General features: G+C 67.8%; 48 protein-coding genes and 2 tRNA genes (1 of these 50 running past the window's edge). 22 read left to right on the top strand and 28 right to left on the bottom strand.

The window, feature by feature from the left end; all coding sequences use genetic code 11:
* Both LC066_RS14440 and LC066_RS14435 read left to right on the top strand, forming a co-directional pair.
* Nucleotides 1–1437, top strand: partial view of a hydantoinase/oxoprolinase family protein gene (locus LC066_RS14440; RefSeq protein ID WP_224900364.1) — the 3' portion only. 615 nt of this gene lie to the left of the window's left edge; 1437 of the gene's 2052 nt are visible here — the last part of the coding sequence; its start codon lies beyond the left edge, outside the window; it ends in the stop codon at nt 1435–1437.
* A 274-nt stretch (nt 1438–1711) separates the two neighbouring features.
* Nucleotides 1712–3454 carry a hydantoinase B/oxoprolinase family protein gene (locus tag LC066_RS14435; protein WP_224900363.1) on the top strand — a complete coding sequence of 581 codons (1743 nt, stop codon included), beginning with the start codon at nt 1712–1714 and terminating at the stop codon, nt 3452–3454.
* Between the two features lie 97 nt (nt 3455–3551).
* On the opposite strand, the gene LC066_RS14430 is transcribed toward LC066_RS14435, so the two are convergent.
* The 9 genes from LC066_RS14430 to LC066_RS14390 all read right to left on the bottom strand — a co-directional run bounded on the left by LC066_RS14430 (nt 3552) and on the right by LC066_RS14390 (nt 16349).
* Nucleotides 3552–5243, bottom strand: a complete 1692-nt coding sequence (locus LC066_RS14430; protein WP_224900361.1) for an ABC transporter permease — start codon at nt 5241–5243, stop codon at nt 3552–3554.
* Nucleotides 5244–5247: 4 nt separating this feature from the next.
* Nucleotides 5248–6225: an ABC transporter substrate-binding protein gene (locus tag LC066_RS14425; protein WP_224900359.1), complete on the bottom strand. Its 978-nt coding sequence runs from the start codon at nt 6223–6225 to the stop codon at nt 5248–5250.
* Nucleotides 6226–6416: 191 nt separating this feature from the next.
* On the bottom strand, nt 6417–6905 hold the full coding sequence (locus tag LC066_RS14420) for a YbjN domain-containing protein (RefSeq protein ID WP_222478722.1): 489 nt from the start codon (nt 6903–6905) through the stop codon (nt 6417–6419).
* 194 nt (nt 6906–7099) lie between these two features.
* A complete protein-coding gene (gene rpoD / locus LC066_RS14415; RefSeq protein WP_224900357.1) occupies nt 7100–9094 on the bottom strand; it encodes an RNA polymerase sigma factor RpoD in 1995 nt (664 codons plus the stop codon).
* Nucleotides 9095–9238: 144 nt separating this feature from the next.
* On the bottom strand, nt 9239–11230 hold the full coding sequence (gene dnaG / locus LC066_RS14410; RefSeq protein WP_224900355.1) for a DNA primase: 1992 nt from the start codon (nt 11228–11230) through the stop codon (nt 9239–9241).
* A 76-nt stretch (nt 11231–11306) separates the two neighbouring features.
* Entirely contained in the window at nt 11307–11861 is a 555-nt protein-coding gene (locus LC066_RS14405; RefSeq protein ID WP_224900353.1) for a sarcosine oxidase subunit gamma, read from the bottom strand.
* Nucleotides 11854–14787: a sarcosine oxidase subunit alpha family protein gene (locus LC066_RS14400; protein WP_224900351.1), complete on the bottom strand. Its 2934-nt coding sequence runs from the start codon at nt 14785–14787 to the stop codon at nt 11854–11856. The genes LC066_RS14405 and LC066_RS14400 overlap by 8 nt, the downstream gene beginning before the upstream one ends.
* Nucleotides 14784–15041: a sarcosine oxidase subunit delta gene (locus LC066_RS14395; protein WP_224900349.1), complete on the bottom strand. Its 258-nt coding sequence runs from the start codon at nt 15039–15041 to the stop codon at nt 14784–14786. Before LC066_RS14395 ends, LC066_RS14400 begins: the two co-directional genes overlap by 4 nt.
* A 54-nt stretch (nt 15042–15095) precedes the next feature.
* Complete coding sequence (locus LC066_RS14390) at nt 15096–16349, bottom strand: sarcosine oxidase subunit beta family protein (protein ID WP_224900346.1); 1254 nt, start codon at nt 16347–16349, stop codon at nt 15096–15098.
* A gap of 201 nt (nt 16350–16550) precedes the next feature.
* On the opposite strand from LC066_RS14390, the gene LC066_RS14385 reads away from it, so the two are divergent.
* Complete coding sequence (locus LC066_RS14385; protein WP_224900343.1) at nt 16551–17042, top strand: flavodoxin family protein; 492 nt, start codon at nt 16551–16553, stop codon at nt 17040–17042.
* Between the two features lie 31 nt (nt 17043–17073).
* Here the strand turns inward: LC066_RS14385 and LC066_RS14380 are convergent, their stop codons facing one another.
* On the bottom strand, nt 17074–18504 hold the full coding sequence (locus LC066_RS14380) for a Glu/Leu/Phe/Val family dehydrogenase (protein WP_224900339.1): 1431 nt from the start codon (nt 18502–18504) through the stop codon (nt 17074–17076).
* Between the two features lie 340 nt (nt 18505–18844).
* Between LC066_RS14380 and LC066_RS14375 the strand changes: the two genes are divergently transcribed.
* Genes LC066_RS14375 through LC066_RS14365 form a run of 3 tightly spaced genes read left to right on the top strand, consistent with a single transcriptional unit; the run spans nt 18845 to nt 21374 of the window.
* Nucleotides 18845–20260: a Tad domain-containing protein gene (locus tag LC066_RS14375; RefSeq protein WP_224900336.1), complete on the top strand. Its 1416-nt coding sequence runs from the start codon at nt 18845–18847 to the stop codon at nt 20258–20260.
* A 2-nt stretch (nt 20261–20262) separates the two neighbouring features.
* Nucleotides 20263–20817, top strand: a complete 555-nt coding sequence (locus tag LC066_RS14370) for a TadE/TadG family type IV pilus assembly protein (RefSeq protein WP_222478733.1) — start codon at nt 20263–20265, stop codon at nt 20815–20817.
* Nucleotides 20814–21374, top strand: coding sequence for a TadE/TadG family type IV pilus assembly protein (locus LC066_RS14365; protein ID WP_224900333.1), 561 nt, complete (start codon nt 20814–20816; stop codon nt 21372–21374). The genes LC066_RS14370 and LC066_RS14365 overlap by 4 nt, the downstream gene beginning before the upstream one ends.
* A gap of 55 nt (nt 21375–21429) precedes the next feature.
* Here LC066_RS14365 and LC066_RS14360 read toward each other — a convergent pair whose 3' ends face one another.
* On the bottom strand, nt 21430–21927 hold the full coding sequence (locus LC066_RS14360) for a hypothetical protein (RefSeq protein ID WP_224900330.1): 498 nt from the start codon (nt 21925–21927) through the stop codon (nt 21430–21432).
* A 95-nt stretch (nt 21928–22022) separates the two neighbouring features.
* Nucleotides 22023–22610, bottom strand: coding sequence for a TetR/AcrR family transcriptional regulator (locus LC066_RS14355; RefSeq protein ID WP_224900327.1), 588 nt, complete (start codon nt 22608–22610; stop codon nt 22023–22025).
* Between the two features lie 138 nt (nt 22611–22748).
* Here LC066_RS14355 and LC066_RS14350 point away from each other — a divergent pair, with 138 nt between their 5' ends.
* From LC066_RS14350 to LC066_RS14330, 5 genes are all read left to right on the top strand, one after another.
* Nucleotides 22749–23030 (top strand): hypothetical protein, encoded by a 282-nt coding sequence (locus LC066_RS14350; protein ID WP_224900324.1) that lies wholly within the window; start codon nt 22749–22751, stop codon nt 23028–23030.
* 133 nt (nt 23031–23163) lie between these two features.
* Nucleotides 23164–24465 (top strand): homoserine dehydrogenase, encoded by a 1302-nt coding sequence (locus LC066_RS14345; RefSeq protein ID WP_224900321.1) that lies wholly within the window; start codon nt 23164–23166, stop codon nt 24463–24465.
* Between the two features lie 96 nt (nt 24466–24561).
* Nucleotides 24562–26307, top strand: a complete 1746-nt coding sequence (gene recJ, locus LC066_RS14340) for a single-stranded-DNA-specific exonuclease RecJ (RefSeq protein ID WP_224900318.1) — start codon at nt 24562–24564, stop codon at nt 26305–26307.
* 127 nt (nt 26308–26434) lie between these two features.
* Nucleotides 26435–26509: transfer RNA gene (locus LC066_RS14335), tRNA-Glu, on the top strand.
* A 104-nt stretch (nt 26510–26613) separates the two neighbouring features.
* A tRNA-Glu gene (locus tag LC066_RS14330) sits at nt 26614–26688 on the top strand.
* 142 nt (nt 26689–26830) lie between these two features.
* On the opposite strand, the gene LC066_RS14325 is transcribed toward LC066_RS14330, so the two are convergent.
* The 4 genes from LC066_RS14325 to LC066_RS14310 all read right to left on the bottom strand — a co-directional run bounded on the left by LC066_RS14325 (nt 26831) and on the right by LC066_RS14310 (nt 31112).
* Nucleotides 26831–27724, bottom strand: a complete 894-nt coding sequence (locus LC066_RS14325; RefSeq protein ID WP_224900315.1) for a glucokinase — start codon at nt 27722–27724, stop codon at nt 26831–26833.
* A gap of 288 nt (nt 27725–28012) precedes the next feature.
* Complete coding sequence (locus LC066_RS14320) at nt 28013–29437, bottom strand: amidase (RefSeq protein WP_224900310.1); 1425 nt, start codon at nt 29435–29437, stop codon at nt 28013–28015.
* Between the two features lie 94 nt (nt 29438–29531).
* Entirely contained in the window at nt 29532–30245 is a 714-nt protein-coding gene (locus LC066_RS14315; protein WP_224900306.1) for a YoaK family protein, read from the bottom strand.
* An 84-nt stretch (nt 30246–30329) separates the two neighbouring features.
* Nucleotides 30330–31112 carry an IclR family transcriptional regulator C-terminal domain-containing protein gene (locus LC066_RS14310; protein ID WP_224900303.1) on the bottom strand — a complete coding sequence of 261 codons (783 nt, stop codon included), beginning with the start codon at nt 31110–31112 and terminating at the stop codon, nt 30330–30332.
* A gap of 151 nt (nt 31113–31263) precedes the next feature.
* Here LC066_RS14310 and LC066_RS14305 point away from each other — a divergent pair, with 151 nt between their 5' ends.
* From LC066_RS14305 to LC066_RS14280, 6 genes are all read left to right on the top strand, one after another.
* A complete protein-coding gene (locus LC066_RS14305) occupies nt 31264–33201 on the top strand; it encodes a TRAP transporter permease (protein WP_224900300.1) in 1938 nt (645 codons plus the stop codon).
* 42 nt (nt 33202–33243) lie between these two features.
* Complete coding sequence (locus LC066_RS14300; protein ID WP_224900297.1) at nt 33244–34257, top strand: TAXI family TRAP transporter solute-binding subunit; 1014 nt, start codon at nt 33244–33246, stop codon at nt 34255–34257.
* Nucleotides 34258–34314: 57 nt separating this feature from the next.
* Nucleotides 34315–36006 carry a sulfatase-like hydrolase/transferase gene (locus tag LC066_RS14295; RefSeq protein WP_224900294.1) on the top strand — a complete coding sequence of 564 codons (1692 nt, stop codon included), beginning with the start codon at nt 34315–34317 and terminating at the stop codon, nt 36004–36006.
* A 244-nt stretch (nt 36007–36250) separates the two neighbouring features.
* Nucleotides 36251–36988 carry an SDR family oxidoreductase gene (locus LC066_RS14290; RefSeq protein WP_224900291.1) on the top strand — a complete coding sequence of 246 codons (738 nt, stop codon included), beginning with the start codon at nt 36251–36253 and terminating at the stop codon, nt 36986–36988.
* Between the two features lie 25 nt (nt 36989–37013).
* Nucleotides 37014–38231, top strand: a complete 1218-nt coding sequence (locus LC066_RS14285) for a multidrug effflux MFS transporter (protein ID WP_224900288.1) — start codon at nt 37014–37016, stop codon at nt 38229–38231.
* Between the two features lie 36 nt (nt 38232–38267).
* Complete coding sequence (locus tag LC066_RS14280) at nt 38268–39263, top strand: NAD-dependent epimerase/dehydratase family protein (protein WP_224900285.1); 996 nt, start codon at nt 38268–38270, stop codon at nt 39261–39263.
* A gap of 126 nt (nt 39264–39389) precedes the next feature.
* On the opposite strand, the gene LC066_RS14275 is transcribed toward LC066_RS14280, so the two are convergent.
* Nucleotides 39390–40157: an SDR family NAD(P)-dependent oxidoreductase gene (locus tag LC066_RS14275; protein ID WP_224900282.1), complete on the bottom strand. Its 768-nt coding sequence runs from the start codon at nt 40155–40157 to the stop codon at nt 39390–39392.
* A gap of 97 nt (nt 40158–40254) precedes the next feature.
* Nucleotides 40255–40626 carry a DUF2255 family protein gene (locus LC066_RS14270; protein ID WP_224900278.1) on the bottom strand — a complete coding sequence of 124 codons (372 nt, stop codon included), beginning with the start codon at nt 40624–40626 and terminating at the stop codon, nt 40255–40257.
* A gap of 316 nt (nt 40627–40942) precedes the next feature.
* Between LC066_RS14270 and LC066_RS14265 the strand changes: the two genes are divergently transcribed.
* Nucleotides 40943–41524, top strand: a complete 582-nt coding sequence (locus LC066_RS14265) for a UbiX family flavin prenyltransferase (RefSeq protein ID WP_224900275.1) — start codon at nt 40943–40945, stop codon at nt 41522–41524.
* An 8-nt stretch (nt 41525–41532) separates the two neighbouring features.
* On the top strand, nt 41533–41994 hold the full coding sequence (locus LC066_RS14260) for a TIGR02444 family protein (protein ID WP_224900272.1): 462 nt from the start codon (nt 41533–41535) through the stop codon (nt 41992–41994).
* 27 nt (nt 41995–42021) lie between these two features.
* Here LC066_RS14260 and LC066_RS14255 read toward each other — a convergent pair whose 3' ends face one another.
* From LC066_RS14255 to LC066_RS14225, 7 genes are read right to left on the bottom strand one after another with little or no spacing between them, the layout of a single operon-like run.
* A complete protein-coding gene (locus LC066_RS14255; protein ID WP_224900270.1) occupies nt 42022–43347 on the bottom strand; it encodes a UbiD family decarboxylase in 1326 nt (441 codons plus the stop codon).
* A 5-nt stretch (nt 43348–43352) separates the two neighbouring features.
* On the bottom strand, nt 43353–44195 hold the full coding sequence (locus LC066_RS14250; protein WP_224900268.1) for an ATP-binding cassette domain-containing protein: 843 nt from the start codon (nt 44193–44195) through the stop codon (nt 43353–43355).
* The gene (locus tag LC066_RS14245; RefSeq protein ID WP_224900266.1) at nt 44192–45211 is read right to left on the bottom strand and encodes an ABC transporter ATP-binding protein; all 1020 of its coding nucleotides are present in this window, start codon (nt 45209–45211) and stop codon (nt 44192–44194) included. Before LC066_RS14245 ends, LC066_RS14250 begins: the two co-directional genes overlap by 4 nt.
* Nucleotides 45208–46050, bottom strand: coding sequence for an ABC transporter permease (locus LC066_RS14240; protein WP_224900264.1), 843 nt, complete (start codon nt 46048–46050; stop codon nt 45208–45210). The genes LC066_RS14245 and LC066_RS14240 overlap by 4 nt, the downstream gene beginning before the upstream one ends.
* Nucleotides 46050–47042, bottom strand: a complete 993-nt coding sequence (locus LC066_RS14235) for an ABC transporter permease (protein WP_224900262.1) — start codon at nt 47040–47042, stop codon at nt 46050–46052. The genes LC066_RS14240 and LC066_RS14235 overlap by 1 nt, the downstream gene beginning before the upstream one ends.
* On the bottom strand, nt 47042–47794 hold the full coding sequence (locus tag LC066_RS14230; protein ID WP_224900260.1) for an aspartate/glutamate racemase family protein: 753 nt from the start codon (nt 47792–47794) through the stop codon (nt 47042–47044). The genes LC066_RS14235 and LC066_RS14230 overlap by 1 nt, the downstream gene beginning before the upstream one ends.
* Nucleotides 47791–49434: an ABC transporter substrate-binding protein gene (locus tag LC066_RS14225; protein ID WP_224900258.1), complete on the bottom strand. Its 1644-nt coding sequence runs from the start codon at nt 49432–49434 to the stop codon at nt 47791–47793. Before LC066_RS14225 ends, LC066_RS14230 begins: the two co-directional genes overlap by 4 nt.
* Before the next feature lie 256 nt (nt 49435–49690).
* Between LC066_RS14225 and LC066_RS14220 the strand changes: the two genes are divergently transcribed.
* Entirely contained in the window at nt 49691–51343 is a 1653-nt protein-coding gene (locus tag LC066_RS14220; RefSeq protein WP_224900256.1) for a thiamine pyrophosphate-dependent enzyme, read from the top strand.
* Complete coding sequence (locus LC066_RS14215) at nt 51340–52659, top strand: protoporphyrinogen/coproporphyrinogen oxidase (RefSeq protein WP_224900253.1); 1320 nt, start codon at nt 51340–51342, stop codon at nt 52657–52659. Before LC066_RS14220 ends, LC066_RS14215 begins: the two co-directional genes overlap by 4 nt.
* A 76-nt stretch (nt 52660–52735) precedes the next feature.
* On the opposite strand, the gene LC066_RS21540 is transcribed toward LC066_RS14215, so the two are convergent.
* The 3 genes from LC066_RS21540 to LC066_RS14200 form a co-directional block, all read right to left on the bottom strand.
* The gene (locus tag LC066_RS21540; RefSeq protein WP_224900251.1) at nt 52736–53785 is read right to left on the bottom strand and encodes a helix-turn-helix transcriptional regulator; all 1050 of its coding nucleotides are present in this window, start codon (nt 53783–53785) and stop codon (nt 52736–52738) included.
* Between the two features lie 165 nt (nt 53786–53950).
* The gene (locus LC066_RS14205) at nt 53951–54337 is read right to left on the bottom strand and encodes a Rid family hydrolase (RefSeq protein ID WP_224900249.1); all 387 of its coding nucleotides are present in this window, start codon (nt 54335–54337) and stop codon (nt 53951–53953) included.
* Nucleotides 54338–54349: 12 nt separating this feature from the next.
* Complete coding sequence (locus LC066_RS14200) at nt 54350–55732, bottom strand: aldehyde dehydrogenase family protein (protein ID WP_224900246.1); 1383 nt, start codon at nt 55730–55732, stop codon at nt 54350–54352.
* 352 nt (nt 55733–56084) lie between these two features.
* On the opposite strand from LC066_RS14200, the gene LC066_RS14195 reads away from it, so the two are divergent.
* Nucleotides 56085–57080, top strand: coding sequence for a Gfo/Idh/MocA family protein (locus tag LC066_RS14195; protein WP_224900243.1), 996 nt, complete (start codon nt 56085–56087; stop codon nt 57078–57080).
* The last annotated feature ends 327 nt before the right edge of the window (nt 57081–57407 follow it).

Raw genomic sequence — 57407 nt, 5'->3', positions numbered from 1 at the left:
GTCAATGCCTCGGTCCAGCCGATCCTCGACCGCTACGTGCAGAATCTGGCCGGCTCGCTGGAAAGCGGCGGCTACGCCGGGGAACTGCTGGTGATGAACGGTAACGGCGGCATGGTCTCGGCCCGCCGCGTGGCCGAAGAGGCCGCGCGCACCGTCATGTCCGGCCCGGCCTCTGGCGTCATGGCCGCGGCGTTCACCGGGCGTGCCGCCGGCATCCCGGACCTGCTGACCTACGACATGGGCGGCACATCGACCGACGTGGCGCTGATCCGCAATGCGCAACCCGCTGTCTCAAACGAGATCGAGGTGGAATATGCCATGCCGATCCACGTGCCGATGGTCGACGTGCGCACCGTGGGTGCCGGCGGCGGCTCCATCGCGCGGGTCAATGCGGCGGGCCTGTTGGAGGTCGGACCAGAATCGGCCGGCGCCACCCCCGGCCCGATCTGCTATGGCCGGGGCGGCACGGACCCCACGATTTCGGATGCCAACCTGCTGCTCGGACGGCTCGACCCCGCACGGCTGAAGTCGGTTGAGGGCGGAGTGACTTTGCAAACCGTCCGCGACATCTTTGCAAAGAAGCTGGGCGACCCGCTGGGCCTGACGCCCGAACAGGCCGCCGAAGCCGTGATCCAGCTGGCCAACGTGAAGATGGCGGGTGCCATCCGCATGGTTTCCGTCTCTCTCGGCGCCGATCCGCGTGACTTCGCCCTCTTCGCCTTTGGCGGCGCCGGACCGCTGCACGCCGCCTCGCTGGCGCGCGAGTTGGGGGTGCCCCGCGTGTTGACCCCCGCGCGGCCGGGCATCACCAACGCGCTTGGCTGCCTTGTCGCCGACCTGCGCCATGATTTCACCAATACCGTGGGCCAGCCGCTAGACACGCTGGACATGGGCGCCCTGGCCGACACGCTGACCGCCCAGGCCGAAGAGGGCCGCGCCCTGATCGCCCGTGAAAAGGTCGAGATCACCGAGATCCGCGTGCTGCATTCGCTGGACATGCAGTTCATCGGCCAGACCCACCTGCTGCGGGTGGAACTGGAGGGGCCGGTCATCAGCCGCGAGGCCCTGCAGGCCGCCTTCGAGGAGGTCTACTGGAAACGCTTCCACGTGCGGCTCGACACGATCCGCGCGGCGGTGGTCAATGCCAATACCTCGGTCATCGGCACGCGCAACTCGCTGGATCCGGCCCGCCTTATCCCGGCCGAACACCGCAAGGCCACGCTGGACGAGGCCTTGCGCGCCACCCGCCCGGTGATCTTCGACGGCGAAACGTATGAAACGCCCCTCTATCGCCGCGACCTGTTGCCTGCCGACGCCGCCTTCGACGGCCCGGCGATCCTCGAACAGATGGACACGACCATTCTCGTGCCCCCGGGCGACCGCGTGACCACCGATGCCATCGGCAACATACTGATCCAGATCCGGGGCGCCGAATGACCCATTGCGCCCCCCGCCCCTTCCGGCGCCCGGGACAGCCCTGCGCAGGGCTGTCCTGTGCAGGACGTCCGCCCAGTTTCCGGCCGAGCCAACAGCCCGGCCTGCGACCGACGACTGGGCTCCGCCCGTTCGCCCCTGAAACGCTTTCCCAGAACGTTTCCCAGACGGGGCTCACCCCCATGGGCGGGCGCGATGCGCCCACCCGCGACCGGGCACCGGCCTCGGCATATCGCGCTGACAATTCCGCTCCTTCTATCGCATCCGAGGTGACCCGATGACCATCGACCCGATCACCCTCTCCGTCATCCAGGCAGGCCTGCAACAGGTCTGCGACGAGATGGACCTGTCCTTCTCCCGCGCCGCCTTCTCCCCGGTGATCGCCGAGGCGAACGACCGTTCCGACGGGATCTACTCGGCCGAGGACGGGTCGCTGATCGCCCAGGGCAACATGGGCCTGCCGGTCTTCGTCGGCACGATGCAGTATTCCACCCGCGTCTTGATCGAAGGCATCGCCGAAGGGCTGGTGGCGGAACCGAATCCCGACGACATCTACATCGTCAACGACCCCTACCTGGGCGGCACCCACCTGATGGATGTGCGCTTCGCCCGGCCCTACTACCGCAACGGCGAAATCTTCTGCTGGCTTTCCAACACCGGCCACTGGCCCGACACCGGGGGTGCAGTGCCCGGCGGCTTCTCCGCCTCCGCCACTTCCGTGGAACAGGAAGGCCTGCGCCTGCCGCCGGTGCGCCTGTTCAAGGAAGGGGTGCTGGATCGCGAGATCTATCAGATCATCTGTTCCAACATCCGCGTGGCCGACCAGCGCATCGGCGACGTCCAGGCCCAGGCTGCGGCACTTAAGGTGGGCGAGGAACGGCTGAATGAGCTTCTGGACCGCTACGGCGACGACGTGGTGGCCCAGGCCATTACCGAGCTGCGTGCCCGCGCCAGCGCCCAGATGACCCGCTATGTGGAGGAGATCCCCGAGGGCACCCATTGTGCCTCCGCCTGGATCGACAGCGACGGCGTGGTGGACGAACCGCTGGAGATTCGCCTGGCGGTGACCCGCGAGGGCGACCGGCTCAGCTTCGACTTCACCGGGTCCTCGGCGCCCTGTACGGGACCGATGAACTCGGTCCTGGCCACGACCCTCAGCTCGGTCTACCTGGCCATGCGCCATATCTTCCCCGAGGTGCCGATCTCCGCCGGGGCCTTCGAGCCGCTGCACGTCACCGGCTACGAGGGCACCTTCCTCGACGCCCATTACCCGCGCCCGGTCTCGGGCTGCGCGGCCGAGGTCAGCCAGCGGATCGCCGAGGCGGTCTTTGCCGCCCTCGCTCCCGCCCTGCCCGACCGCGTGACGGCATCTCCCGCCGGGTCTTCGGGCAACTTCGCCCTGGGCGGGCACGACCCCGAGAAGGGGCGCGATTTCGTCATGTACCAGATTTCCGGCGGCGGCTACGGCGGCAATGCCGACCACGATGGCCTGTCGAACGGCTGTTCCACCATCGGCATCTCCAAGGCCCCCCCGGTGGAGATCATGGAGGCGCAGTTCCCGGTCCTCTACCACCACTATGCCCTGCACGAGGGCTCCGGCGGTGCGGGCTTCCACCGCGGCGGCTTCGGCCTCGACTACGCGGTGGAGCTGCGGCGGGGGCTGGCCACCGCCAGCTTCGTCATGGACCACGGACGCACCGGGCCGCAGGGCGCGCTTGGCGGCGCCGACGGGGCGGTGAACAAGGTGCGGGTGATCCGCGACGGCGCGGTGCATATCCCCTCGCATCTGTCGAAGGAGCAGGACATCCCCCTGGCCCCGGGCGACGTCGTGCACGTGCGCACCCCCGGTGGCGGCGGCTATGGCGATCCGATGACCCGCCCCGCCGAGGCTGTGGCCGAGGACGTGCGCCTGGGTCGCTACACCGCGGAGCAGGCGCGCGAGATGTTCGGGGTGGTCCTGACGGGCCAAACCGCCGACATGGCCGCGACCGAAGCCCTGCGCAGCGCCACCGCACGCTAAATCACCGGGTCAACCAAGGGGCCGGCCCCGCCCTCATCCGACAGCCGGAAATACTCCGGGGGTCCGGGGGCTGGCCCCCGGACCGTCCCCGCTGCCCCTACATCCGCCAGGGCACCACGCCCGGCGGCAGGCGGCGCCCGGCCAGATCCAACATCAGCATCAGGCCCAGCGTGGCCGCCACGGTCACGCTGGCCATGGCGGCGGCCAGCACGGTATAGCCGCCATCCTCGTAGTTGAAGATCGTGGTGCCGATCGTCTCATGGCCCGTCGACCACAGCAGGGCCGACACCGTCACCTCGTTGTAGGCGGTCAGAAAGACCAGGATCGCGCCGGAGGCTGCCGCCGGGGCGACCAACGGCAGGTAGATCCGCCCCATCCGGCGCCCGAACCCCGCCCCCGACACCCGTGCCGCGTCGTCCAGCGACGGGTCCAGCTGCCCGTAGGCCGCCGCCACCGGCTTCAGCGCGACGGAGAAGAAGGCCGTCAGATAGGCCAGAACGATGATCCACAGGGTATTGTAGAGCGACAGCTGCGTCAGCGGCAGCGGCCGCAGGAAGGCCAGGATGAAGGCGATGGAGATGACGAGCCCCGGGATCGCGTAGCTGATCTCGGCCAGGGTGGCGATGCCGCCGGCGATCCGGCGTGGAGGGCGGGCCCGGGCGCTGAGGAAGAAGGCCAGCAGGCAGGACAGCGCCGCCAGCACCAGCGCCGCCAGCCCGGCGGCCAGGGTGGAGTTGAGGAAGGCGCGCAGGGTCACGCTCTGGCGGACCAGCACCTCGGTGAAATTGGCCCAGGTCAGCGTGTCGAGGTTGAGGCGCACCCCATAGGTCGGCACCAGCGCCGTCGCCAGCAGCGAGGCCAGCGGCAGGACCAATGTGGCCAGAGCGTAGAGCGCCATCGCGGCCGTCACCGGGGCGCGCCAGCGACCAAGCGCGATGCGCAGTGGCGCCTGGGCCGGGCCGATCACCTGCGACCGCGCCCGCCGTTGCAGCCGGGATTGCAGCCAGATCGCAGCCACCGCCACCGCCGCCAGCATCAGCGAGATCACCGCCACATCGCGCAGCACCGAGGGGCCAAAGCTGGACAGCCGCCGCCAGATCAACACCGGCAGGGTGACATAGCGCGCCGGAATCCCCAGCAGGGCCGGGATGCCGAAGTTGCCGAGCGCTGAGACGAAGGCCAGCGCGAAGCCCGCCAGCAGCGAGGGCGCCAGCAGCGGCAACAGAACCCGACGCAGGAGGCGCGCGGGTCGGGCGCCGGAAATGCGCGCGGCCTCCGACATCTCGCGCGGCAGGGCGCGCAGGGCGGCCAGCACCACAAGGAAGACCAGCGGCGCATGTTGCAGCGTCAGCAGCAGCCAGACGCCGCCGGGGGAATAGAGCGGATGGGTTGCCCCCATCTCGGGCGCCAGGTGCAGCGCCTGCAGGACGGGGGAGGCAGGACCGAGCGCCTGCACCCAGGCAATGGCGGTCACATGAGGCGGGATCATCATCGGCAGCAACAGGACGAAGACGAAGAGCCCCTTGGCGCGCAGGTCGCTGAGGCCGATGACCAGCGCCATCACCGTGCCGATCACCAGCGCCCCTGTCCCCGAAACCGCGGCACTTTCCAGCGAATGCCACAGCGCCGCGCGCACCGACCGCCCGCCCAGGGCGTCGAGCAGCGCACCCGTCCCCTCGGCCAGTCCCACCCGGAACAACAGGCCCAGGGGCATGACCAGCAGCCCCAGGGCGAAAAGGCAAAGCGCGGCGAGCGCCAGGGGCTCGCCGCGCGATAGTCGTTTCAGCAAGGGATCAACCGCCGAAGATATCCATGAAGCGCATCTTGTTCTCCTCGTCCTCGGCCAGGGCGCGGGCCGGATCGAATGCCATCAGCTTGATCTGGTCGCGCGCCGGGAAACCTTCGGGGGCGGGCACGGCCGGGTGCGCGGGCAGATAGCCCATGTCCGCGGCCAGCTGTTGCCCCTGTTCAGAGATCACGAAGTCGATGAAGGCCTTGGCCGCATCGGGGTTCTGCGCGGTGGACAGGATCGCGGCCGGTTCGCTGACCGCCGACACACCTTCCTCGGGGAAGACGAAGGCCACCGGCGCGCCCTTCACGGCTTCGCGGATCGGCAGGAAATCGACCACGAACCCATAGAGTTTCTCACCGCCGGCGATCGCCTTGTAGGTGCCGCCGTTGCCGCCCTGCGGGTTGGCGCCCTGATCGGCCAGACCTTCATAGAAGTCCCAGCCCAGGTCGGGGTTGGCGGTCAGCGCGGCCATGTGGATTGTGGCCGCGCCCGAGGTCAGCGGCGAGGGCATCGCCAGCTTGTTCTTCGCCTCCTCCGACAGCAGGTCGTTGTAGGAGGTGGGCACCATCGGTGCGTTCGTGTTGTACATGATCCCGGTGGTGATCAGCTTGGTGGCAAACCAGTAGCCTTCCGGGTCCATCACGCCGGCCTCGTAGGCGGCGGTGTCGGCCTCGGGGTAGGCCATCAGGCGATCCTCGGCCTTCAGACCCTCCATGGTCACACTGTCGGCGATCAGCAGGACGTCGGGCTGCGGCTGGCCGGCCTCGAACTCAGCCCGCAGCTTGGCCATGACCTTGGTCGTGCCGTCGCGGAACCACTCCACCTCGACCTCGGGGTATTCGGCCATGAAGGCATCGACCGTCTGCTGGGCGTCGGCATTGGGCTGGCTGGTGTAGAGGACCAGCTTGCCGCTGACATCGGCCCAGGCGGCGGTGGCGGTCAGGGTCAGGGCAGCGGCGAGCGGGAGGGCGCGTTTCATGTCTGTCTCCGGAATGCAGGATCACGAGTGTGGTCGCGGCCTAGCAGCCGGATATGACGGTTTCTTGTAGGTAGACGTGCGATTTCCGGTCAGCGCCGCCCTCCCCTGCCCCGGCCTGATACGGTGCCAAGGAAAAGGGCGCGCCGATCTCGCCGGCGCGCCCTGTCGTCAGGTCATTCGCGGGTCCGCGATTACCAGTCGATGGTGTCCTGGAAGCGGGCCAGCGACTGGTTCCATTCACCGACAGCGGCCTCAAAAACGTCGGCGGGAATGCCGTCGCCGCGTCCGGTCAGCAGGTACATCTCCAGATAGGGATCATCCTCGTCGTCGAGGTAGCCCCGGGTGATGACCGCGTCGGAGTTCCAGTCGTTGATCGCGGTGACGCCCATGCCGTTGGTCAGGTCGAACCCGGCGGAGAACATCAGGGAATCGCAATCGGCGTTGTCGCTGCAGCCGAAGAAGTAGATGCGGTAGTTCACACCCTCGGCCGCCGAGCGGATCAGCGGATCGCCGATGCCGTCGGTGTCCATTTCGGCGCGATACCCCATCTCCTGCAGCGCGGCGGCAACAGCGTCGGGGTTGGTGGCCGAGATCATGTCGGTCTGGGCCATGTCGGTCTGGGCAAAGGCGGGCGCGGCAGTAATGGCCAGGCAGGCCAGCGCGGCGGCAAACGGTTTCATGAGAACTCCTGTCGTAAAATCAGCCCCGACCTGATGCCCCCTCAGGCCGAACGGCGCAACCGCGCAATTCGCCGCCCCGGGCACATGACAGCAGGTTTCACATTTCTCCGCCGATGCCCCCCTCCATGCCCCGCAACGAAAAACCCCCGCGCCAAGGGCGCGGGGGTCTCTGTTTTCAGGCCACCGTCGGGCGCTTACTGGTCCAGGAAAGAGCGCAGCTTGCGCGAGCGGCTCGGGTGCTTCAGCTTGCGCAGCGCCTTCGCCTCGATCTGACGGATCCGTTCGCGGGTCACGGAAAACTGCTGCCCCACCTCTTCCAGCGTGTGGTCGGTGTTCATGCCGATGCCGAAACGCATCCGCAGAACCCGTTCCTCGCGCGGGGTGAGCGACGCCAGAACGCGGGTGGTGGTTTCCTTCAGGTTTTCCTGAATGGCGCTGTCCAGCGGCAGGATCGCGTTCTTGTCCTCGATGAAATCGCCCAACTGGCTGTCTTCCTCGTCGCCGATCGGCGTTTCGAGGGAGATCGGCTCCTTGGCGATCTTCATCACCTTGCGGACCTTCTCCAGCGGCATCTGCAACTTCTCGGCCAGTTCCTCCGGGGTCGGCTCGCGGCCGATCTCGTGCAGCATCTGGCGGCCCGTGCGGACCAGCTTGTTGATCGTCTCGATCATGTGGACCGGGATACGGATCGTGCGGGCCTGGTCGGCGATGGACCGGGTGATCGCCTGACGGATCCACCAGGTCGCGTAGGTCGAGAACTTGTAGCCGCGGCGATACTCGAACTTGTCCACGGCCTTCATCAGGCCGATGTTGCCTTCCTGAATGAGATCAAGGAATTGCAGGCCACGGTTCGTGTACTTCTTGGCGATGGAGATCACCAGGCGCAGGTTCGCCTCGACCATCTCCTTCTTGGCCGCGCGGGCCTCTTTCTCACCCTTCTGGACCTGCTGGACGATGCGGCGGAATTCGCTGATGTCCAGGCCCACGTAGGTGCCGACCTGCGCCATGTCGTTGCGCAGATCCTCGACCTTGTCGGAGGAGCGTTCGATGAACATCTGCCAGCCGCGACCCGGCTTCTGGGCCATGCGCTCCATCCAGTTGGGATCAAGCTCGTGGCCGCGGTATTCATCGACGAATTCCTTGCGGTTGATGCGAGCCTGGTCGGCCAGCTTCACCATGGCGCTGTCGATGGACATGATGCGGCGGTTGATCCCGTAAAGCTGGTCGATCAGCGCCTCGATACGGTTGTTGTGCAGGTGCAGCTCGTTGACCAGCAGAACAATTTCCGACCGCAGCTTCTGGTAGGTCTTCTCGTCGTTGTCGGAGAAGGAGCCATCCTCGTTCAGGGTCGCGCTGATCCGCTTGTCCTGGATCTCCGACAGGATCTCGAAGTCGTGGGCGATGCGGTCCAGCGTTTCCAGCACGCGCGGCTTCAGCGCGGCTTCCATCGCGGCCAGGGACATGTTGCCCTGATCGTCCTCGTCGTCGTCGTCGTCCTTGGCAATCGGGTTGCCGTCAGCATCCAGCTCGGGACCGCTGTCTTCCTTCTTCGGCTGCGAGGCGGAGGTATCCCCCACCGTCGCCGGATTGACCACCGGTTCGGCCACGCCGTCCTCGTCACCCAGCTGGTCGCCGAAGGTCGTTTCGAGGTCGATCACATCGCGCAGCAGAATGTCTTCGGACAGAAGTTCGTCGCGCCAGATGGTGATCGCCTGGAAGGTCAGCGGGCTCTCGCAGAGGCCCGCGATCATCGTGTTGCGGCCGGCCTCGATCCGCTTGGCGATGGCGATCTCGCCCTCGCGCGACAGCAGCTCGACCGAGCCCATCTCGCGCAGGTACATCCGCACGGGGTCATCGGTCCGGTCCAGTTTCTCCTGGCCAGTGGAGCCGAGCGCGACCTCACGGTTCTGCTGCGTCGTGGTGACGGCGGTGGTCTTCTGCTCCTCGTCCTCGGCCTCTTCGTCCTCGATGATGTTGATGCCCATCTCGGAGAGCATGGACATGACATCTTCGATCTGTTCGGACGAAACCTGATCGGGCGGAAGAACCTGGTTCAGCTGATCATAGGTGATGAAGCCTTTCTCGCGGGCTTCCGCGATCATCTTCTTCACCTGCGCCTGGCTCATGTCGAGGGAGACTTCCGCCTCCTGCTCTTCCATCTGGTTGTCGTCGTTATCCTTGGCGGCCATGGCGGTACTCCTGCGCACTGGATGCGGCGGTGCAGCTGCTGTGATTCGATTGAACCGAATCAATACCTGCTTTCACCGATTCGCACACCCGTTTACCCTGTTTTTCTTGAGGGTCCCTGTCATTTCACCTGATTCGCCCCTGGTTCAGCCGTTGCGGCGGGGCTTGTCGAAGCGAATCGTCTGCATCAGCGCATCCAAGGCGCTGCGTTCATCCCGATTGATCGGGGCCCCGTTGTCTCCCACGTCGTATTCGGCCGTGTCCTCCTGCAGGCCGCGAAGCGCCGACTGGCTGGTGCGGGCAGCATCGCCCAGGCGCCAAGTCACCGCTTCATCCTCCATCGTTTCAATATCCTGCGTGGCCTCTTCAACCTCGTCCCTGAGGGCCCGCACGGCCTGGAGCTTGGCGAATTCCTCGCCCAGTGTCATCCGGGCCTGCTCCTCGTCGCCGGGGTGACGTACCGGCGGACAGAGGGCCACATGGGTCCGCCCGAGCAATTCGTCAAGGGCCGGCGCACCGAGCGCCTCGGTCAGTTTTTCGGAAAGATTTTCCGCCCCTTCCCCGGCATGGGCCAGAATCAGGTCGCGGAGCCGGGCATGGGTCTCATCCCGGCAATCCATTCTCAGAAGCTGCCCCTCGAACTCATCCGCCACCCCGGGGGTAACGCAGAGAGAGGCCAGGATCACCGCCTCGCGCAGGTATTCCGTCGCATCGATGTCCTGCCCGGCCAGCAGGCTGGCCTTGGTGCTGGGCATGGGCACCGCCGGCTGGAACCGGGCGTTGCGGCCGAAGCCCCCCTTGCCGCGCGCCGGGCTGAACCCACCGCCACCGCTGCCCTTGCCGGAGAAGCGGGCCGGGCGGAACAGCTCGCGGGTTCTTTCGCGCAGCGCCTGGTCGTAGTGATAGCGCAGCCCTTCGTCCGGGATCTGGGCGGTGGCATTGCGCAGCGCGCGGTCCAGCGCCGCACGCCGGTCGGGACTGTCGAAGGTCTTGCCCTCGGTCTCGCGGCTCCACAGCAGATCCACCAGCGGCAGGGCGCTGTCCAGCAACGCCTGCATCCCCTCGCGCCCCTTGGCCTTCAGCACCTCGTCGGGGTCCTGCCCCTCGGGCATCAGGGCAAAGCGCACGGAATGGCCGACGTTCAGCTTCGGCAGGGCCAGGTCCATCACCTTGCGCGCCGCCCGAAGGCCCGCCGTGTCGCCGTCCAGCGCGATCAGCGGCTCGGGCGCGATGCGCCACAGCATGTCCAGCTGATGCTCGGTCACCGCCGTGCCCAGGGGCGCCACCGCGCCGCCGAACCCCGCCTCCGACAGGGCGATCACGTCCATGTATCCCTCTGCCACGATCAGCGGCTGGCCCTTGCCCACGGCCTCGCGCGCAGGCGCATGGTTATAAAGGGTACGCCCCTTGTCGAAGAGCACGGTTTCCGGCGAGTTCAGGTATTTCGCGTTGTCGTTGGGATCCATCGCGCGCCCACCAAAGGCAATGCAGCGGCCACGCGTGTCGCGGATCGGGAACATGATGCGGTTGCGGAAAGTGTCATAGGGCTTGCCGCCCTTGTTCGACGGCTTGGCCAGGCCACAGGCCAGAATATCGTCGGGTTTCACACCTTTGCCGATCAGGTGATCCCACAGGCCCTGCCAGGCATCCGGCGCAAAGCCGAGGTTCCAGCGCCCGCGCGCGGCCTCGTCGAGGCCCCGTTTCGTCAGGTAGGCAGAGGCGTCTCGCCCGCCCCCGCCGCGCAGCGACATCGCGAAGAACTTCACCGCCTCTTCCATCACGTCGGTCAGCGAGGCGCGCTTCTCGGCCTTCTTCGCCGCCTGCGGATCGCGTTCGGGCAGCGGCATGCCGGCCTCGCGGGCGAGGATCTCGATCGCCTCCATGAACTCCACGTTCTCGGTCTTGCGCACGAAGGAGATGGCGTCGCCTTTTTCGTGGCAGCCGAAGCAGTAGTAGAATCCCTTGCGATCATCGACGTGGAACGAGGCGGTCTTTTCGTGGTGGAAGGGGCACGGCGCCCACATATCCCCCTTGGACGGAATGGATTTCCGATTGTCCCACAGCACCTTGCGCCCGACCACCTGGGTCAGGGAGATGCGGTTGCGAAGTTCGTCGAGGAAAGAAGGGTCCAGCTTCATGGCCGGAATATCGTCTCTGCGCGCGGCGGAGTCCAGATGCCCCGAGGGACATCACCGCGCCGCGCGCGTCCGTTGCTCAGACCATGCCGCGTGCCGCGACCGCCTCCAGCGCCGCGCGCAGCTCATGCAGCAGCGTCTCCGCCATGGAGCGGAAGACCATCACACGAAAGCCGTCCGGGCCGGTGCGGGTGACCGAGGCGCCCATGTGGGCCAGCTCGGTCCGGGCCGTGGCGCCCGGTGCGAAGGCCCGCGCGCGCAGGTCCAGCGGGCAAAGCCGCGCCAGCACGTGGCGCGCGCGCGGCCCCTCCAGCAGGACCGAGGCCCAGGCGTCGGATTGATCCGTCAGGGTGGCGGCCTCCGCCAGGTCAGGCGCGGGGGCCGGGCCGATCAGCAGGTACTGCCCGATGCCGAACCACAGGCATTCCGCCTGCTCCGCATGTTCGACCGAGCCGGGCGCAGGCAGGCCCAGCCCATGCTGCGCCATCAGCGCCTCGGCCAGGGGGCCGGCATCGGGGCCAGGCATCAGCGCCGACAGGCGGCGCATCGGCAGCACCTCGACCCGGGTGCCGGCCAGAGTGGTCACGACGCCCTGCGGCAGGGCATTTTGGGCGATCAGGGTCAGCTCAGGCACGGGGTCTCTCCCCTTCCGGGTCCAGGAAACAGGGCTCGCAGACCTCGCACAGCGTTACGACGCCGCGCAGGTGATCCACCATGCGGATCCGCTCTCCGATCCGGTCGGGGCCGGATTTCAGGAAGCCAAGCGCCACGGTATGCCCCAGCGTCGGCGAAAAGGCGGTGGAGGTGACATAGCCCTGGGCGTTCTCGCGCACCGCCTCCTCGCCTTCGGTGAAGAGGAAGGCGCCGGCCGGGATCATCTGCACCGCGCCGACAGGGCGCAGGCCGACCAGCCGTTCGCGGTCTTCGGCCAACAGCCCGGGACGCGACGCCCCCGCCTGGCCGATGAAGGCCTTCTTGCGCGACATCATCCGCTCCAGCCCAAGGTCGAAGGCCGTGGTGCGCCCGTGCAGCTCGGCATGGGTCAGCAGGCCCTTCTCGATCCGCAGCACGTTCAGCGCCTCCATCCCGTAGGCGCCGCCGCCCCGGGCCTCGGCCTGCTTGACCAGCTGGGTGAACAGGCTTTCGCCGTAGCGCGCGGGCACCGCCAGTTCATAGGCCAGCTCGCCCGAGAAGGAGATGCGGAAAAGCCGCCCTTCCACGCCGCCAATAGTGACCGGGATCCAGCCCATGAAGGGCAGCACGTCGCCCCCCAGATCGCGGCCCAGCACGTCCTCCAGCAGGGCGCGGGACTGCGGCCCGGCGACGGCGAACTGCGCCCATTGCTCGGTCACCGAGATCAGGCGCACGTCCCAGTCCGGGCGCAGCACCTGAGCGGCGAATTCCAGGTGGCCCATCACCTCGCCCGCCGCCGCGGTGGTGGTGGTCATCAGGTAATGCTGCGGTCCCAGCCGCGCGGTGGTGCCATCGTCCATGACATGCCCGTCCTCGCGCAGCATCAGGCCATAGCGCACCCGCCCCTCCTTCAGCGTGGAGAAGGTGTTGGCGTAGACGAAGTCGAGGAAGGCGCCCGCGTCGCGCCCTTGGATGTCGATCTTGCCCAGGGTCGACACATCGGCGATGCCCACCGCTTGACGCACCATGCCCACCTCGCGGTCACAGCTTTGCCGCCAGGTCTTTTCGCCCGTCCGGGGGAAGTAGCTGGGGCGGTACCACAGGCCCGCCTCGATCATCGGTGCGTTCATCGCCAGGCTGCGGCCATGGCTGGTGGTCAGCCGCTCCGGGGCAAATCCCCTGCCCTTGCCTCCCGCGCCCATGGCGGCGATTGGCACCGGCACGTAAGGCGGGCGATAGGTGGTGATGCCGGTCTGGGCCACATCGCGGCCCGTCGCATCGCCCAGCACCGCCATGGCCGACAGGTTCGAGGTCTTGCCCTGATCCGGCGCCATGCCCTGCGTGGTGTACCGCTTCATGTGCTCGACCGAGCGGAAGTTCTCGGCTGCCGCGCCGCGCACATCCTTGACCGTCACGTCATTGGCCAGGTCCAGCCAAGCGCGGCCCTTGCCCGGCACATGCCACAGGGCCTTCACCTTGTAGGGCGCGCCCTCGGCCTCCGGCACCTTCTGGTGAGGCACCGTTTGTCCCATTTCTTCCAGCGCGCGGGCGGCCGCCGCGCGGCCCGACTCCAGTGCCTCCCAGGTCGGGAAGAGGCCTGCCGCCCCGCCCGCCGGGATCAGCCCCGGCATGCCTTCGGGCGCGGGTAGGAAGGAGGCGATGCCCTCATCCCACACCGGTCGACCGTTCAGGTGACACGTCAGGTGCAGCGAGGGGTTCCAGCCACCCGAGACCGACAGGCAATCGCTTTGCAGCTTCACCTCGCCCTTGTGGGTGCGCAGCGACACCGTTTCCAGCCCCATGCGCCCGGTCACGCGGCTGACCACGGCGCCGGGGTAGAACGGCAGATCGAGGTCCGTCGTCGCCTCGTGCCGCGCGTCGATCAGGCCGGCCACATGAACGCCTGCCGCCAGCAGGTCGCGGGCGGTACGGTGCGCGTCGTCATTGTTGCCAAAGACGGTGACCGAACTGCCCGGCGCCACGGCATAGCGGTTCACGTAAGCGCGCACGGCGCTGGACAGCATGACGCCGGGCCGGTCGTTGTCCTGGAAGGCCACCGGACGCTCCAGCGCCCCGGCGGCCAGCACGGCGCGTTTCGCGACGATCCGCCAGAAGCAGTCGACGGGTAGCGGACCGGGGCGATGCTGCAGATGCCGCCCCACCCGTTCCAGCGCCCCATAGGTGCCGCCGTCGTAGACGCCGGTGACGGTGGTCCGCGTCATGATCCGCACGTTGGGCATCGCCGCTAGCCGGGCCACGGCCTCGGTCGCCCAGTCGGGCGCGGCCATGCCGTCCACATCCTCGGTGGAGGACAGAAGGCTACCGCCCGGGGTCCGGTCCTCGTCGCACAGGATCACGTCAACCCCGGCCTCACCCGCCTGCAACGCAGCCATCAGCCCGGCGGGCCCCGCGCCGATCACCAGCAGATCGCAATGGGCGAAGGCCTTTTCGTTGGCATCCGGGTCGGCCTGCCCCGACAGGGCGCCCAGCCCGGCGGCGCGGCGGATCACGGGCTCGTACAGCTTTTCCCAGAAGGCCTTCGGCCACATGAAGGTCTTGTAGTAGAACCCCGCACCGAGGAAGTCGGCGACAAGGTCGTTCACCTCCATCACGTCCCAGTCCAGCGAGGGCCAGCGGTTCTGGCTGCGCGCCTCAAGGCCCGCGAACAGCTCCTGCATGGTGGCGCGCACGTTGGGTTCAGCCCGCGCCCCGGCGCCCAGGGTCACCAGGGCATTGGGTTCCTCGCTGCCCGCACTGAAGATGCCGCGCGGGCGGTGGTACTTGAAACTGCGCCCCACGACCTTCAGCCCGTTCGCCATCAGGGCCGAGGCCAGGGTGTCGCCGTGGTAGCCCGAGTAGGTCACGCCGTCGAAACTGAAGTCGAGCGGGCGCGAGCGGTCGATCTGCCCGCCGGTGGAAAGCCTCATGCCCCGCCCCCCTTGGCCAGTGCGCTGCCCAGCACCTCATGGGTGCGGGTATCGCGGGTCACCAGCAGCACCGCCGCGCAGCCCGTCGAATGGGCCCAGTATTCGCGGTTCTCGCCCGCCGGGTTGTCGCGCAGGTGGATGTAGTCGTGCCAGTCGTCGCCCCAGGTCTCCCCCTCGGGGCGGGTCAGGGCCGCGCCGCGATAGGTGAATTCCCGCAGGTCGCGTTCGCCGCACAGGGGACAGGTCAGTCGCATGCCGCGCTCCTCTTGCCCCGGTTCGCCGGGGGTGTCGTGTCGTTCAGCGTCATGTCAGTGGGTGTTGTGTTGCGCACCGGTGCCCTCTTCGTCCATCAGGCCCACGCCGTCGCGGAACCGGTCCAGGCGGAAGCCCGTGGCGCTGTCATGCGGGCGGTCGGTGGCCAGCAGATGCGCCAGCGCGTAGCCGGAGCCCGGCACCGCCTTGAACCCGCCGTAGCACCAGCCGCAATCAAGGTAGAGCCCGCCGATATCGGTGCGGTCGATGATCGGCGATCCGTCGGGGGTCATGTCCATGATTCCGCCCCAGCTGCGCAGCACCCGCGCCTTGCCGATCATCGGCATCAGGGCCATTCCGGCCTCCATCACATGCTCCGCCGTGGGCAGGTTGCCGCGCTGCGCATAGGACGGGTACATGTCCAGGTCGCCGCCGAAGACCAGCCCGCCCTTGTCCGACTGGCTGATGTAGAAATGCCCCATGCCGAAGGTCACCACGTTGTCGAGTACGGGCTTCAGCCCCTCGGTGACAAAGGCCTGCAGGATATGGCTCTCGATCGGCAGACGCATCCCGGCCATGGCCGCCACCTGGCCCGAGCGCCCGGCGGTGACGATCGCCACCTTGCGCGCCCGGATCGCCCCGCGCGAGGTCTGCACGCCGGTCACCTGCCCGCCTTCGACGTCGATCCCCGTCACCTCGCAGTTCTGGATCAGGTCGACACCCCGGTCTGACGCCCCGCGGGCAAAGCCCCAGGCCACCGCATCATGCCGCGCCGTGCCGCCGCGCCGGTGGTAGAGTCCGCCGTAGATCGGGAACCGTCCCTGGTCGTAATCGAGGTAGGGAAGCAGACGCCGCACGCCGTCGCGGTCCAGCAGTTCCGCGTCGTCGCCCTGGTTGATCATCGCATTTCCACGCCGCGCCGCCGCATCGCGTTGCCCGTCGGAATGGAACAGGTTGATGATGCCGCGCTGCGAATGCATCACGTTGTAGTTCAGCTCCTGCTCCAGCCCTTCCCAGAGCTTCAGGGAATGCGAGTAGAACTCTGAATTGCCGGGCAGGAAGTAGTTGGCGCGCACGATGGTGGTGTTGCGCCCGACATTGCCGCCGCCGAGATAGCCCTTCTCCAGCACCGCGACATTGCGCAGCCCGTGTTCCTTGGCCAGGTAGAAGGCCGTCGCCAGACCGTGGCCGCCACCGCCGATGATCACGATGTCATAGGCCGGTTTCGGCGCGGGATCGCGCCAGTGCGGCCCCCACCCCCGATTGCCGGTGAGTCCCTCCTTCAGGACACGCAGCCCGGAAAACCGCATCTCTCGCTCCTTCTTACGTCGGGTCGAGCTAAGCCGCTTCGGGGCGCGGGCGCAATCCGCAGCATCAGATTGCTGAAATTTTCGTCAATTTCCGCCACTCCGGCGCCCAAACGCATCTCTTTTCTGCACTGCGGAAAGCGCAGAGGTGACAAGCCGTCATGCCGTTGACACACTTCCTGCAACGGGCTGGGGGATGTTCGGATGACGTGCCGTATTCTGCTTTACTGTGACGACGGGGCCACCCTGAAGATCGGGGAAGAGCTAGCCTGGGATCTGGGTGCGCAACTGCATGAGATCGAGGCGAGTGCCGGCGAGGACGGCGTCTGGTCACGGATGAAATCGGGGCTGTTTGCCCTTTTCTCCGGCGCCCTGACCGTCGACGTGCCCGACCAGCCCTGGGACCGCAGCGACCTGCTGATCCTCGGCGCGCCGGTCTGGCAGGGACGCGGCGCGCGCCCCCTGCGGCAATGGCTGGAGACCCGACCCGACCTGCCCGAGCGCGTGGCCTTCGTGCTGACCTCCGACAGCAGCGACTACCCGGCCGAGGCGGTCGAGGATCTGACCGCCCTGACCGGGCGCAAGCCCGTCGCCGTATTGCACGTGGGCCGGCAGGAGCTGACCAGCGGCGCCTGGAAAGGCCCGGTGGAACATTTCCTGGACCAATGCGTGGTCCGCTACCGCCAGTCCGCCTGAGCGCCACCCGCCTGAACGACGCCCGCGCGGATCACAGGCCCTTGGCGCGATAGGCCGCCGCAACCCGGTTGATCGACACCAGGAAGCCCGCCGTGCGCAGATCTTCCACGTCCGACCGCTCGTGCCACAGCTCCCGCATGGATTGGAACGACCCGCGCATCGTGTCGTCGAGGCCCGAGCGCACCAGCTCCAGTTCCCCCGCACCCTTCAGGTATTTCTCCTTGAAACCGGGCGACAGCTGCCAGCCGATGCCGGTGTCGGCCGACAGCCGCTCCAGCTCATCCACGACCAGCTGGTGCCGCGCCTCTTCCTGGCGCCGCTGCATCCGGCCGAAACGGATATGGCTGAGGTTCTTCACCCATTCGAAGTAGGACACGGTGACACCGCCGGCATTGGCGTAGAGATCAGGGATGATCACGGTGCCCTTCTGCCGAAGCACCTCATCGGCACCGAAGGTGATGGGGCCGTTGGCCGCCTCGATGATCAGCTTGGCCCGGATCCGTTCGGCGTTGGACAGGTTGATGACCCCTTCCAGCGCGGCGGGGATCAGGATGTCACAGTCCTCCTCCAGCAGGCTGGCGCCATCCTCGACGTACTGCGCATGGGGGAACCCGGCGACGCCGCCGTGGGTGCCGATCCAGTCATGCACCGCGCGCACGTCCAGCCCGTCCTCGGAATAGAGCGCGCCGTCACGCTCGATCACCGCGATGATCTTCGCGCCGTCCTCGTCCTGCAGGAAATGCGCCGCGTGGTAGCCCACGTTGCCCAGCCCCTGGACGATCACCCGCTTGCCGTCCAGAGACCCGGCGAGGCCCGCGCGCTGCACGTCCAGCGGTTCGCGGAAGAACTCGCGCAGGGCATATTGCACGCCCCGCCCCGTCGCCTCGACCCGACCGGCGATGCCGCCCGCGTTCAGCGGTTTGCCGGTGACGCAGGCCTTGGAGTTGATGTCGGTGGTGTTCATCCGGGCGTATTGATCGGCCATCCAGGCCATCTCGCGCTCGCCCGTGCCCATGTCGGGGGCCGGGACGTTCTGGGCCGGGTGGATCATGTCCCGCTTGATCAGCTCGTAGGCGAAGCGGCGGGTGATCAGCTCCAGCTCATGTTCGTCGTACTCGCGCGGATCGATGCAGAGCCCGCCCTTGGAGCCGCCGAAGGGCGCCTCGACCAGCGCGCATTTGAAGGTCATCAGCGCCGCCAGCGCCTCCACCTCGTCCTGGTCGACGTTGGGCGCGTAGCGGATGCCACCCTTCACCGGCTCCATGTGTTCGGAATGCACCGAGCGATACCCGGTGAAGGTCTGGATCTGGCCGCGCAGGCGCACGCCGAAGCGCACGGTATAGGTCGCGTTGCAGACCCGGATCTTCTCCTCCAGCCCCGGGGGCAGATCCATCAGCGCGACGGCGCGGTTGAACATCAGGTCCACGCTGCGGCGGAAACCCGGCTCCTTGATCGGTTGCATGACGCTCCTCCCATGATTGCCGTGCCCGGGGGCAAGGCGGCCACCCGGTAGGCACCAATCTGACGCCCAACTATGATCCGTCAATTAATAACCTGTCTCCGGGCTGCAGGTTTCGCCTGCGCGGAACCGGCGCCCCCACGGCACGGGTCGGCACTTTTCCAGGCCGTGGCCCAGGTTGAAGGCGACGCGCCAGACCCGCTCCCCCCTTGGAACGCTCAAGAGCAAAGCGCCCGAATGGCCCGGAGGATCCCCAATACCGCCCAATTTCCGCCGTTTTCGGCGCCTAGGACAATGAGGACTCAAAGCGCCGGCTCATAAGGCGCGGGTAGGGAAAATGACCATGTTCGACCTTGCGACATCGCTTTGCGACAGCCGCGTCGCGGCACGACTGCGCCAAAGGCTGCATTCCTTCGGGCGCTCCGAATCGGGTGCGATGATCCCGCTTGTCGTGTTCTTCCTGCTGGTCACGCTTCTTCTGGGCGGCATGGGCGTCGATTTCATGCGCCACGAATACGAACGCGCCAAGCTGCAGTCGACCTTGGACCGGGCCGTGCTGGCCGCGGCCAACACCAAAAACGATCTCGACCCCGAAGCGGTGGTCCGCGACTATTTCGCCAAGGCCGGCATGAGCGACTACCTGCAGTCGGTGACCGTTGACGCCGGGCGCGGCTATCGCACCGTTTCAGCCGTCGCCAAGAACCCGATGCGAACCCGGTTCCTGGCCGCCGTGGGTCAGCCCACCATCGACGTGAACGTCGGCGGCACGGCCGAGGAATCCATAGGTGACGCAGAGGTGTCCTTGGTTCTCGACATCTCCGGCTCCATGCGGTCGAACCAGCGGATCTCGCGGATGCGTGACGCGGCCAAGGAATTCGTCGACACCGTGATTTCCGAGGACACCCTTGGTACCGTGTCGCTTTCGATCGTGCCCTACACCAGCCAGGTGAACGCAGGTCCCGAGATTCTCAGCCGTCTCAACGTGCTGCAGTTGCAGGGCTATTCTCATTGCATGGAATTCAACTCGGCCGACTTCGACACGACCGAGATCTCCCCCACCAGCTTCCATATCCAGTTCCCGCATTTCTCCGTCGGCTCGTACAGCAGCAGCGGTCTGATCAGTGACCCCGGCTGCCCGCAGGAGAGCTATGAGCGGATCACGCCCTTCAGCCAGAACGCCACGGCGCTGAAGGACCAGATCAGCGACATGCGCCCGCGCCAGAACACCTCGATCCACCTGGGCATGAAATGGGCCGCCGGCCTGCTCGACCCGGCCTTCCAGCCGGTGATCGCCGACATGGTTGACGACGGGCTGGTTGATCAGGACTTCGACGGGCGCCCCCAGAATTGGGGCGCGGGCGCCCTGAAGACCATCGTGCTGATGACCGACGGCGTGAACGTGCGGACCCGCCGCCTGAAGCCGGAGGTCTACGAGACGCCTGACATGCGGGCCTTCTGGGCCCGCAACCCGCTGTTCAACGTGACCAACGACATGAGCTACAGCCTCGACGATTACTTCTACGAAGACGCCTACACCTACAATCAGGGCAACACCTACCTGCAACGCGTCTGTGACGCGGCCAAGGAAAAGGGCGTCATCATCTGGACCATCGGCTTCGAGGTCTCGAACAGCGGCGCCAACGAGATGGAGGAATGCGCCTCTTCGCCTGCGCACTTCTACCGGGTCGAAGGTCTGGAGATCCAGGAGGCCTTCGCCTCCATCGCCCGCCAGCTCAACGCGCTGCACCTGACGAACTGAGAATGGCCCGCCCCTCCCATATCCTGCGGCGCCTGCGCCTGAACCTCCGCCGCTTCCGCCGGCGCGAGGACGGCAACGTGACGGTCGAATTCGTCATCCTGTTCCCGATCTTCGTGACCATGTTCATGTCGACGGTCGAACTGGGCATGCTGACCGTGCGGCAGACGCTGCTGGAACAGGGGCTCAACCTGGTGGTGCGCGACCTGCAGATCGGCCTGACCGAAGACGTGGACCATGACACGATCAAGGAGCTGATCTGCGACTATTCCGGCGGCTACCTGCCCGACTGCGACAATGCGCTGAAGCTGGAGATGATGCCGATCGACCTGCGGTCCTATTCCACGCTGCCCGACGGCCTGGACTGCGTCGACCGCGCCGAGGAGGTGAACCCGGTGCGCACCTTCACCAATGGTCAGGCCAACGAGCTGATGCTGCTGCGCGCCTGCCTCAAGTTCACGCCGATCTTCCCCAATGCCGGCCTGGGCCGCAACTTCGGCAAGGATGCCAACGGGGACGCGATCATGTTTGCCATTTCCGCCTACGTGAACGAACCATGATGCAGGGGCTGCGCGCATATCTTCGCCGTTTCCGGCGCGACGAGGACGGGGTCGTCACCGTCGAATTCCTGATCATGTTCCCGCTGGTCGTCTGGACCTACGTGGCGATGTTCGTCTTCTTCGACATGTACCGCGTGAACACGCAGCACCAGAAGGCCGCCTACGTGATCTCGGACATGCTCGCGCGGGAGACCGAGAACATCACGCCGACCTATATCGACAACACCAAGAAGCTGTTCGATTACCTCATGGCGGTCGAACGCGACAATGCCGTGCGCGTCAGCTCGATCAAGTACAACGCGGATCGGGAACGCTACGAAGTGGTCTGGTCGCGGGCCCGGGGCGACCAGCAACGCCTGAAGACCAGCGACGTGTCCGACTGGGACGACCGCCTGCCGTTGGTGGCCGACATGGATGAGCTGATCCTGGTCGAAACCTGGTATACCTACAAGATGAGCTTCTCGATCCTCGAATTGAACGACATCGACCTGCACAGCTTCGTCTACACGCGCCCACGCTTCGCACCCGTGCTGAGGTACGCCGACACCACCTCGTGACGTGTCCGCATCCAGCGGCAAAGCGCGCCCTCAGCCGTCGCCCGGTTGGCCGGCGTTAGTCCGCCTCGCCGTCCCGCTGCGCCAGGATCAGCGCCAGGGTATCGGCCATCTGCTTGGCCTCGGCCCCATGCACCAGCCCCCCGACGCCCAGACGGCGCCCGAACTGCCAGTAGAGCCCGGGGCGGAACCGGCGCCGCCCCGGCGTCTTCAGCCGCAGCAGGAAACCGTTCGAGGGCTTGAAGGCGAAAAGGCCGCGATCCACCGCCGCGATTTCCTCCATCGCCGCCAGCATCTCGCCGGAGCTGTCGCGCAGGCCCGCCTCGGTCAACTCCAGCCGCAGCTGCGTCGCGCGATAAAGGCGCCAGGTCACGACGCTTTCCGCAGCCGCCAGGGCCAGCAGCAGCAGGCGCATCCCGAAGGGCGCGGGCTGCGGCGACAGGGCCAGCCAGGCCAGGGCCACGGCCAGGGCGCCGGTGACCAGAAGGCCGACATACTTGCGCCCCGCGCCGACGGCGAGGCTGGCCAGGACGGGGCTTTGCTGGGATGGCTCCACGTGGGTTTTCCTCTTTGCAGCTGTTTCGCCGCTTCTACGCGGCTTGCAGCCCGTTGACGACCCGGTTTCCGGGTCGCTTTCCGGGCCGGCGTGGCTCAGGCCGCCACCATGCGGCGGACCATGCCCCAATAGACTTCCTCGACCTGCCCCAGGCTCAGCCGGCCCGTTTCCCGGAACCAGGTGTTCACCCCGGTCAGCATGGCGATGATCGCCATGGTCGCCATGCGCGCATCCTCCACCTGCATGACGCCCGCAGCCGCGCCACGTTCGAGGATGGCACTCAGCCGGGCCTCGTAGTCCTGGCGCTGCGCCTCCAGCAGGGCGAAGTTTTCGGGGCTGAGGTTGCGCAGCTCCATGTAGGAAATGAAGACCTGCTCGGGCCGGGCCGCGTGGTGGCGGATGTGGAAGCGGGTGAAGGCCTCCAGCGCCGGCAGCGGCTCCGCCGGGATCTCGGCCGCCTCCACCGCTTCCAGCAGCTCGGCCATGTGTTCCGACAGCAGGCGGAACAGCAGGGTCTGCTTGTCGGGGATGTGATTGTAGAGCCCGCCGACCTGAACGCCGATCTCGGCGGCAATCTGGCGCATGGAGACGGCGGCATATCCATGGCGCGCAAAAAGGTGCAGCGCCGCCTGGCGCAGCCGGGCGCCGGTGTCGGCGGCGGTGGATCCGACGGTTCGGGTCATGCCCCCTTCTACCCCGCCGTGCGGACCCGGCAAGGGAAAACCGGCCGCAGAGGCTCCGGGCGCCCGGCGCGACGGCAAAGCTGCCCGCGCCCGCAGCCGAGGCTTGCCAAGACCCGCGCCCTGGGGCACTTCTTGGCCATGACCCGTCGTCCCGCTGCCCTCCCCCGCTGCCTGCTGACCGCCACCGCGGCGGTCCTGCTCGTCTCCGCCACGGCCTGCACCCGCACCCCGGGTGTTGCCCGCCAGGAGGCCGCAGCCGCGGATCTGCCCTACCCCGACCTTATGGCCACGGCGGAGCTGCTGGCCAAGGCGCCCGAGGCCGCGGAACCACAGAGCAACCCCGAGGCCGCGCTGGCCGCCCGTGCCGCCCTGCTGCGCCGCCGCGCCGACGCCCTGCGCGCCCGGGAATTCGACACCTGACATCGCCTCCGCCGCCTGCGCGGTCCCCGACAGGGCCTGTCTGGGCCGACAGGCGCAGAGTCGCGTTGCAAGGTCACCGCGAAGGCGGTAGGCCCTTGCAGCAATAGCCTTGCACGAATTCTGGAGAGACCACATGAGCGACAGCTTGCGCCCTCAACCCCTGCGACTGGGGATTGCCGGCCTCGGCACCGTCGGCATCGGCGTGTTGAAGATCCTGCGCAAGGAGGCCGCGATGCTGACCGCCCGCACCGGGCGCGAGATCACCGTCACCGCCGTTTCCGCCCGCAATCGCAGCAAGGACCGTGGCGTGTCGCTGGACGACTACGCCTGGGAAGACGATCCCGTCGCCCTGGCACAGCGCGATGACGTCGACATCTTCGTGGAACTGATGGGCGGTTCCGACGGGCCCGCCAAGGCCGCGACCGAAGCGGCGCTGGCCGCCGGCAAGGACGTGGTGACCGCCAACAAGGCGATGCTGGCGATCCACGGCCAGGAACTGGCCGAGACGGCCGAGGGCGCGGGCCGCGTGATCCGCTTCGAGGCCGCCGTCGCGGGCGGCATCCCGGTGGTCAAGGCGCTGACCGAAGGCCTGGCAGGCAACAACATCACCCGCGTCATGGGCGTGATGAACGGCACCTGCAACTACATCCTGACGCGGATGGAGGCGACCGGCTCGGGCTACAACACCCTCTTCGAGGAGGCCAACAAGCTGGGCTACCTGGAGGCCGATCCGAACCTCGACGTGGGTGGCATCGACGCGGGCCACAAGCTGGCGCTGCTGGCCTCGGTGGCCTTCGGCACCCGCGTCGCCTTCGACAAGATGGAGCTGGAGGGGATCCAGCGCATCACCCTGGACGACATCCGCGCCGCCGCCGACATGGGGTTCAAGATCAAGCTTCTTGGCGTCAGCCAGATGACCGGCCGCGGCCTGGAACAGCGCATGGCGCCCTGCCTGGTGCCCGCCAGCAGCCCCCTGGGTCAGCTGGACGGCGGCACCAACATGGTCGTGCTGGAAGGCGACGCCGTGGGCCAGATCGTGCTGCGCGGCGCGGGCGCGGGCGAAGGCCCGACCGCCTCGGCCGTGCTGTCGGACATCTGCGATGTGGCGCGCGGCTTCCGCCTGCCGGTCTTCGGCCAGCCGGCCGGGACCCTGCGCGAAGTCGACGGCGCCCAGTCCAACACGCCCGCCCCCTACTACCTGCGCCTGACGCTGCAGGACAAGCCGGGCGCGCTGGCCAAGGTGGCCTCTGTGCTGGGCGAATCCGGCGTTTCGATCCACCGCATGCGCCAGTACGATCACGAAGGCGCCGGCGCGCCTGTGCTGATCGTCACCCACAAGACCCCGCGCGCGGCCCTGGACCTGGCGATCACCGGAATGGCCGGGACCGGCGTGGTCGAGGGCGAACCGGTCGCCCTGCGTATCGAAACCGTCTGACCCACCCCTGCGCCTGGACCCACGCCGGAGCGCGGGGCACTGCCCGCCCCCGGTGACCAGGCGCAGGGCGCGACCTCCGCTGCGGAAGGCCTGGACATGGATTTTCTCGACGTCTCAAGCTCCCTCACCGGCCGACGCTGGGTCGGCCCGGGGCCGGAGATCGAGCGCCTGTCCGAAGCCATCGTGCAGACCGATCACCTGCCCGATCCGCTGGCCCGCGTGCTGGCCCGGCGCGGCGTCGAACCCGGCCAGACCGAGGCCTTCCTCGACCCGAAACTGGGCGCGCTGCTGCCCGACCCGCGCAGCCTGCAGGACATGGAAACCGCCGCTGCCCGCTTCCTGCGCGCGGTGAAGGGCCGCGAACGCATCGCCATCTTCGCCGACTACGACGTCGATGGCGGCTCTTCCGCCGCCCTGCTGATCGACTGGTTGCGCGCCATGGGCCGGCAGGCAACCCTCTACATCCCCGATCGCATCGACGAGGGCTATGGCCCCAACGTGCCCGCCATGCAGGAGCTGGGGCACAATCACGACCTGATCCTCTGCGTCGACTGCGGCACGCTCAGCCACGAACCCGTTGCGGCGGCGGGATGTGACGTGGTGATCCTCGACCACCACCTGGGCGGTGAAACCCTGCCCGACTGCGTGGCCGTGGTGAACCCCAACCGCCAGGACGAGGACGGGGCGCTGGCGCATCTGTGTGCCGCCGCCGTGGTCTTCCTGATGCTGGTGGAGGCGAACCGCCAGATGCGCGCGGACGGGACGGCGGGGCCGGACCTGATGGGGATGCTGGACCTGGTGGCCCTGGCCACCGTGGCCGACGTGGCGCCCCTGCTGGGGGTGAACCGCGCGCTGGTCCGCCAGGGGCTGAAGATCATGGCGCGGCGCGAACGCCCCGGGCTGGTCGCCCTGTCGGACGTGGCGCGCCTGACCACGGCACCGGCGGCCTATCACCTGGGCTTCCTGCTGGGTCCCCGGGTCAACGCCGGCGGCCGCATCGGGGCCGCAGACCTGGGCGCGCGCCTCCTGGCCACCGACAACCCGTTGGAGGCCAAGGCCATGGCCGAACGCCTCGACGCGCTGAACACCGAACGGCGCGAAATCGAGGCCGAGGTACGCGCCTACGCCATGGCCCAGGCCGAGGCCCGCGGGCTGGACGCCCCGCTGGTCTGGGCGGCGGGCGAAGGCTGGCACCCCGGCGTCGTCGGCATCGTCGCCTCGCGCCTGAAGGAGGCCACCAACCGCCCCGCCGTCGTCATCGGCTTCGACGGGGACGAGGGCAAGGGCTCGGGCCGCTCCGTCTCCGGCGTCGACCTGGGCGCCTCGATCCAGAAGCTGGCCGCCGAAGGGCTGCTGGTGAAGGGCGGCGGGCACAAGATGGCGGCGGGGCTGACCGTGATGCGCGAGCAGTTGGAACCGGCCATGGCGCGACTGACCGAGCTTTTGGAGAAACAAGGCGCGGGCACCGCCGGCCCGGCGGATCTGAAGGTCGACGGACTGCTGATGCCCGGCGCCGCGACCCCGGAACTGGTGGCCCAACTGGAGGCCGCCGGCCCTTATGGCGCCGCCGCGCCTGCCCCGCGCTTCGCCTTCCCCGCGCAACGGATCTCCTTCGCCAAGCGGGTCGGGGAGAACCACCTGAAGATCGCCTTCTCCGACGGCATGGGCGGCCGGATCGAGGCCATCAGCTTCGGCGCCTTCGACGGCCCGCTGGGCCCCGCGCTGGAGAACCACGGCGGCCAGAGCTTCCACCTGGCCGGTCGGCTGGAGATCAACGACTGGGGCGGCCGCCGCAGCGTGCAGCTGCGCCTGGAAGACGCCGCGCCCGCCTCTGAAAAGTAATTCAGAACAGGGACTTGCAGCGCGGAGCGCGCGGTGGCGGCAGGCGGCCCAAAAAAGTCACCCGCAGGTGAAAAAACCCCTTGCAGTGGGACACGCCATTTCATAGAAACCGCCTCACGCCAAGCGCGGCCCGTTCGTCTATCGGTTAGGACGCCAGGTTTTCAACCTGGAAAGAGGGGTTCGATTCCCCTACGGGCTACCACCCTCCGCCCCTCTTCGCAGAAAGAGGTCAGGTCGGAATAAGGTGGCACAGCAGCGACTTGCGCGACATAGGTTCGAAGCGCCCCGCGCCTTGAACCGCCCCGTGGCCCGTTCGTCTATCGGTTAGGACGCCAGGTTTTCAACCTGGAAAGAGGGGTTCGATTCCCCTACGGGCTACCACTTTTTCCCCTAGACACAGATCGACAACCTCGCGCATCGCATTTCCGTAAGTGTATTGTGCGTCTGAGAAGTTCCGGCAGTTCATTCGGAAGGCTGCTCCCGAACGCGGCGGGGCGCCCTCGCGGACGCCCGCCCCGGCCCCTCAGGCCGCAGCGCAGCCCGCCAGGGCGGCGGTGTCATCCAGGATCAGCTTCACCGGCACGTGCCAGGCGGTGTCCAGCGCCAGCGGACGGCCATAGGCCTCGGCAAAGGCCGGACCGCCGCCGTTCGAGAGCACGGCGCGGGCCACGCCGCCGGCGAAATGGATCCCCTGCCCCGGCAGAAAGGCCAGGGTCAGGTCCTGCGCCAGCATCGCCATCAACCCGGCATAGAAGGTCACGTGGTCCGCCAGGTCAGCGTCGCCCGATCCCATCAGCGCGGCGGGCGTCTCGCTGCGGCCGGTGGAGAGGTGCCAAAGCCGTTCGAACCCGCGCCCCGAGAACAGGTGTTCAACCGTCTCGAACCCATGCGCAGCGCCCTTGGCGCGCGCCGACACCGCCTCGTGGATACGGGTGGCCAGCTGCACATGGCCCATCTCGGCCTTGGGGACCACGGGGCCGTCGTCACGGATCACCACGGGGCTGACGTTGAACCCGGTGCCGATCCCCGCGACCAGCGCCTGGTTGCCCCAGGCCGGCGTGCCCTCGGTCACCATCCGCACGCCGTCCGCCGACAAGGACGGCACGGAGTAACCCAGGGCCTCAAGATCGTTGATCAGGCGCGCCTCGGGGGCGTAGCTCTCGATCAGCCGTTCGATCTGGAAGGACCAGTCGCGGTTGGTCAGCCGGGCATGATCGCCCGTCACCGGGCCGGCCACGGCCACGCACATCCGGTCCAGCGCACCGGGCGCCGCCTCGGCCAGGTAGTGATCGGCCGCGGCATAGAAGGTGGCGAAATCATCGTTGCGGAAGGCCCGGATGGTCTGCGGCAGGATCCGCGCCCCTTCGGCCAGCGCGAAGCGCACGTTGGTTCCGCCCACATCAGCAACCAGTTTCATCGTTCCCTCGCCGAAAGCTGTCGTCGCTGGCTGCATAGCCAATGTTAGCGGTAAAACCAATGGCAAGCGGCGCCAGACCGCCGTTTTTCGCCACCTCGCAACGCATCGCCGTGCGGTGGTAAGGCAGTCCTCCCCGATCCGGACAGACCGCATGCCCTCCGGTATCTTCGCCACGTCGCGCCGCCGCAGAGCTTCGCCCGCCCCAGCCCATTCTCTGGCAGGAAATATCGCGGTGGGAATTGAGCCCGCGTGGGCTCAAGGTGGGCAGAACCCCCGACCCGCCCCAACTCACGGGCAATGCGCCGGATCCAGATCCTGCCACCAGCGCGCCAGGGCCAGCACCTCCGCATCCGCGCCACGCGCGCCGATGATCTGCAGCGACAGGGGCAGCCCCGCCTCGCTCAGCCCGGCGGGCACCACGGCGGCGGGCTGTTGCGACAGGTTGATGGGATAGCTGAAGCCCGCCCAGTCGTACCAGCGCGCCAACCCACTGCCCGGCGGCACCTCCTGCCCGGCGGCAAAGGGCAGCACGGCGCAGCCCGGGGCGATCAGCAGGTCATAGTCTTCCATCAGCTGATCCATCTGCGCGCCGAAGGCCGCCCGCCGCCCCATGGCGCGGATATAGTCGGAGGTGCTCCAGTCCCCCGCCTGCTCGGCCACCGCCAGAAGTCCCGGGTCAAGCCGGTCGCGCGGCAGGTCCTCCAGCGGGCCAAAGCTTTCCAGCCGGACACGGGCGCCGCTGAACCACAGGCAGGTGGCGATATCGTAAAGCTCCTCCGCCATCGGCAGGGTCACCTCCTCCACGACGGCGCCGGCCTCCGCAAGGCGGGCGCTCGCAGCCCTGAGAGCGGCGGCGACCTCCGGATCCACGGCCCCGCGGGGCGGGGTGGACCAGACCCCAATGCGCAGGGTTTCCGGGCGCGCCGTCACCGGGGCGAGCGGCGGCAGGACGCCTTCGCCCTGATACCAGTCGCGGCGGTCACGGCCTGACAGGGCCGAAAGCATCGCCTCCACGTCCTCCACCCGTCGGGCCATGGGGCCGATATGGGCCATGGTGCCATAGGGCGACGGAGGCGCGGCAGGCACGCGGCCGAAGGTGGGTTTGATCCCGGATGTGCCAGTGAAGGCCGCCGGAATGCGGATCGACCCACCCCCATCCGTGCCGAGATGCAGCACGCCTGCGCCCGTGGCGGCGGCCACCGCCGCCCCGCCCGACGACCCGCCCGGCGTCAGCGCCGGATCCCAGGGGTTCAGGGTCACCCCGTCGCGGGTGCTGTCCGTCACCGCCTTCCAGCCGAATTCGGGCATGGTGGTCTGGCCGATGAAAACCATGCCAGCGGCACGCAGCCGGGCGACACAGGGGGCGTCCTCGGTCGCCGGCGTGGCGTCCAGCAAGGTGCTGCCATGGGTCAGCGGCCAGCCCTTCGCCGCCACCAGATTCTTCAGCGTGCCCGGCACCCCATCGATGGGCGACAGGGGCGCGCCAGCCTGCCAGCGCCGCTCGGCCTCGGCGGCCGAGGCCAGGGCGCTTTCCGCCTCCAGCCGGGTGAAGGAGTTGAACCTTCCCTGCACCTCTTCCGCCCGGGCCAGCGCGGCGCGCGTCACCTCGACCGGGGACAGGTGGCGGGCCGCATAGGCCTCGGTCAGCTCGGCGGCGGACAGGCGGCAGAGCTCGGGCGCATCGGAGATCGGGGAAGAGGCAGGTGTCGGCACGGGGCGGCTCCGGTCATTGGGACGTATGGCGACCATGCTGCCGGAAACGGGACCGGAAGGAAAAGGAAAACCCGACGCGGCAGTACGGGACGCCTCAGCCCTCGGGGGCAAAGCTGCGCCGCAGTTGCGGCACCGCCAGCGCGAACAGCAGCAGCGCCACGGCGAGGAAGACCACGGGGCCCGCCATCTCATAGCCCCAGACGCCTGCCAGACCACCGCCGAAGAAGGCCAGCAGGGTCGCCAGGTGCAACCCCCGCCGGGCCGCGACCAGGCGGCGGGTGTCGTGCGGGGCAGCCCCCGGGCTGGCCAGGGCGGCCAGTTCCAGCCCGATATCGGTGGCAATGCCCGAAACATGGCTGGTGCGCACCCGACCGTCGGAAATCCGCGTCGTCGCGGCGTTCTGCAACCCCATCAGCGCGCTGAGACCGATCAGCATCACATGCCCGGCGAAGGCCACGGACCAGTAGAGATCCATCAGCGCCAGCACCACCAGAAGCGCCGCCTCCAGCAGGATGCTGAAGGCATAGATGCCCCGGATGCGCCGCCGGTGCCCCGCCTCGATCAGCAGGCCTGACACGAAAGCCCCCAGGATGAAGGCCAGCACCAGCAGGAAGAACCAGAGAGCGGTGCCGATCCGGCCCAGCGCCAGCATGTCCGACAGGGTCGACACGTTGCCCGTCATGTTGGCGGAGAAATAGCCCAGGGCGCGGAAGCCGGCGGCATTCACGGCGCCCGCAGCCAGGGCCAGCCAGACCGCCAGTCGCAGATCGACCGAGACGCTGCGATCGGCTCCGGCATGTATCAGCATGGTGCACTCCCTGCGCGGCCCGCCGTCCGGACCCGGGCGCAGTCTATCGCCCGCACCGGCAGGTGCAATCGCCGCCTCCGCCGCTCAGCCGGCCGGCGCCCCCTGCCCGTCCTCCCAGGCGGTCGCGATCTCCCGCGCGACATCGCGCAGGGCCTCCAGGTGGGCGGCGGCGAACTCGGCCTCCGACTGAGCGCTGAGGACCCAGGACAGATTCACCGCTGCGATCACCCGGCCCTGCGACAGCACCGGCACGGCAATGGCGGACACCAGCGCCTCCCGCCGGACGTTGACGAAATAGCCCGGATGGCGCGTGGCATAGCCGCGGGCGCGTGTCTCCTCGATCAGCTGCGCCACCTTGTCGGGATGAGCCGCCAGGCGGTCATGCGGTTCATCGCTTTTGCGCAGGTCGGCCAGGATCGCCTCCCGCTCCGCCTCAGGGCTCCAGGCCAGGATGGCGCGGCCCATGGCCGAGGGCAGGACATGGATGCCGTAGTTGACCACTCGGTTGACCAGGAAGGGGGACATGCGGCGCGAGGTTTCCAGCACGCGGATCGTGCGCGTGTCATAGATGCCCACGTCCGAGGGCCAGAGCACCTTCTGGCACAGCCGGTCCAGCGGCGGGCCGGAGATCTGCGCCAGACGCCGTTCCGGCGCAGGTCCATGGACGCCCCGCGCACCCGGGTGCCACAGCCCGTCGGCCAGTCCACGCCGCGCATGGCCCGCCTCCTCCAGCGTCAGCAGGATGCGCAGCAACGTGGCCTTGGCCAGCCCGCTCTGCCGCGCCAGCTCGGCCAGGCTCAGCGGCCCGTTGCTCTGCAGCAGGTCCATCACACCCAGGCCACGCCGCAGGCTCTCGATACGTTTCAAGCGGCTCCTCCCCGCCCCGGTCCGGGACATGCCGGCGGCCCGCCGGCGTTTCACCAAGTGAAACACTTCCGCATTTCCCTTTCAAGGCGAACTGACTTAAGGGAACCTCCCGACAGCGCATGTCGGGGAGGACATGCCAAGGGAGGACATCATGGAAAGCACCCCCAACCCCCGCCCCCTGGGGCGAGCCGTGGCGTCTCTGGCCTGGATCGGCGCGGTGGCGCTGGCGCTGGCCGGGGTTTGGATCGCCGGCTTCGGCGGCACCAGCGAAACCCTGCTGCGCATCGGCAGTTTCACCCTGGCGGCCTGCGTCCTGCTGGTGTCGCGGATCCAGCTGCGGCTGGAGCAGGGCAAGCCGTGGCTGATCGCACTGGACCTCATGCTGCTGGCGGCCCTGGGCGTAGCCATGCAGCGCTACGCGGCCATCGGCGAGGCGCTGGAAATCGGCCTCTACTTCTTCCAGCCCTCCGATATCGCCACCGGCGTCGCCGGGGTCGTCGTGCTGATGGAACTGACCCGCCGCGCCTTCGGCCTGCCGCTGGTGGTCGTCTGCCTGCTGGCGGTGGCCTATGCGCTTTACGGGCGCTACCTGCCCTGGATCTTCGAACATGGCGGCTATTCCCTGCAGCAGGTGATGCAGGTGATCTGGTATTCCTTCGACGGCGTCTTCGGGCGGCCCCTATCGGTGGTCACCACGCTGATCTTGGTCTTCATCGTCTTCGGCGCCATCCTGGAAGCCGTCGGCGCGGGCCCCGTGCTGCTGCGTTTCGCCTTCGCCGCCACGGGGCGGATGCGGGGCGGGCCGGCCCATGCGGCCATCGCGGCCAGCGGGGTCTTTGGCACCATGTCGGGCTCCGTCTCCGGCAACGTGGTGGGCACCGGGGTGATGACCATCCCGATGATCGTCAAACGCGGCTTCCCGGCGCGCTACGCCGGGGGCGTGGAGGCCGCGGCCTCCTCCGGCGGGCAGTTCATGCCACCAATCATGGGCGCGGTGGCCTTCATCATGTCAGACGTGACCGGCATCCCCTACCTGACCATCTGCCTCGCCGCCCTGCTGCCGGCGCTGTTCTACTACGCCTCGCTTTTCGTCGCCGTCCACCTGGAGGCGGTGTCGCGCGACATCCGCCCCATCCCCCGGCGCGAACTGCCGGTGCTGACGGGGCATGACTGGCGCATGTCGCTGTGCTTCCTGCTGCCGCTGGCGCTGATGCTGGCCATCATGATCTCCGGCCGCTCGCCCGCCATGGCGGGCTTCTGGGCGGTGATCTCGGCCATCGGGCTGGGCTTCGTTCTGAACCCCGAGGTGCGCCGCAGCCCGCAGGTCATCCTGGAGGGGCTGCGCCAGGGCGGGCTGGCCGCGGCGCAGATCCTGATCGCCGTGGCCGCCATCGGTATCGTCATCGGGGTGATGAACATGACCGGACTCGGCCTGCGCTTTGCCGGGATCATCCAGGACATCTCGGGCGACTCGCTGTTCCTGTCGCTGGTGATGATGATGCTGGGCTCGCTGGTGCTGGGCATGGGCATGCCCACGGTGCCAGCCTACCTGATCGTGATCCTGGTCATGGGCCCGGCCATTCAGATGATGGGCGTGCCGGTGGTCATCGCGCACCTCTTCGTCGTCTACTTCGGGGTGCTGAGTTCGATCACGCCCCCCGTGGCCATCGCGGCCTTCGCCGCCGCGCCGATCGCGAAGGCCAACCCGGTGGCCATCGGCGTGGACGCCTGCCGCATCGCGCTGATCGGGTTCATCATTCCCTTCGTGCTGGTCTACAACCCCTCGCTCAGCCTCGTCACCGGCTTCACTTGGGCGGGTCTGGCCTGGGTCTGCCTGCGACTGGCCCTGACCATCTGGCTCTTCTCCACCGGGTTCTCGGGCTTTGCCTCGGCCCGGCTGGGCGCTCCGGAGCGCGGCCTGCGCTTTGCCCTGGGCTTGGGCGTGCTGGTGCCGATGATCTGGGTCGAGGCCGCCTGCACCCTCCTAGCGCTGGCGCTGATCTGGCGCGACTGGCAGGGCCGCCTGCGCGACAGCGACGACGCCCCCGCCCCGGAGCGCGCCGATACCATCCCCGCAGAGGCGCCCTAGCGCCCTGCCTCACCACCTCACGTCGATCAGGGAGGATAAGACATGAGAACACTGAAAGCGGCCCTCGGGCTGACCCTCGCCCTGGCCACGGCCCCCGTGGCCCAGGCCAAGGAATTCTACACCATGGCCACGCTCGGCCCCGGGTCGTCACCCTACCTGGTGATGAGCACGGCAGCCCAGATCGTCGGCGACCGTCTGGATGACGTGGAGATCCAGGTCAACGCCACCGGCGCGGCCACCCAGCACGCGCTGGAAGCAGGCGCTGGCCAGCTGGACTTCTTCATGTGGTCGGCCAGCGTTCATGCCTTCATGCAGGAGGGCGCAGCGATGTACGCCAAGGTGCCCCAGGCGCCGGAGCTGAGCGGCAACCTGCGCGCCGTCTTCGCCTTCCCGCTGGGCCTCTACCACATCACCACCTACGCGGATTCCGGCATCACCTCGCTGGACGATCTGGCGGGCAAGACCGTCTTCCTCGGCCCGCCGGGCGGCGGCGCCACGACGATCATGCAGCGCGTGGTCGAAGGGGCCACGGGGCTTGTCCCGGGCGAGGACTTCGAACAGGCCCGCCTGGGCTGGGACGCCGCCGCGCAGGCCTTCCAGGATGGCCGGCTGGACGTCTACGTGAACTCCACCAACGCGCCCTCGCCCGTCATCCAGCAATTCGCCCTGGGGCGCGAGATCCGCTTCCTCGGCCTGACTGAAGAGCAGATGGCGAAAGCCCCCGTGCAGGCGATCCTGAACCGTCCTGGCGGCACCCTCGGCACCATCGAGGCCGGCACCTACGGCGACAACCAGGTGAACGAGGCGGCGGTACAGACCCTTGGCTCCACCGTCGGCATCGGCGCCGGGCAGCACGTGCCGGCCGATGCGGTCTACGAGATCACCAAGGCCTTCTGGGAGGGCGTGGCCGAGATGCAGGAAAACGCCCCCTGGCTGCGCAACATCCAGCAGGAGAACGCCCTGCAGGACCTGAACCTGCCGCTGCACCCCGGCGCCCTGCGCTATTACGAGGAGATCGGCATGACGATCCCCGACGCGCTGCGCCCCGCAGAGTGACACCGACGGCCCGGCCCCCGCGCAGGGGGCCGGGCGCCCCAGACGAAGGACGAAGACGTGCCCGAGACCCGCAATATCCTCTTCATCATGTTCGACCAGCTGCGGTGGGATTACCTCAGCTGTTACGGCCATCCGCATCTGAAGACACCGAACCTGGACCGGCTGGCGGCGAAGGGCGTGCGGTTCGACCGGGCCTATATCCAGTCGCCGATCTGCGGCTCGTCGCGGATGTCGACCTACACCGGGCGTTACGTGCATTCCCACGGCGCCAGCTGGAACGGCATCCCCCTGAAGGTGGGCGAGCTGACCATGGGCGACCATCTGCGCGCGGCCGGCATGTCCTGCCACCTGATCGGCAAGACCCACATGCGCGCCGATGCCGAGGGCATGGCCCGGCTGGGGATCGAGCCCGACAGCCTGATCGGCGTGCGCGTCGCCGAATGCGGCTTCGACGTGGTCGAACGCGATGACGGCATGCGCCCCGAAGGCCCCGACGGCCTTTACGACGAAGGCGGCGCGGCTCGCTACAACGAGTATCTGCGCGCCAAGGGCTACGACAGCGACAACCCCTGGCACGACTTCGCCAATTCGGGCCGCGACACCGAGGGCAACGTGCTGTCCGGCTGGTTCCTGAAGAACTCCGACCAGGAGGCGAACATCGCCGAGGAGGACAGCGAGACCCCCTACCTGACCCGCCGCGCGATCGAGTGGATCGACCAGGCTCAGGCCAGCGGGGCCGGGCCCTGGTGCTGTCACCTCAGCTACATCAAGCCGCACTGGCCCTACGTGGTGCCCGCCCCCTACTACGATATGTTCGGCCCGTCCGACGTGATCCCCGCGATCCGCAGCCAGGCCGAATACGAAGAGGCGCATGAGGTGATGAAGGCCTTCATGGACGCCCCCGTGGGCAAGGCCTTCTCACGCGATGAGGTCCGCAACCCGGTGGTGCAGGCCTACATGGGCCTGATCAAGCAATGCGACGACCAGATGGGAGAGCTGTTCGACCACCTCGAACGGACGGGCCGAATGGAGGACACGATGATCGTCGTCACCTCCGACCACGGGGATTTCCTGGGCGATCACTGGATGGGCGAGAAGATGTTCTTCCAGAACGCCTCGGTGAAGGTGCCGATGATCGTCTACGACCCCGCGCCCGCCGCCGATGCCACCCGTGGCACCGTGTCGGACGCTCTGGTGGAATGTATCGACCTGGCGCCGACCTTTGTCGAGGTGGCGGGCGGAAAGGTGCCCGATCACATCCTCGAAGGGGAAAGCCTGCTGCCCCTGCTGCACGGGCAGACCACCGACACCAGGCGGGACTTCGTGATCTGCGAGTACGACTATTCGGCCTCTCCTATCGCTGCCCGCTTCGGCCTGTCGGTGCGCGACGCCGTGATGTTCATGGTGGCCGACGACCGCTGGAAGCTGGTGCATTTCGAGGGTGGCTTCCGCCCGATCCTCTTCGACATGGAAAGCGACCCGGACGAGTTGGTCGATCTGGGAGACGATCCGGCCCATGCCGAGGTGGTCGCGATGATGTACGACAAGCTCTTCCGCTGGGCGCGGCGCACCGCGCAGCGTACCACCCGCAGCGCCGAACAGCTGGAGGCGATGCGCTCGAAGTCCGGCCGGCGCGGGGTGATGATCGGCATCTATGATGAGAACGACGTGCCGCTGGAGCTGACGGTGAAATACCGCGATCGCAAGGTACCCGACCGCCGCCGGGGCGCGACCACGCCAAGCGACTGACGCCTCCGCAAGGTCAGTGAACTGCAAGGCCGGTGTCCCCTTCGGGGCGCCGGCCTCTTCCGTTCCACGGTCTTTCTGTCCCCCGGTCTTTCTGTCCCGTGGCCCATGGCCGTCATGAGCCAGGGCGCCATAGTCCCGGCCGCGGCCGCGCATATCTTTGAACAATCAAGGCGGTGCCACCGCGCCAGGGCCTGCCCTCACACGGTCGCCGCCAGACAGGACTGACAACAAAGGAGCGCCTCCCATGGAACATGTGGATGGAAAAATCGTGGTCATCACCGGCGCCAGCTCGGGCCTTGGGGCCGAGACGGCACGGGAACTGGTGAAAGCCGGCGCCAAGGTGGCCCTGGGCGCGCGCCGCAAGGACCGGCTGGACGCGCTGGTCGAGGAGCTGGGCACCGAGAACGCCCTGGCCTACGAGGTCGACGTGACCGACCGCGTGGCCCTGCAGGGCTTCGTAGATGCGACGAAGGCGCGGTTCGGTCGGATCGACGTGATGCTGCACAACGCGGGCCTGATGCCTTTCGCGCCGCTGGTGGAAAATCGCCACGACGAATGGGATCAGTGTATCGACGTCAACCTGAAGGGTGTGCTTTACGGTCTGGGCGCGGTGCTGCCGATCATGAAGGACCAGGGCGCGGGGCAGAACATCTTCGTCTCCTCCGTCGCGGGCCATGTCTGTACCCCCGTGGGCGCGGTCTACTCGGCGACCAAGTTCGGCGTGCGGGCCATCGCGGAATCGCTGCGGCAGGAGGTCAAGGACTGGGGCGGGCGCGTCACCGTGCTGTCCCCCGGTGCCATCGCGACCGAGCTGGTGCAGTCGATCAAGTCGGACGAGATCCGCAACGGAACGGCTGAATTCTACGACGAGGCGGCGATCACCCCCGACGCCTTTGCGCGTGGTGTGATCTACGCGGTCAGCCAGCCCGAGGACGTTGACATCAGCGAGATCCTGATGCGCCCGACCGTGCAGACGATGTAAGAAACGAAGCGGAGCGAACGACCAGATGCAGACGACACGACCGGCCCGGGCCGCCCCCAATATCTGGCACGCCGGGGCGGTGCTGTCGCTGCTGATGGCCTTCGCCTCCGTCTCCACCGACTTTTACCTGCCGGCCATGCCCGCCATGGCCGACGACTTGGGCGTCGGCCCCGGCGCGATGGAGTTTACCGTCAGCACCTACCTGGTGGGCCTGTCGATCGGTCAGCTGATCTGGGGGCCCATCAGCGACGCCCTTGGCCGGCGCGGGCCGGTGGCCGTGGGTCTGGTGCTGTTCATCGCCGGCTCGGTCGGCTGCGGCCTGTCGGACAGCATCGGCAGCATGGTCGGCTGGCGCCTGTTGCAGGCCTTCGGCGCGGCCTCCAGCGTGGTGCTGTCGCGGGCCATGGTGCGCGATCTCTACACCGGGGCGCGGGCGGCGCAGATGATGTCGATCATCATGGCCGTGATGACCCTGGCCCCGGTCATCGCCCCGAGCGCGGGCGCATTGGTGGCCGGCGCCTACGGCTGGCGGATGATCTTCGCCCTGCTGGTGGTGATCGGGCTGGTGGCGCTGGCGGCGCTGGCCACCCTGCCCGAACCGCTGGCGCCCGCCGCCCGCACGCCAGAGCTCCGCCTGGGCCGGGCCTTCCGCACCTACGGACAGATCGCGCTGAACCCGGCGGTGCTGTGCCATGCGCTGGCCGTGGGGTTCTTCTACATCGGCATGTTCGCCTATGTGGCGGGCACGCCCTTTGTCTTCATCGAATACCACGGGCTGTCGCCCCAGGCCTACGGGCTGCTGTTTGCCGCCTGCGTCGGCGCGATTACCACCGGCAACCTGGTCAACAGCCGCATCGTGGCCCGCCTGGGCACCCTGCGGGTGTTGCAACTGGGCGGCGCGGCGGCCGCCCTCTTCGGCCTGCTGGCCGCAGTTGCGGGGCTGACGGATTTCGGCGGCTGGATCGGGATCTTCCTGCCGCTCTTCTGCTTCCTCGGCTGCACCGGGCTGGTGATGCCCAACGGGCTGTCGGGCGCGCTGGACGTGGCGGTGCGCGACGCGGGCTCCGTCGCGGCCTTCTGCGGGGCGCTGCAATACGGCGGTGGCATCCTCGGCTCGGCCCTGGTGGGCCTGCTGGCCAATGGCACCGCCGCCCCCTTCGGCCTGGTGCTGGCCCTGGCCGGGCTCAGCTGCTTTGCCACCACCTGGATCCTCGGCCGCCTGCCCGCCATGGCGCGGCGCTGATACACTGACACGAGACCCTGAAAAGGAGATCAAGACATGACAGACCAACTGACCATCTGTGTCGCCGGGGCCAGCGGCCTTGTCGGATCCAACGTCGTGAAGGCGGCGCTGGCGCGCGGCCACCGGGTGAAAGGCACCCTGCGCGACGCCACCGACACCGCCAAGACCGACCCCCTGATGGATCTGCCCGGCGCCCGGGAACGGCTGACCCTGCATTCCGCCGACAGCAGCGACAGCGCCAGTTTCGACGCGCCGATGGCGGGCGCCGACGTCACCGTCATCGCCTGTTTCCCGCCGATCTACCGCGCCGAAGACGGCACCCCCGCGCGAGAACTGGACCGCCAGCGCGGCTACGAGGAAATCGTGCGCCCGGTCCGTGACGGCGCGCTGAACGTGCTGGGGGCGGCGCAACGGGCCGGTGTCGGCGCGGTCGTGCTCTGCTCCTCCACCTCCTCGACCAACCCGCCGGCCGCCCTGCCGGTGAAACACGAGGCACTGGCCCTGTCGGATGCGGAGACGCAGATGGCCGAGGGCAAGTTCACCGCCGCCGAGAAGATCGTGATGGAAACCGCCGCGCGGGACTTCTGCACCCATCACGACATGCGGCTTTGCATCATGCTGCCGACGATGATGCTGGGCCCGGTGATCCTGCCGCAACATGTGGACAGCGACAGCCACGCCCTCCCCTCGGCCCTGCTACGCGGTGAAAAGCGCCATGAAACCACGCCCGCCGGGTCCATGTCGGTCAGCCATGTGGAAGACGTGGCCGCCCTCTTCCTGGCGGCGGTGGAGGATCCCACGGCGCGCGGTCGCTACTTCTGCGTCAAGGATAGCCTGCCCTGGGTCGATCTTTACGCCGAGTTCGCCAAACACGTCCCCGAAAGCGCCCTGCCCGCGCCGCTCGACGGCACCCCGGAGGAACCGACGCGGTTCGATTTCACCCGCCGCGACAGCCTGGGCGTCACCCTGCGCGACATTCCCACCACCATCGCCGAGACGATGGACTGGCTGAAGTCGAAGCCCTTCGGCTGATCCCGCTTGGCCTCCCCGGTCGCGGCGACGACCGGCGGACAGAAAAATGGCCGGGCGACGGATCGCCCGGCCTTGCCTGACGCCGCTCGGATGGAGAGCGGGCGACAGGGTCCCTCACAGGACGGGTCAGATGAACTGACCGTTGTCCACCTGGATCACCTGGCCGGTCACGGCACGTCCCATGTCGGACGCGAGGTAGAGCGCCGCATAGGCCTGGTCGATCGGTTCGGTCGAGGGAACCGTGGTGTTGGTGTACTTGTCCGAGAACTCCAGCATCTCGCCGCCGCCTTCCTGTTCGCCGGCCGCCCAGGCACGGGCCGCATCGGTGTCGGTGACGCCCGGTGCGATGGCGTTGACGCGGATCTTGGTGCCCGACAGGCGGATCGCCATGTTCAGCGTCATGGTGTTCAGCCCGCCCTTGGTCGTGGTATAGGCCACGCCGCAGATCGGCAGGGTGCCGTTGACCGAGCTGACGTTGATGATCCGCCCCTCGTTGCGGGGCATCATGTGGTTGATCGCCTCGCGGCAGAACCGGAAAGGCCCGGCCAGGTTGATCTGCATGATGTTGTCGAAATGGTCATCCGTGGTCTTCTCGACCGCGTACATTTCACCGACGCCGGCGTTGTTGACCATGATGTCGACCTGACCGAAGGCGTCGATCGCCTCCTTGAACACACGGGCCGGGGCCTCGCGGTCGGCGCTGTCGGCCACCACGGTCAGGACCTTGCCGCCCTTGGCGCGGATCTTCTCGGCCGCCTCGTCCAGCGGGCCCTGGTGGCGCGCGGTAATGACCACGTTCGCGCCCTCCTCCGAGAACAGCTCGGCGATGGCATAGCCGATCCCCTTGCTCGCCCCGGTGACGACGGCGGTCTGTCCTTCAAGCATCTTGCGCATGGAAATGTCCTTTCGGTCTTGGGTGAGCCCGCACCGGGTCGCGCCCGGGCAGGTGGCGCGTCCGGCCCTGAACGGGCGGGGCACGCCGGAATATCGGTCAGTCGCGCAGTCGCACCTCGACCGTGGCGCCGTGCGCCCGGTCGGAAATCATCGGCGCCAGGTAACGGCTGTCGGCGTATTTCGCCCGGTAGGCGTCATCCACGGCGTCCTGCACGCTGTCATCCACGGGATGAAAGGTGACGTCCCAGGTGCGGCCCGCGGCCTGCACCTGTCCCGCGCCCTGGTCCAGCGCGGCGCGAAACCAGCGCGAACCGGCACCGCTGTAGGCCCGGATGTAAAGGGCGCCGCCGGTCACGACCGACCAGATGAAGGTCGGCGTGCCCGGGGTCTCGCCATCCGCACGGAAGGGAGCGACGCGGAAATCATCCGCCGCCGCTATCGCGTCCAGCTGTGTCCGGGTCCAGGGCATGTTCCGCTCCTTTCCGCGCCGTCGACGGCGCCGTTTGAACCATTGTCTCCATTCGACATAACCCGCAGACGGCAGGGGATTAGAGCGTGCGGACGCCTGAGAGTGATGAGGGACGTTCATCAATCTTGCCGTCCATCGGCGGCCCGGACAAAAGCGTCCGTCTTGCGCTCATCGGCCCTCATTTTTTCGATTTCGGACAAGGGGAAGCCAGCTCTACTGGCCGGTGCTTGCACATCCCTGTCGCCTGCGGTCTGATGACGTGATGACAGCCGCCCCGCGGGCGATTGCCTCTCCTGCAGACGAAGAGTGATCCGCAATGACCCAGCCCCCCGCCCCCCCGCAACGGATGGTCGTCGGCATCACCGGCGCCTCGGGCATCGTGCTGGGCATCCGCCTGCTGGAGATCCTGCGAGAGCTGGAGATCGAGAGCCACTTGGTCATGTCCCCTTCGGCGGAGGTGACCCTGGCCCATGAAAGCACATTGAAGGTCGCGCAGGTGCGCGATCTGGCCGACAAGGTTCATAAATCCAGCGACATCGGTGCGGCCATTTCCAGCGGATCGTTCCGCACCATGGGGATGATCATCGCCCCCTGTTCCATCCGCACCTTGTCGGAGATCGCCACCGGCGTGACCTCTAGCCTGATGAGCCGGGCCGCCGATGTGGTGCTGAAGGAACGCCGCCGCCTGGTGCTGATGGTCCGCGAGACGCCGCTGCACACTGGCCACCTGCGCACGATGACCCAGGCCTCGGAAATGGGGGCGATCATTGCGCCGCCCGTTCCCGCCTTCTATGCCATGCCCAAGGATCTGGACGAGATGGTGGACCATTCGGTCAGCCGGGTTCTGGATCTTTTCGACATCGACACTGGCCGGATGCGCCGATGGAAGAACGGATAGGACGGGCGATGGACCGCGCCGATTTCACCGCCACATGCTGGGACCGGATGAAGGCGCTGTACCTCGCCGCGCCGGATCTTCAGGCCACTTGCCTGTCCCTGCAGGAGGATCACGACGTCGATGTGGTCATGGCGCTGTTCCTTCTGCTATGTGACCGCGCGGGTCTCTCGCCCACCGATCCTGGTCGTCAGGCCCTGGCCGAAGCCGTGGAGCCGTGGCGCGCCCGGGTCGTGCGCCCCCTGCGCGCCGTGCGGCAATGGCAGAAGGCCCAGGACCAGACCGAGGACGAGGCCGCCCTGCGCGAGCAGGTGAAGGCGCTGGAGCTGCGCGCCGAACGGCTGCAACTGGCCCGCCTCTGTGCCCTGTTCGAGACGCTGGACGCGGTGGCCCCGGAGGGCGGCGCGGCGCGGGCCTACCTGGATGAAAAAGGGGCCAGCGAAACGCTGGCCCGCAGGTTCCTCGGGGCGTGAGACGTCCCCGAGGGGGAGATAGGTCGTTCAATCCAGCCAGGCCTTGAGGTCGATGTCGTCCTCGCCGGGCACGGTCTTGCGGGCGAACTCGGCCTCGCGGCCCCAGGGCATGGTGGCGTCGATGCAGAGCCGGCCCCAGTGGTCCTTCTTCTCATCCCGATAGAAGCCCGGAATGTCGTTGAGGATCATTGCGCGGGTATCGGCGCGGCCGCGGGTCATATAGGCCCACATCACGTCGTCCATGTCCTGGATGTCGACGTCCTCATCCACCACGATCACCACCTTGTTGTAATCCAGATGCGAGGCCAGCGCGGCCAGGAAGACGTGCTGGGCGTGGCCCTCGTACATCTTCCGGATCTTGATGATCGAGATCATGACGTTGGGTCGGCAGGACACGTCGAGGACGCCCCGCACGGTGCCCGCCACATGCTTGTAGACCCGGGCCGCCGTGACCGCCTCCAGCGGGCGCAGATCTTCGGGCGAGCCGCAGAGCAGCGAGTGGAAGACGGCATCGCGGCGATAGCTGACATGGGTCACCTCGAAGACGTGATTGTCGCCCACCTCGACGTAATTGCCCATGAACTCGCCAAAGGGCCCCTCGGGGCGTTTGACGTTGGGCAGGAAGCGGCCCTCGACCACGATGTCGACCGAGGCGGGCACCTCCAGGTCGATCGTTTTGCATTTGCGCATGGCGATGGCCTCGCCGCGGATCTTGGCAGCCATGTTCAGCTCCGACGCCTCGTAGGGGAGCGAGGCGCAGGCGCCGAGGAAGATCTCCGGCGGGCCAGACAGCAGCAGCGCCGCTTCCAGCGCCTCGCCCTTCTCCTCGGCGATCTTCTGATAGCGGGTCAGGTCGTGCGGGCCGCCGAGGCGCACGCGCAACTCGTCATCGGCGATGATCTGGCTGCGGTGGAAACTGAGGTTCGGCACGCCGGTTTCGGGGTCCTTGGCCAGGTAGATGGCGGAGGTGAAATAGGGCCCGCCGTCGCGGGCGTGGTAGGTGATGGCGGGCAGATCCGAGAGCTTGCCGGAGACGAAATCGTCTTCGCCGTCGAAGGTAGTCAGGCAGTCCTCGGCCCGGGCCGCGCCCGCCTCTTCGGTCAACGCGTTCCAGCGTTCGCAAAAGGTCTGCTCGGCGGCGGTGGCGATCATCCGGCGCAGGCGGTCGTGGCTGCCAAAGACATTGGTGATGACCGGCATGTCGCTGCCCGCGACATCGTGAAACAGAACCGCCTTCTCGCTGGCCTTCTGGGACGCGCGGGTGACCGCGGCCAGCTGGTGTTTCGGCTGGACGGGCTTGCTGACCTCGGCCAGTTCGCCATGGGCGCGCATGTCTTCGATGGTGGTCTTCATGAGGATCAGCTTTCGGTCATGGTCTTGTCTTGGGGGGCCGCGTCCGGGCGGAAGGCGGGCGGTGCGGCGCGGGTCACGTCCGGCACCGGGATCGCATCGATCATGCGGCGGGTGAAATCGCTTTGCGGATTGCGCCAGACCTCGCGCGCCGGGCCGCTCTCGACGATCTCGCCCTTGAACATCATGGCCACGCGGTCGGCGAAGGTTTCCACCAGGGTCAGGTCGTGGCTGATGAACAGATAGCTGACGCCAAGATCCCGTTGCAGCTCGTCCAGCAGGTTGATGATCTGCGCCTGCACGGACACATCCAACGCCGACACCGGCTCGTCGCAGATCAGCAGGTCGGGGCGCAGCATCAGGGCACGGGCTATGCCGATCCGTTGGCGCTGCCCGCCCGAGAACTCGTGCGGGAAGCGGCGGCCCCATTCAGACGGCAGGCCCACCTTCTCCATCATCTCGTGCACCGCCCTCAGCCGCTCCTCTTTCGGTCCGACGTGGTGCACGTCCAGCGGCTCGCGCAGCAGCACCTCCACCCGCTTTCGGGGGTTCAGCGACGAGAACGGGTCCTGGAAGACGCATTGCACCCGCGGGCGGAACTTGCGCAGTTGCATCCGGTCGAGGCCGGCCATCTCGTTCCCTTCCAGCTGGATCGAGCCCGAGGTGGCCTTTTGCAGCCCCAGGATACAGCGCGCCAGGGTGGTCTTGCCGCAGCCCGACTCGCCCACCAGGGCCAGGGTCTCGCCCCGGTGCAGGTCGAAGGAGACGCCGCGAACCGGGTGGATCATCCCAGAGGAGACCTTGAAGCTGCAGTGCAGGTCCTTGACGTGCAGAAGCGGTGTCATGCTCATTGCGGGGCCTCCGTCTTGTCCTGGGCCGCCCAGGCGGCGGGGTGGTAGCAGGCGACGCGATGGCCCGCCGGACCCTCTTCGGGCGGGGGCGCGGCCTGGCAATCGGCCTGGGCGAAAGCGCAGCGCGGTGCGAAGCGGCAGCCGGGCATCGGATCGGTGATCGAGGGCACGGTGCCGGGGATCTCGTTCAGGAGCTTGCCGCCCCGGCGCTGCCGGTCGGGGTGCGGCGTCGCGTCCAGCAGGCCGCGCGTGTAGGGGTGCTGCGGGTTCAGGAACAGCTCGCGCGTGGGCGCTTCCTCGACCTTGCGGCCGCCGTACATCACCGCCACGCGATCGGCGGTATGGGCCACCAGGCCAAGGTTGTGGGTCACCAGCACGATGGCCACCTGCGTGTCGATCTGAAGCTGTTTCAGGAGGCGCATGATCTGGGCCTGCACCGTCACGTCCAGCGCGGTGGTCGGCTCATCCGCGATGATGACCTCGGGGTCGCAGGCCAGGGCCATGGCGATGACCACGCGCTGCAACTGGCCGCCCGACAGGCGGTGCGGGTAGGATTTGGCGATGCGTTCCGGGTCCGGCAGGCCGACCTGATCCAGCAGCGACAGGACCCGGGCGCGGGCGGCGCTGCGCGACAGCGACATATGCTCGCCGATGACCTCAGCCACCTGCTTGCCCACCGGAAACACCGGGTTCAGCGCCGCCATGGGTTCCTGGAACACCATGCCAATGCGCGCCGCGCGGATCTTGCGCATCTTCCGATTGTCGGTGATCGGCAGCTCTGTCCCGTCCAGGCGCAGCGACCCGCCGGTCTTTTCCACGCCTGCCGGCAGCAGCCCCATGACCGAAAGCGAGGTCATCGATTTGCCACAGCCCGACTCGCCCACGATGGCCAGGGTCTCCCCCCGGTTCACCGCGAAGGTGACGCCGCGCAGGATGCGGGCCTCGGGATGACCGGCCACGGCCACCTCCAGGTTCTCGACCGCCAGAAGCGGCTGCGGGTTCGCTTCGGCCATCATTTCACCTTCCTCTTGCGCAGGCGCGGGTTCATCAGGTCGGTCAGCCCGTTGCCCACCAGGTTCAGCGCCAGGGCGGTGATCAGCAGGCAGAGGCCGGGGATGGTGATGATGTACCAGGCGTCGCGCATGTTGTTGCGGCCCGAGCCGATCATCGAACCCCAGGTGATCACGTTGGGATCGCCGAAGCCCAGGAAGGACAGCGCGCTTTCCATCAGGATCGCGGTGGCCACCAGCACGGTGGACATCACCATGACGCCCGACAGGGCATTGGGCAGGATCTGGGTGAAGATGATCCGCGTGTCCTTCATCCCCAGGACGATGCAGCCCTGGATGTAGGCGCGTTCGCGGATCACCATGAATTCGCCCCGCACCAAACGGGCGATGGCGGGCCAGCTGACCACGGCCAGGGCGAAGACGATGACCTTGATGGTGGGGCCGAAGATGGCGACCACGACGATGGCCAGCATGAACTGCGGGATGGTCTGGAACAGCTCGGTCGCGCGCATCAGCAGGTTGTCGATCCAGCCGCCGTAGTAGCCCGCATAGGCCCCTACGACGATGCCGAAGATCAGCGCCACGGCGACCGAGGCGAAGCCCACGAGCAGCGAGATGCGCGCGCCGTAGAAGATCCCGGCGGCCATGTTGCGGCCCAGGGCATCGGTGCCCATGGGCGCGCCCGCCAGATCGCCCGGCCATTGCAGCGGGCGACCGACACTGACGTAGGGGCCTTCGGGGAAGAAGATCCCGGCGGTCAGCGCCATGAAGAGGATCACCAGCAGCAGGATCGCGCCCAGCGACACGGGCCAGTTGCGGGCGGCGGAGGTGAGAAACGCGCGCATCATTTCAGCTCCACCGTCGGGTTGATGACCACATACAGCAGGTCGACCACCAGGTTGGTCAGCACCACGAAGGCCGAGGACAGCACGAGGATCGACAGAAGCAGGTTCAGGTCACGCGCGAACATGGCGTCGAACATCAGCCGCCCCACCCCGGGCCAGGAAAAGACCGTCTCGGTCAGCACCGCACCACCCAGGAAGCCGCCCAGGTTGGTGCCCACCACGGTCAGCAGCGGCAGCACCGCGTTGCGCAAGGCGTGGCGGTACATGATGCGGCTTTCCGAGATGCCCTTGGCCCGGGCCACGCGGACGAAATCCAGCGACAGCACGTCCAGCATCCCCGCCCGCACCAGGCGGATGTAGATCGCCAGGTAGAAGAACGCCTGGGTCAGCGCCGGCAGGATCATGTGATGCGCCACGTCGACCACATGGGCCCAGCCGGTGTTGAAGGCGAGCACGTCCACCATGCCCGAGGTGGGCGTCCAGCCCAGCCAGACGGAGAAGACAAGGATCAGGATCAGCCCGATCCAGTAGGGCGGCGTGGCATAAAGCAACAGCGCCACCAGCGAGATCGCCTGATCCGGCGCCCGGTTGGCATAGCGCGCCGCGGTCACGCCGAAGATGATGCCGCCGATCACCGCCACCAGCAGGCTTGCCGACATCAGCATCAGCGTCGCCGGCAGCCGGTCGAAGATCAGGGTCACGTTGTCCTCGCCGTAGCGGAAAGAGTAGCCCAAATCGAAGGTCGCCAGGCGGGCCAGGAAATGACCCAGTTGCACCAATACCGGCTGGTCGAGGCCGAACTGGGCGCGCAGCTCGGCGATATATTCGGGCGTGGCGGTGCCCGCCTCGCCGGCCATCGCCTCGGCGGCGTCGCCGGGGGCCATCTTCAGCAGGAAGAAATTGATGACGGCAATCGCCAGGATCGCGAGCAGGCCATAGGCCAGTCGCTTGCCCAGGAAGATCCAGGGCCGGGAACGGGAAGATGTACTCATCAGGTCGTCTGTTCTTTCTGGGCCGGTGCCGCCCCGCAGGGGGTGCCATCGCCCTTGGCCTGACCGGCGGCGACCATGCGCAGCCAGTCCAGGCAATCGTAAACCGGCAGCCCGAGGTGCCGCATCAGGGCCGCCGTGTAGGGCGGCAGGTTGGTGCATTCCAGCAGGACCGCGCCAAGATCCGGATGCGCCGCCACGAGGTCATCGCCCGCCGCCAACACGTCCGCCGTGGCCAGCGCGGGGTCAAGCGTCACATCTGCCCGGTTGGCGCGCAGGACCTGCGGCAGGTGTGCGGCCGCCCGCAGCCCGCCCACGGGCGTGTCCCCCGGCGCGCCGGCCTCGCGCAGATGCGCGGCGCTGACCGAGCGGCCTTCCATGCCCAGAACGCCCACAGGACCATGACGCGCGACAAGCGTCGGCAGGGCCAACAGGGCCGAGGCGGTGAAGGGCACCGGACAGCCCTCGGCCATCAGCGCCTGGTGAAACACCAGCAGCCCGCAGGAGGTGGTCAACAACTTCGCTCCGCGCGCCACCAGACGGTCACGCGCGGGCAGGAAGGCGCGGCCAAGCGCCGGGTCGGTGACATCGCCGTCGATCACCCGGTCCAGCGTCGCCAGCGCCACGGTTTCGTAAAGGACACGCCCGCCGAAGGTGGCGGCGTTGCCGATGTCGCCCACGGGCCTGGGAAAGGCCGTGTCGAGCATCAGAACGCCGACCGTAGGCAGACCGTTATCCCCGGTCGCATCGCTCATTCGAACGCTAGAGTTCCGTAGGAGGCCCGCGCCCCTTCTGGCCCGGTCACCGCGTTGACCACATTGGCCGCCGAAACGGTGGTGTAGGTCGGACGGGCCAGCGGCAGGATCGGCAGGTCTTCCATGGCCAGCGCCTGGAACTCCTCGAACAGCGCCTTGCGCGCCTCCGTGTCGGGCTCCACTGCGGCGGCTTCCAGAATGCGGTCCATCTCCGCGCTGGAATAGCCCGAGGCGTTGACGAAGGGCGTGCCCTGGGCAATCGCCTCGCTCCAGTAGAAGCGTTGCAGGCCGATCGTGGGGTCGGCGGTCACCGAGGCGGGGAACATCGACAGGTCGAAGTCGTAGTTGCCATAGACCGAGCGGATGAAGGTCGGCACGTCCGCCGAAACCAGAGTCAGGTCGACGCCGATGGCCGCGAACTGCTGTTTCAGCATCTGGCCCGCGCGGTCATAGGTGTCGCCGATGGCCGGAGAGATCAGCCGGATGCCAAAGCGCATGCCGTCGTCGCCCTCGGGGAAGCCGGCTTCGTCCAGCAGGGCCTTGGCCGCCTCGACGTCATGGGCATAGCCCGGCACATCGGCGGTGTAGAGGTGCGGCAGCGACTGTGGGATCGGGCCGGTCAACATCTCGGCCAGGCCGTAGTAGACCACTTCCTCCATCTGCGCCTGGTCGATGGCGTGCATCAGCGCCTTGCGCACCTCCGGCACGGCCAGGATCTTATTGCGCAGATTCACCTCCAGCACGTCGAGGGAGTTGTTCAGCTCCGTCCCCCGGGTGGAGACGTTGAAATCGGGGCTGTCCATGAAACGCTGGACTTCGTTCACCGGGATCGGGCCGTCGCCGCCCAGATGCAGCTCTCCCGCCTCGAAGGCCGCGACGCGGGCCGAGGGGTCGGAAATGATGCGCACCACCAGGCGGTCCAGCATCGGCTGGCCCTCGGCCCAGTAGTCGGTGTTGGCTTCCAGGATGATATGGCTGCCGCGCTCCCAGGAGACGAACTTGAACGGGCCGGTGCCGACAGGCGCGTTGTTGGCCGGGTTGTTCAGGACGTCGGTGCCCTCATAGACGTGTTTCGGCACGATGGGGCTTTCCCAGCCCGACAGCGCATACATCAGCGCCGGCGCGGGTTCCGAGAGGTTCAGCACGGCGGTATAATCATCCGGCGTATCGACCGAGGTCACCTTGGCGAAGACGCCCTTGCCGCGCGGGTGGTGCTGTTTCAGGATTTCCATGATCGAATAGGCCACATCGGCCGAGGTGAAATCCTCGCCATCGTGCCATTTCACGCCCTGGCGCAGCTGGAAGGTGATGGTCAGCCCGTCCTCGGACATCTCCCAGGCCTCGGCCAGTACGCCGTGGGCGTTCAGGTCGAAATCGTAATGCAGCAGGCCCTCGGTCATCTTGCCCGAGATCACGGCCACCGGCGAGGCGGTGTTGAACGCCGAGAGCATGGCGTTCGGCTCGGGGTTGATGGTCATCGCCATGGTGCCCCCGGCGGCATGGGCGGCGTCCGGACCAAGGCCCGGCACCAGGCCGGTGGCGGCCAGGCCGGCAGCGCTCAGCATCAGGAAGTTGCGGCGGCTCACGGCCGAAAGACTGGCGGGGTCGACGGCGGGGCCGCGGCGGGAATTCTGGGTCATGGGTCGCTTCCTGTTGGTCAGGCTGCCGCAGGGCAACAGCCGGGGAGAGGGCGCTGCCTGTTTCGCTCGACAGCTTGGACCCGAGTATCGGAAGCCCCGTTCGCAGAGGCCATAGCGCGGCTTACGGATTGCGGGTCAATTTTTTCTGAAATCGGAATTTTGCCGGTCGGAGGGGGCCTGCGGCCCTGTCCTGGTGGTTGAAACTCTGCCCGGTCAGGTGTCTGACAAAGGCTCAACAAAAGGGCAGGTAGCGGAGATGACGGAGCAAATCAATGGGGCAGATGCGCTGGCCCGGATGATCGCGAGTTGGGGGCAGTCGCCGGTCTGTCACGTGCCCGGCGAGGGCGTGCTGGAGGTGCTGGATGCGCTGTCGGCGACTGACCGGCCGCTGCTGTCCTTCCGGCATGAAGCAGGGGCGGCCGTGGCCGCCCAGGCCGCCGGTCAGGTGACGGGCCAGCCCGGGATCTGCGTCGTAGGCCGGGCGCCGGGCGCCCTGAACACCGCGCTGGCACTGCATACCGCGCGCACCGATGGCGCGCCGATGATCCTGATCGTCGGCCAGCCTTCGCACCGCATTGCAGGCCGCGAACCCTTCCTGGCCAATGACTTCGCCCAGGTCTTCTCCCCCATGGCCAAATGGATCGGAGAGTGCACCGAGGCCGCCCGCCTACCCGAGCTTTTCACCACCGCCTGGGCACGCGCGCTGGAAGGGCTGGCCGGGCCCGTCGTGCTGACGATCAGCGAGGAGGTCTGGACCGAGACCCTGCCCGCAAGCGCCCTGCCCGATGAACCGCCCCGCCCCGCCCGGCACGGCATCGCCGCCGCCGACCTCTCGCTGGTGCTGGAGAAACTGGCTCAGGCGAAGCGGCCGCTGATCCTTGCGGGCGGCACCGGCTGGACGGCCAGCAGCACCGCCGCCCTGGCCGATTTCGCCGCCCGTCACGGCCTGCCCGTCGCCACCGCCTATCGCCGGCGCGACCTGATGCCGGCCAGCCACCCCTGCTTCGTCGGTGAAATCGGCATCGGCGCGGACCCGGCCCTGACCGCCCGCGTGGCCGAGGCCGACCTCGTGCTGGCACTCGGGATTCACCTGGGCGAGATCAACACCTTCGGCGCCCGCGCGTTTGAGGGCTACACCCTGCTGGAGGCCCCGCAACCAGCGCAAAGGCTGATCCATGTCCACCCCGACCCGGCCGAGCTGAACGCGGTCTACCGCGCCGATCTGGCGCTATGTGCCCACCCGGAGGACTTGCTGGCCACCCTGCCCCAGGACGCCGCGCCGCTGTCGCCGGATCCCGACTGGACCCCCGCCTTGCGTGCCGCGCGCCAGGCCTTCACCGCGGGCCAGCCGCAGCGCCCTGGCCCGGTGAACCTGCAACAGGTGTTCGAGACCCTGCGTGATGCCCTGCCCGCCGACGCCATGCTGACGGTGGGTGCGGGCGCCTATGCCCACTGGCCGCAACGATATTTCGCCCATGAGGTCTTCGGCACCCAGCTGGGCCCGAAAAGCGGCGCCATGGGCTATGGCCTGCCAGCCGCCCTTGGCGTGCAGGCCACCTGCCCCGGTCGCCGCGTGGTGGCCGTGGCCGGCGACGGCTGTTTCATGATGCAGGGCGAGGAACTGGCCACCGCCGCCCGGGCGGGCCTGCCGGTGCTGGTGATCGTCATCAACAACAGCCTCTACGGCGCCATCCACGCGACCCAGGGCCGCCAGTTCGGCCGCACCACCGGGACCGAGCTGGCCCCCATCCACTTCGCCGACCTGGCCCGCGCCCAGGGCGTCATGGGGCAGCGGGTGGAGGTCACCGAGGGCTTCGCCCCTGCCCTGGCCGCCGCCCTGGCCGAAATGGACGCGGGCCGCCCGGCCCTGATCGAGATCATCACGTCGAAGGAGACCCTGAAACCATGACCGAGCAGCATCGCGATGTCATCGTCGTCGGCAGCGGGATCGCGGGTCTCGTCGCCGCCTACCGCCTGTCCCGCGCCGGCCGGTCCGTGCACATCCTGGAGGCCGGCGATCAGATCGGCGGCCGGGTCGGCGAACGCGAAACCCGTGGCATCCGGTTCAACACCGGCGCGCGGCTGGTCTACCCCTTTTCCAAGCCGTTCAACGGCTTGCTGGACGACCTTGGCCTGACCGAGGACCTGATTCCGATCCACCACCTATCGGCCCAATGTATCGGGCCGGATGGTGACTGGCTGGTGGAGCTGATGCCGGGGCCGAAAAGCCTGCGGACCCCGGGGCTGCCCCTGGGCGAACGGCTGCGCTTCGTCCCCTACGGGCTGTCGATGCTGGCCGCCCGGGGCCGCACCGACCCCGACGATGCCGCCAGCGCGCCCGAGGCCGACGCCGAGGCGCTGGACAGCTACACCCGCCGCCGCATGGGGCCAAATGTTCTGGCGCGCATGGTCGAGCCGATCTTCCGTGGCACCCGGGCCTGGAACGCCGAGGACATCTCGGCCGCCTTCTTCGCCACCACCACGCCGCATCTGATCGGCAAGAGCCACGTCAACGTCTTCAAGGGCGGCATGAACCGGCTCCCGGCGGCGCTGGTCCGGGGAAGCCAGGCCACCTGCAAGGCCACGGTCCTGTCGGTCGAGGACCGGGCGGGCGGCCCCTGCCGCGTTACCGCGCGGATCGAGGGCGCGGAGGTCACGCTGAGCGCCGATCATGTCGTCATCGCGGTCGAGGGCGACCGGGCCGCCCCGCTGGTCGCGGATCTGGCGCCGGAGGACCGCGCCTTCCTCGACGGCGTTCGCTACAACTCGCTGGGCGTGGTGCACTACAAGTTGTCGGGCGACGTGGCCCCGCGCATGAACTTCTTCGCGCGCGTAGGCGCCGGGCCGATCGCCACCTACCAGCAGGTCCCGGCCAATGCGGCCAAGGGCCAGGCGGCGCAGATCTATGCGCAGCTGTCGCCCGAGGCGGCGCGTTACGCCGCAGAGACCGGGCAGACGGGCGATCTGCACCCGCTCATCGAAGATCAACTGCGCCAGCTTTTTCCCCAGTTCGACGCGCAATATGCCGACCGCCACACCCAATGGATCCAGCGCAAGCTGCCCACCTTCTCGCCCGGATACGCGATGCAGGCGAAGGCGTTCCGCGACCGACAGGATGCCAGCGCGCGGCGCATCACCTTCGCGGGCGACTACCTGCAGCAATCGCTGGTCACCGGCGCGGCGGCCAGCGGCGAGCGGGCGGCGCGGCGCATCCTGGGGGCCTGAAGTCACCCCCCCCTGCCCCACAACCGCAAAGGCCCGGGCGATTGCGCCCGGGCCTTTTGCATTCGCGGCGGCGGGCTTATCCGGCCTCGCCATCCCCTTCCATCTGCAACTGGCGCGCGGTCTTGGGCAGGACGCCGAAATGCGCCTTGAAGGCGGCGGTGAAACTGGCCTGCCGTTCATAGCCCACCTCGCGCGCCACCTCGGCCACGCTCATGTCGCGCTGGCGCAGCAGCTGCATGGCGTGGTCCATCCGGTAGGCCTTGCGGAAGTCGAAGATCGTCTTGCCGTAGAGAAACTTGAACCCGCGCTTCAGCTTGGTGGCATTGGTGCCCAGCTCGCGCGCCAGCACGGGCACGGTGTAGTGGGTGCTGAAATCGGTCGACAGCTTGTCCCGCGCCTGCTCGAACATCTCTAGCTCGCGCTGCGAGAAGGTCAGCGCGCTGCGGAACTCGACCTCCTTTTCCAACTCCTCCACCGTCAGGCACAGAAGCTCCTGCAACTTCGCCGCCGCCCGGGTGGCATCGCGCTGCCCCGCCAACGGATTCGCGCGCAGGTGCTGCAGGGCGCGCACGAAGTCCACGTTCAAGGATTTCTCGACGATGGAAATCTCACCCGGACCGGGCGACAGAAGCTGTTCGGCCACGTCGGAGGTAAACTCGTAATCGCGCTGCAGCAGATCGGGATCGACGTAAAGACCGATCATCCGGAAAGGCCCCTGCGGGCATTGCACCTTGTAATTCACATCGCCCGCGTTGCGACAGGCGATCAGGGTCGCCTCGCCCACGGCGCGCTCCCCCTCGGTGTCGGGCTGGCTGGAGGGCAACGACAGGTTCACCGGGCCTTCCAGCAGGAAGTGGAACTCGACGAATCCCTCGTCCTGCACCGCTTCGACGCGGGCCTCGGCGTAGTCGACCTCGGTGATGACGCAGAAGATACGATCGTCGAGGGACAGGAAATGCCACCAGCCGCTACCGTCCCGGGGGGCCAGCTCGACCCGGGTGGAGAAGAAGCCGCGCTGTGGATCCTCGAAATGGGGGTAGCGGTCGCGGGCGGCCCGCAGGGTCGCGAAGACATTCCGCAGGGTCTGTTCGGTTCCCCCGAACTCCTGTCGCCAGAGTCCCTTCACCTGCGCCGGCTCCTGTCGATCGTCTTGTGGCAAATCACCCACCACCTTTCACCCGTCCACGATTCCCGTGAGCCTAGCGAAAAAGCGGCAGGGGTGGGAGGGACCGGGCCGCACCCTGTCTGTGCGGCCCGGCCCGTGGTCCTGGTCCGGGGTCCCGGTCCGCCGTCAGGCCGGGCGCGACGCCGAAACCTCGATCTCGACCTTGGCGCCGGGCGTGGGGATCTGGCAGATCAGCATGGTGTTGGTCGGGCGGATGTCGGCAAAGACCCGGCCCAGCACCACCGCCACGTCTTTCAGATAGGCGCCATCGGTGATGTAGACGCGTAGCTGCTTGGCCTGCGTCAGGTTGCTGCCCGCCTGTTCGAGCGTGGCCGAAACAGAAGCGATGGCGTTCTCCAGCTGCTCGGCCACGCTTTCGGGCAGAGTGCCGTCGGCGCCCTGGCCCAGGGTGCCCGAGACGTGGATGTGGCGGCCGTCGATCACGGCCTTGGAGAAGCCTGCGAAATCCTCCGCCGGCGCGCCGGTGAAGATGCGGTCTTTCATGTCGGTCATTCCTGTCTCTCCTCAGCTGGCGCGGCGCACGACGATGGCCTTCTTGCGCATGAAGCGGAAGAAGCCGCCGGCGCCGTAGCGGGTGCCGCCCAGGCCGGAGATGCCGAAGGCCGTCTTCTCGGCCTTGTCGCCGACCCCGCCCATGGTGTCGAAATCGTTTATCCAGAGGCCACCGGCGTTGATTTTCTCGCCCACGGCGATCGCCTCGTCCTCGGCACCGATCACGGTGGCCGAAAGGCCGAAGTCGGTGTCATTCGCCAGGCGGATAGCCTCTTCGGTGGTCTCGAAACGGCCGATGGGAATGATCGGGCCGAAGGTCTCGTCCTGCATGATCTTCATGTCCTGGGTCACGTCGACCAGCACGGTCGGCTCGCACCAGAGGCCGCCGTCGCGCTCGATCACATGGCCGCCGGTGAGGATCTTGGCGCCCTTCTCGACCGCGTCGGCGATCTGGTCGCGCAGGATCTGCGCCTGTTTCTCGAAGATGACCGGGCCCAGTTCGCCCGATTGCAGCCCATCGGTGTTCATGGTCATCGCCTTCACGCGGGCGGTGACAGCATCGGCCAGCGGCGCGAAGCCCTGCGGCCCGGCATAAACCCGTTCGATGGAGCAGCAGAGCTGGCCGCTGTTTTCCATCGCGCCGCGCACCACGATTTCGGCAGCGACATCGGCATCGGCACTGTCGAGCACCACGGCCGGGTCATTGCCGCCCAGTTCCAGGAAGGCGGTCTTGAACTGCGACGCCGCGCGTTCCTGCACCTTGCGGCCCGTCGGCACCGAGCCGGTGAAGACGACCATATCGGTCAGATCGACGATGGTCGCGCCGGTCTGGCCGTCACCGGGGAAGACCTCCAGCACGTCGCGCAGGTGTTCGACCTCGGCGATGGCGGCGCGGAAGGGTTCGATGAAGCGGGGCGTGACCTCGGAGGGTTTGATCGCCACGGCAGAGCCCGCCAGCAACGCGGTGATCGCGTCGATCATGCACAGGATCAGGGGGTAGTTCCAAGGCGAGATGATGCCGACCAGCTGGTAGGGCACATATTGCTGGCGGAAGGACAGATCGGACGAGCCGCCGGTGGCCGCCTCCAGCGCCTCGGCGGCGGTGGCCACGCGCATCTGGGTGATGCCCTTCAGCCCTTCAAGCTCGGCCACCGACATCTCGTAGCGACCAGTGTCGGTGCACAGCGCGTCGAGGATGGCGTCGTAATGCCGGTCCACGGCCTCGCAGAGCTGCAGCATGGCCGTCTTGCGGCCCTCCAGCCCGATCTCCAGCCACTTGGCCTGGGCGTCACGCATGGCGGCGCAGGTCTCTTCCATCTCGGCCAGATCCGGGATCTCGATCCGGTAGTCCTTCTGTCCGCTGCGCGGGTTCCTGATTTCCAACTGTCGGCTCATGTGGCCCTCTCTGTCTGCATGCCGGAGGCCCGTCGCACCCCGGTCTGGCGATCGCGTTCTGGCAATCGCGTTTGGGGGCAAATTGTCCGCATCCGCGCCCGGGCAAAAGACGTGCGCGGGCGAAGCGACTGAAATCGACAAAGAAAGGCCCTGATGCGAAAATGGCCCTTTGCGACCGCCGAACACGGCCACTGAGCCTGGGCGCCAGCCTTTGATCCGGACGCGGCCACCACCGGGCAGCGCCCTGTCCCCGCTTGCCCTGCCGCAGTATTGCCCCAGCTTGTTGCAGGTCGCGACACGGACGAAGACAAGGACAGCCCGCCGCCCCGCGGGCCGAAGGACAGAGCACCACATGACCCAGACCCTCAGATGGGGCATCATGGCCACGGGCCTGATCGCCGAGACGTTCACCAAGGACCTCGCCACGGCAGGCCTGCCGGTCACCGCCGCAGGCTCCCGCTCCGGGGCGAAGGCCCGCGCATTCGCGGACGCCCATGGCATCCCCGCCGCCCACGGCAGCTACGAGGCGCTGGTGGCCGATCCCAACGTGGACGTGGTCTACGTCGCCACGCCCCACCCGTTCCACGCCGCCTGCACCAAGCTGGCGCTGGAGGCCGGCAAACACGTGATGGTCGAGAAACCTATTGCCATGAATGCCCGAGAGGCGCGCGAGATGGCAGCCCTGGCCGAGGAGCGCGGGTTGTTCCTGATGGAGGCCATGTGGACGCGGTTCCTGCCCCACATGACCCGACTGAACGAGATCCTGGAGGCCGGCACCCTGGGGCGCATCCTGACCCTGCAGGCCGATCATTCGCAGCGCCTGCCCGACGACCCGAACCACCGCCTGAACGCGATGGAGCTGGGCGGCGGCGCCCTTCTGGATCTGGGGATCTACCCGGTCTCCTTCGCCTGGGACGTGCTGGGCGCGCCGAAGACCCTGCGCGCCGTCGCCCGGTTCAAGGAGACCGGCGCCGATGCGGAGGTGGCGGTGATCGCCACCCATGACACGCCGGACGGTGGGCCCGCCCTGTCACAGCTGACCTGCGCCAGCGACCGGACCGGCCCCAACACCGCCCGCATCATCGGCGACCGCGCCATCCTGGAGATCGAGGAGATCTGGTATGCGCCCACCACCCTGCGCCTGCTGGACCTGGATGGGACGGTGCTGGAAACCTTCGACACCCGCCCCGAGGGCCGCGGCATGCAGTGCCAGGCCAGGGCGGTGCAGGAGGCCGTCCTGTCGGGCCGCACCTCGGACCCGCGCATGACGCCCGCCGAGAGCATCCGCATCATGGAGATGATGGACCAGATCCGCGCCGAGATCGGCCTGAAGTACGCCGCGGACTAGGCGCTGCCGCTACAAAGGCCCTCATGCTGCACCGGGTGGCCGCGGTTTCCTACCGCTCGGCTTAGGCGGTCACCCGCACTACGATCCGCACGTCGAAGAAAGACGCCATGCCCGCCCTGTCAGATCTTGAGTGGTAGGCGTCCCGCACATCCCGAACGTGTGCCACACTCACTGGCAGGTCATTCATACCGCAGTATTTTGGGAAGGTATGGTGCCCGGGGGCGGAGGTCTTGCCTCGTTCTGTTCCCGCTACAGGCACCTCGGCGATGGTTCGCGTCAGCAAAACAAGGGCTATCGCGTTGGACCTCCTGCCGTCAACAGGCACCA

This window comes from Pseudooceanicola marinus (genome assembly GCF_020177265.1).
GTDB classification, from domain to species: domain Bacteria; phylum Pseudomonadota; class Alphaproteobacteria; order Rhodobacterales; family Rhodobacteraceae; genus Pseudooceanicola; species Pseudooceanicola marinus_A.
The sequence above is the reverse complement of the archived record's forward strand: the minus strand, read 5'-3'. Positions and strand labels throughout refer to the sequence as shown.

Excerpts from the sequence above, each read along its gene's own strand:
- LC066_RS14275 (WP_224900282.1), bottom strand. The coding sequence starts at position 40,157 with ATGCGCAAGATGCTTGAAGGACAGACCGCCGTCGTCACCGGGGCGAGC.
- LC066_RS14270 (WP_224900278.1), bottom strand. The coding sequence starts at position 40,626 with ATGCCCTGGACCCGGACACAGCTGGACGCGATAGCGGCGGCGGATGAT.
- LC066_RS14195 (WP_224900243.1), top strand. The coding sequence starts at position 56,085 with ATGACCCAGACCCTCAGATGGGGCATCATGGCCACGGGCCTGATCGCC.
- LC066_RS14375 (WP_224900336.1), top strand. The coding sequence starts at position 18,845 with ATGTTCGACCTTGCGACATCGCTTTGCGACAGCCGCGTCGCGGCACGA.
- LC066_RS14245 (WP_224900266.1), bottom strand. The coding sequence starts at position 45,211 with ATGATGGCCGAAGCGAACCCGCAGCCGCTTCTGGCGGTCGAGAACCTG.
- LC066_RS14200 (WP_224900246.1), bottom strand. The coding sequence starts at position 55,732 with ATGAGCCGACAGTTGGAAATCAGGAACCCGCGCAGCGGACAGAAGGAC.
- LC066_RS14280 (WP_224900285.1), top strand. The coding sequence starts at position 38,268 with ATGACAGACCAACTGACCATCTGTGTCGCCGGGGCCAGCGGCCTTGTC.
- LC066_RS14240 (WP_224900264.1), bottom strand. The coding sequence starts at position 46,050 with ATGCGCGCGTTTCTCACCTCCGCCGCCCGCAACTGGCCCGTGTCGCTG.
- LC066_RS14300 (WP_224900297.1), top strand. The coding sequence starts at position 33,244 with ATGAGAACACTGAAAGCGGCCCTCGGGCTGACCCTCGCCCTGGCCACG.
- LC066_RS14260 (WP_224900272.1), top strand. The coding sequence starts at position 41,533 with ATGGACCGCGCCGATTTCACCGCCACATGCTGGGACCGGATGAAGGCG.
- LC066_RS14235 (WP_224900262.1), bottom strand. The coding sequence starts at position 47,042 with ATGAGTACATCTTCCCGTTCCCGGCCCTGGATCTTCCTGGGCAAGCGA.
- LC066_RS14325 (WP_224900315.1), bottom strand. The coding sequence starts at position 27,724 with ATGAAACTGGTTGCTGATGTGGGCGGAACCAACGTGCGCTTCGCGCTG.
- LC066_RS14350 (WP_224900324.1), top strand. The coding sequence starts at position 22,749 with ATGACCCGTCGTCCCGCTGCCCTCCCCCGCTGCCTGCTGACCGCCACC.
- LC066_RS14395 (WP_224900349.1), bottom strand. The coding sequence starts at position 15,041 with ATGCGACTGACCTGTCCCCTGTGCGGCGAACGCGACCTGCGGGAATTC.
- LC066_RS14435 (WP_224900363.1), top strand. The coding sequence starts at position 1,712 with ATGACCATCGACCCGATCACCCTCTCCGTCATCCAGGCAGGCCTGCAA.
- LC066_RS14220 (WP_224900256.1), top strand. The coding sequence starts at position 49,691 with ATGACGGAGCAAATCAATGGGGCAGATGCGCTGGCCCGGATGATCGCG.
- LC066_RS14390 (WP_224900346.1), bottom strand. The coding sequence starts at position 16,349 with ATGCGGTTTTCCGGGCTGCGTGTCCTGAAGGAGGGACTCACCGGCAAT.
- LC066_RS14420 (WP_222478722.1), bottom strand. The coding sequence starts at position 6,905 with ATGAAACCGTTTGCCGCCGCGCTGGCCTGCCTGGCCATTACTGCCGCG.
- LC066_RS14305 (WP_224900300.1), top strand. The coding sequence starts at position 31,264 with ATGGAAAGCACCCCCAACCCCCGCCCCCTGGGGCGAGCCGTGGCGTCT.
- LC066_RS14255 (WP_224900270.1), bottom strand. The coding sequence starts at position 43,347 with ATGAAGACCACCATCGAAGACATGCGCGCCCATGGCGAACTGGCCGAG.
- LC066_RS14230 (WP_224900260.1), bottom strand. The coding sequence starts at position 47,794 with ATGAGCGATGCGACCGGGGATAACGGTCTGCCTACGGTCGGCGTTCTG.
- LC066_RS14285 (WP_224900288.1), top strand. The coding sequence starts at position 37,014 with ATGCAGACGACACGACCGGCCCGGGCCGCCCCCAATATCTGGCACGCC.
- LC066_RS14265 (WP_224900275.1), top strand. The coding sequence starts at position 40,943 with ATGACCCAGCCCCCCGCCCCCCCGCAACGGATGGTCGTCGGCATCACC.
- LC066_RS14365 (WP_224900333.1), top strand. The coding sequence starts at position 20,814 with ATGATGCAGGGGCTGCGCGCATATCTTCGCCGTTTCCGGCGCGACGAG.
- LC066_RS14315 (WP_224900306.1), bottom strand. The coding sequence starts at position 30,245 with ATGCTGATACATGCCGGAGCCGATCGCAGCGTCTCGGTCGATCTGCGA.
- rpoD (WP_224900357.1), bottom strand. The coding sequence starts at position 9,094 with ATGGCCGCCAAGGATAACGACGACAACCAGATGGAAGAGCAGGAGGCG.
- recJ (WP_224900318.1), top strand. The coding sequence starts at position 24,562 with ATGGATTTTCTCGACGTCTCAAGCTCCCTCACCGGCCGACGCTGGGTC.
- LC066_RS14215 (WP_224900253.1), top strand. The coding sequence starts at position 51,340 with ATGACCGAGCAGCATCGCGATGTCATCGTCGTCGGCAGCGGGATCGCG.
- LC066_RS14425 (WP_224900359.1), bottom strand. The coding sequence starts at position 6,225 with ATGAAACGCGCCCTCCCGCTCGCCGCTGCCCTGACCCTGACCGCCACC.
- LC066_RS14385 (WP_224900343.1), top strand. The coding sequence starts at position 16,551 with ATGACGTGCCGTATTCTGCTTTACTGTGACGACGGGGCCACCCTGAAG.
- dnaG (WP_224900355.1), bottom strand. The coding sequence starts at position 11,230 with ATGAAGCTGGACCCTTCTTTCCTCGACGAACTTCGCAACCGCATCTCC.
- LC066_RS14370 (WP_222478733.1), top strand. The coding sequence starts at position 20,263 with ATGGCCCGCCCCTCCCATATCCTGCGGCGCCTGCGCCTGAACCTCCGC.
- LC066_RS14205 (WP_224900249.1), bottom strand. The coding sequence starts at position 54,337 with ATGACCGACATGAAAGACCGCATCTTCACCGGCGCGCCGGCGGAGGAT.
- LC066_RS14250 (WP_224900268.1), bottom strand. The coding sequence starts at position 44,195 with ATGAGCATGACACCGCTTCTGCACGTCAAGGACCTGCACTGCAGCTTC.
- LC066_RS14380 (WP_224900339.1), bottom strand. The coding sequence starts at position 18,504 with ATGCAACCGATCAAGGAGCCGGGTTTCCGCCGCAGCGTGGACCTGATG.
- LC066_RS14355 (WP_224900327.1), bottom strand. The coding sequence starts at position 22,610 with ATGACCCGAACCGTCGGATCCACCGCCGCCGACACCGGCGCCCGGCTG.
- LC066_RS14400 (WP_224900351.1), bottom strand. The coding sequence starts at position 14,787 with ATGAGGCTTTCCACCGGCGGGCAGATCGACCGCTCGCGCCCGCTCGAC.
- LC066_RS14225 (WP_224900258.1), bottom strand. The coding sequence starts at position 49,434 with ATGACCCAGAATTCCCGCCGCGGCCCCGCCGTCGACCCCGCCAGTCTT.
- LC066_RS14345 (WP_224900321.1), top strand. The coding sequence starts at position 23,164 with ATGAGCGACAGCTTGCGCCCTCAACCCCTGCGACTGGGGATTGCCGGC.
- LC066_RS14290 (WP_224900291.1), top strand. The coding sequence starts at position 36,251 with ATGGAACATGTGGATGGAAAAATCGTGGTCATCACCGGCGCCAGCTCG.